The sequence below is a fragment of the Ruegeria sp. BC7 genome (assembly GCF_056539165.1).
In genome coordinates this window covers 335,185-389,485 of the sequence record NZ_JBQFUL010000003.1, presented here as the reverse complement: position 1 = coordinate 389,485, position 54,301 = coordinate 335,185, and the positions used below count along the sequence as shown (strand labels likewise).

Genomic DNA, 54,301 nt, shown 5'->3' with positions numbered 1-54,301 from the left:
GGCGCACCGGGCACGCGCGAAACTGATCTGCTGGCTGCGGACAAATCCGTGGACAGGGTGGATGCGATTGTTCTGTCTGGTGGCTCGGCCTTTGGTCTGGACGCTTGTTCCGGCGTTTCGGACATGCTGCACGCGCAAGGGCGCGGGTTCCAGGTGGGTCGCGCGGTGGTCCCCATCGTACCCGGCGCAATCCTGTTTGACCTGCTGAACGGCGGCGAAAAAACATGGGCTGAAAATCCGTACCGAGGATTGGGACAACGCGCATTTCAAGTCGCCGCAGAACAGTTCAAACTGGGAAGTGTCGGTGCAGGAACCGGGGCGCTGGCAGCGATGCATAAAGGTGGATTGGGATCAGCCTCGCTTGTGTTGTCCAGCGGTGTGACCGTGGGTGCCTTGGTCGCCGCGAACCCCTTGGGCAGTGTTACCACGCCGGGTGAGCGGCATTTCTGGGCTGCCCCCTTTGAAATCGAGGATGAATTCGGCGGGTGCGGCCCTGACGGCTCCTCGGGTCTGGGGCGGGCAGTTCTCAGCCGCAAGGCGCAAGCCATGCATCCGGCCTCGCCAGAAGACGCGAACACGACGATCGCGATCGTCGCGACGGATGCCGCCCTGTCCAAGACTCAATGTCAGCGTATGGCCGTAGCCGCGCATGACGGTATCTCACGGGCCATCGTTCCGGCGCATACGCCAGGGGACGGCGATTTGGTATTTGGGGTTAGCACTGGATCGCGCGAGATTGGCCATGATCCTTCCGAGTTGGGTATGATAGGTCATGCGGCTTCGATCTGCCTGGCGCGCGCAATCGCCCGCGCCGTCTATCTGGCGACGCCCGCGCCAGGAGACCTTTTGCCATGCTGGTCCGAGCACAATGGCCAGGACGATTCCGCCTCGTGACGCAAGCGAAATCCGACCTTCGTACGCGGCAATCTGCGCGTTGACTCTGTGCCTGTGCAGGGTTCCATTCGGAACAGCCAATTTGTATCGGAGCAAAGCAATGAATCGCATCCTCGCCACCGCAATTATGGGTCTGCTGGCCATCCCCGCTTATGCTGAAGGCGACGCAGAAGCAGGCAAAAAGGCGTTTAACAAGTGCAAGTCATGCCACCTGATCGCCGACCCTGCAGGAGAAGTGATTGTCAAAGGCGGCAAAACCGGTCCGAACCTTTATGGTATCGCGGGCCGCACAGCGGGCACTGTCGACGGGTTCAAATACGGTGATAGCCTTGTTGCCGCAGGTGAAAAGGGTCTGGTCTGGGACGAAACAACCTTTGTCGAGTACGCGCAGGACCCCAAGGCATTCCTGAAATCCTATTTGGATGAAACGTCTGCAAAGTCCAAGATGACGTTCAGATTGAAGTCGGGCGCCGAGGACGTTTACGCCTATATCGTCAGCGTTTCGGGTGAATAACGTCTGAAACCGGGCAACCTGTAAGAAACCAAAAGGCCGCAGCACCTGCGGCCTTTCGTGCGGTTGATAACCAGATGGATCAGCGCCACCTTGGTTTTGCGCGGTTCTACATGCGCCCCGCGCATGGAGCCGCAAAGCCAAGCCGGTCCGGTCACGGCCAGAATATGAAACCCGGCCGTTCAGAGGGATCGGCAGCAGGAGACACCAAATGGGAATCATGATCCCGGCCTGGGTTGATGGCGAGTTGACCCCAGTGGACAAGCTCGAGGCGCATGAAAAAGGACTGCGGCACAAGGCGGTATCTGTCTTTGTCGTCCGAGGGACAGAAATTCTGCTGCAGCGTCGGGCGATGGGCAAGTACCACACACCCGGCCTTTGGGCCAACACATGTTGCACCCATCCCGACTGGGGTGAGACGCCCTCGGAATGTGCTGTTCGTCGTCTGCGAGAAGAACTGGGGATCACCGGGCTATACCCCGAGTACCGGCACCGGCTGGAATATCACGCGGATGTCGGCAACAACATGATCGAACACGAGGTGGTCGATATTTTTCTGGCCCATGTCCGCGGCCCGTTGAAAGTAGAGCCCAATCCAGACGAAGTGATGGACACGCGATGGATCGACTATCACGATCTTCTGGCAGAGGTTCAGCGCCATCCGGCCCGGTTCACGCCGTGGCTGAAGATATATCTTCACAACCACGCTGACACCATATTTGGCCCCGATTTGATCATCTCGGCCAAGTCCTGAGCGCTTTTTGGGTTCGCGTTTCACCTTGGACGAGTTTTCGGAAAAGGCGATAGGCAGAGGCGACGTCTTACCGTCCAGAACGATCACAAGCCGCTCTGGGCTTGCAAGGTCCGGCCAAGCCGCCTAAATCAACGCGTCATGGCCAAGCAGAAGACAGACCCGAATTACAAAGTGATCGCCGAAAACCGGCGTGCGCGCTTCGATTACGCGATCGAGGAAGATATCGAGTGCGGCATCGTGCTGGAGGGGTCCGAGGTCAAATCGCTTCGCTCTGGCGGATCGAACATCGCCGAAAGCTATGCGTCGGTCGACGACGGAGAGTTATGGCTGATCAACAGCTACATCGCGCCCTACGAGCAGGCCAAAGTCTTCAAGCACGAGGAACGCCGCCGTCGCAAGCTGTTGGTGTCGCGCAAAGAGCTGTCGAACCTGTGGAATGCGACCCAGCGCAAGGGCATGACGCTGGTGCCGCTGGTTCTGTATTTCAATCACAAGGGCCGCGCGAAAATTAAGATCGGTATCGCCAAGGGTAAAAAGACCCACGACAAGCGTGAAACGCAAGCCAAGCGCGATTGGTCACGTCAAAAGCAGCGGCTGCTGAAGGATCACAGTTGACCCTTCTGCTGCCTTAGAATGCCATTGCTGCGGAAACTGCGCGCTGCCAGCGGGCGTAAGCGGCATCCCTTTCTTCCTCGGACAGTTCGGGTTCAAATCTGCGGTCCAGCGCCCAAGTTTCCGAGAATTCGTGCTGCTTTGGGTAAATCCCCGCACGCATTCCGGCCAGCCACGCAGCGCCCAGCGCTGTCGTTTCCTGCATGACAGGGCGGTCGACTGCTGCGCCAAGATAGTCAGCCAGCCCCTGCATGGCCCAGTCCGATGCGCTGGCCCCGCCGTCTACGCGCAGAGTAACTTTGGTGTCTTGGCCCCAGTCCCCTTGCATGGCGTGCCATAGGTCGCGCGTTTGGTAGGCGATGCTTTCAAGTGTGGCGCGCGCAAACTCGGCGCGACCAGAGTTGCGCGTCAGACCAAAAACAGCCCCCCGGCAATCCGGTTTCCAGTAGGGCGCACCCAGCCCCGTGAACGCAGGCACCAGCACGACGTTCTGGTTTGGGTCCGCCTGCAGCGCAAGCTCACCGCTTTCGGCGGCAGACTCGATGATCTGCAACGCATCGCGCAGCCACTGCACAGCGGCACCGGCAACAAAGATTGACCCTTCCAGAGCGTAGGTACGTTGACCGTTCAACTGGTACGCGATGGTTGTCAGCAAGCGGTTCTTGGATTCCACCGGCTGTGACCCGGTGTTCAAAAGCGCAAAGCACCCGGTGCCATAGGTGGATTTCATCATGCCCGGTTTGAAACACGCCTGCCCGACCGTCGCGGCCTGCTGATCACCCGCAACGCCCAGAATGGGAATCTCGCCGCCCAACAGGGTTGTTGTTCCAAAGTCCGAGGCGCAGTCGTGCACCTCGGGCAGCATATTCATCGGAACATCCAGCAGATCACAAATCTCGGCGCTCCATTCGCCCTTGTGGATGTCAAACAGCAGGGTTCGGGCGGCGTTGGTGGCGTCGGTGGCGTGGCTGCGGCCTTCGGTCAGGCGCCAGATCAGGAAACAGTCGATGGTGCCGAACATCAGCTCTCCGGCTTCGGCCTTGTCCCGCGCACCCGGCACGGTATCCAGCAACCATTTGACCTTGGTTCCCGAGAAATACGGGTCCAGCAGCAGACCAGTCTGGACGGTGATATCGTCTTCGCATCCAGCTTGTTTGTAACGGGCGCATATCTCGGCGGTGCGGCGGTCCTGCCAGACGATGGCATTGTGGATCGGCTTGCCCGTGGCACGGTCCCAGACGACGGTGGTTTCGCGCTGATTGGTGATCCCGATACCCGCGATCTGATCCGGCGTCACACCGGCACTGTCCATCACTTCGCGGCAGACCCGAAGAACGCTGTCCCAGATCTCCTCGGGGTCATGCTCGACCCAGCCTTCCTGCGGAAAGTGCTGCGTGAACTCATGCTGAGCGGTGTCCACGCGTTGCATATCCGCGTCGAACAAAATGGCCCGCGATGATGTAGTGCCCTGATCAATGGCAAGAATAAAGGTCACGCCTGCGTCCCTCCCGTTTCGTTTTGCGGGACTTTAGCGCAAACGGTTACGAACGTACCAGAGCGATCAGACAGGAATATTGTCGATCAACCGAACACCATCCGCCCAGGCTGCTGCAAACAGGCGCGCAGGGCGTGATGCATGGGTCAGGGGCTCAAGCGTTTCGGCGCAGCGTAGCTGAATATATTCGACCTGCGTAAACCCCGCGGCCAGCAGTTCGGTTTCGGCCCGCGCGCCCAAAGTGTCAAATTGCGCACCATCGGCCAATTCCTTAGCAAGCGCGCGCATGATCCGGTGTTTGTTGGCGGCAATGTCCAACCCTTCCGGCGATAGACGCAGATTGCGCGACGACATCGCCAGCCCCGAGGGTTCGCGAACCGTGGGGCAGCCGATCACGTCGACCGGAATGTCCAGATCACGTGCCATGCGGCGCACGACCATCAGTTGTTGATAGTCTTTTTCCCCGAAATACGCGCGATCCGCCTGCGTTTGTAGAAACAGTTTGGCGACCACGGTGGCCACGCCATCGAAATGGCCGGGACGGAACTCGCCTTCCATCACATTGGTCAGGCCCGCGACGGAAACGGTGGTGGCGAATCCCTGCGGATAGATTTCCTCGGGCTCGGGCACGTAGATCGCGTCGACGCCGTAAGGGACAAGTTTCTGCGCGTCCTCGTTTTCGGTGCGCGGATACTTGGCCAGATCCTCGGGGTTGTTGAATTGTTTGGGGTTCACAAAAATGGTCACGATCACCCGGTCCGAGCCCGCCTTGGCCGCCTCGACCAGCGACAGATGCCCCTGATGCAGTGCGCCCATCGTGGGTACGACGCCGATCGTTTCACCATTATTGCGCCATTGAGTTGTCAACGCGCGCAGATCCGTCAGGCGGCGAAGGATAGGGGCAGTCATTTAGTTTGTCCTTTAGCCGGAGCCTGATCTGAGAACACGTGTTCCTCGGCTGGAAAAGTCCGCGCACGGACTTCGGCGGCGTATTCCGCAATGGCCGATTCCGCCAGCGGGCCAAGCTCGGCATAGCGTTTGACGAATTTTGGTTTGAAGGCGGTGAAAAAGCCGACCATGTCATCCACCACCAGAATCTGACCGTCACACCCGGCAGAGGCACCGATGCCAATCGTGGGGATCGCGATTTCAGCCGTAATTCGGTCGGCCAGCCGTTGTGGAACTTTTTCAAGCACAACAGAAAACGCGCCTGCATCGGCAACGGCACGGGCATCGGCCAGAACTGCCTCGGCCTGGTCATCCCGGCCTTGCACCTTGTAGCCGCCCAGCGTGTTGATGGATTGCGGCGTCAGGCCGATATGCGCCATCACCGGGATGCCGCGTTTGACCAGAAAGCGGATGGTTTTGGCCATCTCGACGCCGCCCTCCAACTTGACCGCGCCTGCGCCCGTTTCGGCCATCAGGCGGGCGGCGTTGCGGAAAGCTTCGTTTGGCGAATGCTCGTAACTGGCGAAAGGCATATCAATGACCATCATCGCGTTGTTCAAACCGCGCGATACGGCCTGACCATGCAGGATCATCATCTCCATCGTCACCCCAAGGGTCGATTCCAGACCGTGCAGCACCATACCGACGCTGTCGCCCACCAGAACAAAGTCGCAATGGTCATCCATCAGCCGTGCCATCGGCGTGGTATAGGCGGTCAGGCTGACCAGAGGTTCGCCCCCTTTGCGGGCGCGGATATCCTCTGCGTTTGGTGCCTTTTTGCGGGCGGTGGCGCTCATGATCGCTCCTCCGGGATTCATGTTGCAGCGCGGCATAGCAGATCGGACATGGGCTAAGAAACCCCGGTTGCGCCAACAATCCCTTGATTGACCTAAGGTTTAAAGTGACATTGGTCTTGGAAAGGCCCGGAAAAATACGGGGCCGCGGATATTCAGTGGGGAGTTATTTCTATGACAAAGCAGATGTTTCGGTCCTTCGCCTCGGCCCTTGCGGTGGGCGTCAGCCTGTTCGCGACGCAGGGTTTGGCCAAGTCCGACATAACCATCGCCATGCAACTGGAACCACCGCATCTGGACCCGACCAGCGCCGCGGCGCAGGCTATCGATTCGGTTGTGTACACGAATATATTTGAAGGTCTGACGCGGTTCATGGGGGATGGCTCTGTCGTGCCCGGCCTGGCCGAAAGCTGGGAGATTTCCGAGGACGGCACGGTTTACACCTTCAAGCTGCATGACGGGGTTACGTTCCATGATGGTACGGCGATGGATGCCGAAGACGTCAAGTTCACCCTTGATCGCGCCACCGCCGCAGACAGCGCCAACGCGCAAAAAGCCCTGTTTGCCGGCATCGAAAGCGTCGAGGTCGTGGACCCCCTGACCGTCAAGGTCACGCTGTCGGCTCCGAACGGGAACTTTCTGTTCAATCTGGCTTGGGGTGACGCGGTGATCGTGGCCCCCGAGAGTATCGATAAAATCAAGACCAACCCTGTCGGAACCGGAGCTTTCACCTTTGGCGAATGGGTTCAGGGCGACAGCATCACGCTGAACCGCAACCCAGATTATTGGGGTGAACAACCAGCGCTTGAGACTGCCACATTCAAATTCATCTCGGACCCGACTGCTGCCTTTGCCGCGATGATGGCCGAAGATGTGGATGTGTTTGACAACTTCCCTGCGCCTGAAAATCTGCCTCAGTTCGAGGCCGACCCGCGGTTCCAGGTGCTCGTTGGATCAACCGAAGGCGAGACCATCCTTTCGACCAACAACAAACAGCCACCCTTCGATGACATTTTGGTGCGGCAGGCAATGGCTCATGCGATTGACCGGCAGGCCATAATCGACGGAGCCATGTTTGGCTACGGAACGCCGATTGGAACTCATTTTGCTCCGCATAACCCGGCCTATGTCGATCTGACGGGTAACTCGGCATACGACCCGAAAATGGCGGCACAGTTGTTGGCTGAGGCTGGGTACGCAGACGGGTTTGAAATCACTTTGCACCTGCCGCCCCCTTCCTACGCGCGCCGTGGCGGCGAGATCATCGCCGCACAACTGGCCGAAGTTGGAATACAGGCGGAAATCATCAACGTGGAATGGGCGCAATGGCTGGAATCCGTGTTCAAGGGTAAGGATTTTGGCCTGACGATTGTTAGCCATACCGAGCCGATGGACATCGGTATCTACGCGCGGCCTGACTACTATTTCCAGTATGACAGCGTCGATTTCCAGACATTGATGGAGACTCTGAACGGCACCACTGATCCGGACGCTCGTAAAAAGCTGCTGGGTGAAGCTCAGCGCCTGATCTCAAATGACTATGTCAACGGATACCTTTTCCAGCTTGCCAAACTGGGCGTCGCCAAAGCCGGGGTTCAGGGTCTGTGGGAAAACGCGCCAACGGCCGCCATTGACCTGACGGCGATCAGTTGGTCCGAGTAATCGCTTCGGGGCCGCAATAGGCGGCCCCGGTAAACTGCAATTGCCTAAAAAGCCTTGCTATGACGGTATTTCGCATATTCTGCTTATTTGTTGCGACCGCCTTTCTGACCTTTTCGTCTGTCGGTCAGGTTCAGGCGCAAAACGCGCTTGGGGGTCGATTGGATGCGCTGGCGGGCACGCCGGAAAACCCTCTGCAAGTTGGCATCGGCATCTGGATCGACCAGATCACCAGCGTTGATCAGAAGGCCGAGAATTACGGCGCGGTTGTTGTGTTGCGGGTGGAATGGACGGACCCCGCACTGGCCTTTGATCAACAGGCATTGGGTCGTGATATCAGGGTTTTTAGTCCGCCTGCCCTGGCCGACCATGCGGCAAATATCGGGGCCGTGCTGCCCGCCTTTGTCATTCACAACCAGCAATCCAACAAGTGGATACACGAGTCCGCCGCCTCGCTGCGGTATGACGGTCGGGTGGTCTATGTCGAGAAGTCCAATCTGACGTTGCAGGCTCCGCATTTCGATTTTCGCAAATACCCGTTCGACACGCAGGATTTCTTCTTTGAAGTCGTCTCGATCTTTCCCTCGGACTACGTGTCCTACTATCCACTTGAGGACCACTCGGGCCTGGGCGACATGCTGGGCGAGGAAGAGTGGGTACTTGGAAATGCCCGTGTTGAAGTATCGACGGTTCCGGGACTGTCGGGGCAAGAAAGTGATCAGATTGCGCTGGTTTTTGAAGGCAGCCGTCACCTGACCTATTATGTGATCCGTGTTTTCCTTCCGATGTTGGTGCTGATCACGGTCGGCTGGGCGCTGTTCTTTCTGGACGAATACCGCAGACGGATCGAAATCGCCGGAGGCAACCTTCTGGTGTTTGTGGCCTTTAACTGGGCAATCTCGGCCGATCTGCCCAAGCTGGGATACCTGACTTTTCTGGATTTCGTTCTGCAGTGCATGTTCCTGATGACCGGGGCTTTGATCGTGTTCAACGTGGCCCTGCGAAAGTTAAAAGTATCAGGTCGGGAAAACGGTGCGCGTAAACTGGACAATTATGCGATCAAGTGGATTTACCCGCTGGGTTATGCGGCCATCGTCGGTTACGCGGTTTTTGCCTATCTTCTGATACCTTAGGTGCTGGACCCGCGCCATATGTGACCCTAACGTGGCTTCAATGCTCCGTTATGCTTTGAAACGTCTGATGTCCCTGATGATCAGCCTGGCTGTGGCCTCGGTGGTCATTTTTGCGGTGATCGAGGTTGCCCCCGGCGATCCCGCGTCCTTTATGCTAGGCGTCAACGCGCAAGAGGACACGCTGGCCGCGCTACGCCAAGAACTCGGGTTGGATGGCTCGAAACTTCAGCGTTACTTTAGCTGGGTTGGCGGGATGCTGGTGGGGGATTTCGGAACCTCCTACACATATCGCACACCGGTTTCACAGATGATCGCAGATCGGTTGTGGGTGTCGCTGCCCTTGGCGTTATACGCGCTGACCCTGTCGACCCTGATTGCCTTTCCCGCTGGAATCTATGCCGCCGCGCGCCGGGGCAAGCCGGGGGATTTGACCGTGATGGGTGCCACGCAACTGGGCATCGCAGTTCCCAATTTCTGGTTCGCGATGATGCTGGTGCTGATCTTCGCCATCAACCTGCGCTGGTTCAACGCCGGAGGGTTCGCAGGGTGGGACACCGGGTTCTGGATTGGCCTGCATTCCCTAACCCTGCCCGCTATCGCGCTGGCCCTGCCGCAAGCGGCGATTCTGGCGCGAGTGATGCGGTCATCCTTGCTGGATATTCTGGGCGAAGATTTCATGCGGACGGCGCGTGCCAAGGGGTTATCGCGCCGACAGGCATTGTGGAGGCATGGCGTGCGCAACGCGCTGCTTCCGGTGCTGACGATAATCGGGCTGCAATTTTCTTTCCTGCTGGCTGGTTCGATCATCATCGAACAGGTGTTCTACCTTCCGGGCCTCGGTCGGCTGGTGTTTCAGGCGATCTCTGCCCGGGACCTGATCGTGGTGGAATCGGTGGTCATGCTGCTGGTGTTTGCAGTCATCACCGTGAATTTTCTGGTCGATCTGGCCTATGCCGCCGTCGATCCTCGCCTGAGGAGCCGGACATGAGCCGCAACCTGATCCTTGGCGCGGCTTTGTCGTCGCTGGTTGTTCTGGCGGCGTTGGTCTCGTTTGTCTGGACGCCTTACGACTATGCGGCGCTGAGCATCCCGGACAAGCTGCAACCGCCAAATGCGCAGCACTGGTTCGGAACGGATCATTTTGGCCGTGACATGTTTTCCATGATTATGGTCGGTGCCCGAACGTCCATTGCAGTGGCCTTAGTCGCGGTGGGCATCGGTATGGCGCTTGGCGTGCCGCTTGGATTGGCCGCAGCAGCGCGCAAAGGATCGTGGCTGGATGAGCTAATAATGCGCGGCAACGATTTGGTATTTGCGTTTCCCTCACTGGTCATCGCGATCCTGATCACCGCCGTGTTCGGGGCTGGGGCGGTCAACGCGATCATCGCGATTGGCATTTTCAACATCCCCGTCTTCGCCCGCATCACTCGCGGCGCGGCGCTGTCCCTGTGGGAGCGCGAATTCATCCTCGCCGCGCGCGTGTCGGGCAAGGGCGCTGCCCGGATATCAGCCGAACACATCCTGCCCAATGTCGCCAATTTGCTGATCGTGCAGGGAACCATTCAGTTCTCGCTTGGGATTCTGGCCGAGGCGGGCCTGTCTTATGTCGGTCTGGGGGCGCAACCGCCAACGCCCAGTTGGGGTCGGATGCTGGCCGACGCACAGACAATGGTCAGTTTTGCCCCGCATTTGGCTCTGATTCCGGGGTTTGCGATTATCGTCACCGTGCTGGGCCTGAACCTGTTGGGGGATGGCCTGCGTGATTGGCTGGATCCCCGGATAAGGGTGGCGCGCGCATGAGCTTGCTGGACATCAAGAACCTGTCCCTGTCGATCCACGGGGTTGAAATCCTGAAACAGGTCAGTCTGTCCGTCGACCCGGGTCAGATCGTGGCCGTCACGGGTGAAAGCGGCTCGGGCAAGTCCATGACGGCCCTGTCCGTCATGAACCTGCTGCCGAACGGGGCGCAAACGCAGGGCGCGATCCGGCTGGACGGTCTTGACCTGCTGACCCGCCCCGAGGCGGACATGTGTGCCCTGCGCGGCGCCTCGATCGGAATGGTGTTTCAAGAGCCGATGACCGCGTTGAACCCGGTCAAGACCATCGGGGATCAGGTGATGGAGACTATCCTGATCCACAAGGCGATGCCCCGCCCGCAAGCCCGCGAACGCGCCGAGGAGGTTCTGACCCGTGTGGGCCTGCCGCCTGATCGGTTCCCCCTGACCCGCTATCCGCACGAGTTGTCGGGCGGTCAGCGTCAGCGTGTCGTGATAGCCATGGCCATTGCGCTGCGCCCGACCCTGTTGATCGCGGATGAGCCCACGACAGCGCTGGATGTCACCACGCAGGCGCAAATCCTCGATCTGCTCAGGGGGTTGGTCAGCGAGTATGGCATGGGTCTGCTGATGATCACCCATGATCTGGCGGTTGTGGCGGATCTGGCCGACAAGATCGTCGTTATGCGTCATGGCGAAGTTGTTGAAGAAGGGGCCACGGAAAACCTGTTGCGCAACATGCAGCACCCCTACACGCGCATGCTGTTCGAGGCGTCCGGTCACAAGGTTTCCCTGCCCGACACGATAAGCCCGCGCCCGTTGCTGGAGGTTACGCAGGTCGTCCGCGACTACCGCCTTCCCCGGAAAGGCTTGTTTGATACACCCGGTCATCACCGCGCCGTTGATCAGGTCAGTTTCACCCTCAATCGTGGCGAGCGTTTGGGGTTGGTCGGTGAGTCCGGTTGTGGAAAATCGACCCTAACAAGGGCAATATTGGGGCTAGAGGACGTTCAGGCCGGGGACATCCGACTAGACGGGGAACCCGTTTTTGCGGGCCACAAGCCCAACCCGGCCGTTCGGCGAAAAATGCAGGTGGTGTTTCAGGACCCTTACGGCAGTTTCAACCCTCGCCACCGGGTTGCGCGGTTGATCACAGAGCCGTTTCACGTATTGGACACTCCCCCCAAAGGGGCCGAGCGTCAGGACTTGATCGCTGAAATGCTAAGTGCCGTGGGCCTCAACCCCAAAGATGCCGACAAGTACATCCATGAATTTTCCGGCGGTCAGCGGCAGCGCATCGCCATTGCCCGCGCCTTGATCATCCGGCCCGAGTTGATCCTGTTTGACGAGGCGGTTTCGGCGCTCGACGTGTCCGTACGCGCGCAAATCCTCGACCTTCTGGCCGAGCTTTGCGCCGCGTATGACCTGACCTATTTGTTTATTAGCCACGATCTCAGCGTTGTCAGAACGATAACCGACCGCGTTATGGTGATGCAGGCCGGTAAGATTGTTGAGCAGGGCGAGACCGAGCAGGTCTTTTCTGATCCGCAGCACCCCTATACCCGAACCCTGATCAACGCCGCGCCCATCCTGCCAGATATTGGCAGTCAGGTTGCCTAATTTCTAATGTTAGAGCCGAAATAGGAGATCGAAATGCCCAATCCTCTCTGGTTCAACCCAACCCACTGCCTGATCGGTGGCGCATGGGGCGATCCTACCTCGGGGTCCACGCTGCCTTTGGTCAATCCTTCCGATGGGGCCGAGATTTGCCGCATCGCCCGCGGTGAGGCCGCAGATATCGACGCGGCGGTTCAGGCCGCGCACTCGGCCCTGGACGGCGACTGGGGCCGTAAAACAGCGCTGGAGCGGGGCCGCATCCTGACGCGGCTGGGTCAGTTGGTTCTGGAACGGGTCGATGATCTGGCAGCTTTGGAGGCGATGGATGTTGGCAAGCCGCTGACTCAGGCCCGCGCCGATGCCGTGGCGCTGGCGCGGTATTGCGAGTTTTATGGCGGTGCCGCCGACAAGGTCATGGGCGAGACGATCCCTTATCTGGAAGGCTATACCGTCTACACCTTGCGCGAACCGCATGGGGTGACGGGTCACATTGTGCCGTGGAATTACCCTATGCAGATCATTGGCCGCTCGGTCGGGGCGGCGCTGGCGATGGGCAATGCGTGTGTCCTGAAACCTGCCGAAGAAGCCTGTCTGACCGCGCTTGCCTTCGCACATCTGGCGCAAGAGGCCGGGTTGCCAGCAGGTGCGTTGAACGTGGTGCCCGGATTGGGTGCCGAGGCTGGTGCAGCGTTGTCCGCTCATCCGGGCGTGCATCATATCTCGTTCACCGGGTCGGTCGCCACAGGTGCGTTGGTGCAACAGGCGGCAGGCCGCAATGTGGTGCCAGTGACGCTGGAACTGGGCGGGAAGTCCCCGCAACTGGTGTTTGACGACGCTGATCTGGACGCCGCCCTGCCGTTTCTGGTGAACGCAGGAATTCAGAACGCGGGACAAACATGTTCGGCCTCGTCCCGGATTCTGGTGCAGCGTGGGGTGTATGAGCAGGTCAAATCCCGCATGGCCGACGCCTACACCGATCTAATCGTTGGGCCAGCGAATGAGGATTTGCGCGTCGGCCCCCTGATTTCAGCCCGTCAAAAGGATATCGTCGAAGGGTTTCTGTCCAAGGGTGCGGACCTGAAAATTGCCGCGCAGGGTCGCATTGTTGAACACGCACCGATTGATGGAGCTTATGTCTGCCCAACTCTGTTTGCTGACGTTCCGCCTGATCACGCGTTGGCCCGGGACGAAATATTCGGCCCCGTGCAGGTCTTGATTCCCTTCGATTCCGAGGAAGACGCCGTGCGGATTGCCAACGGAACCGACTATGGCCTAGTGGCCAGCATCTGGACCCGCGACGGTGCACGCCAGATGCGATTGGCGAAACGTCTGCGCTCGGGTCAGGTTTTCGTCAACAATTATGGTGCCGGTGGCGGTGTGGAACTGCCCTTTGGCGGAGTTGGAAAATCCGGGCATGGTCGCGAAAAGGGATTTGAGGCGCTGTTTGGGTTCTCACAACTCAAAACAGTGGCAAGTTACCATGGTTAGAGCCTAAACGATCACCTCGATCGACTCTTGCGCGCCCACTCCGAACACGCGTTTGTAGCGGTCGATTTCCTCTGCCGGACCCATGGCTTTTTCAGGGTTGTCCGACAGTTTGACCGTTGGGCGGCCATTGGCTGAAACAGCTTTACACACCAGTGAAAACGGGGCCAGCGCGTCATCGGGCACCAGCCCGCGGAAATCATTGGTCAAGAGCGTACCCCAACCAAACGACACCTTGGTGCGTCCTGCAAACTGGCCGTGCAGCTCGCGAATCTTGTCTACGTCCAGTCCGTCAGAAAAGATCACTCGCTTTTCCATTGGATCCTCGCCGCGTGATTTCCACCACTGGATTGCAGTTTCCGCGCCGGTGGCCGGATCGCCACTGTCCACGCGGATACCTGTCCAACCGGCCAGCCAATCAGGGGCGCGATCCAGAAAGCCCTGTGTGCCATAGGTGTCCGGCAGGATGATGCGAAGATTACCGTCATGTTCGTCATGCCAGTCGCTGAGGACATCATACGGCGCCTGCGCCAGTGCCTCATCGGTATCAGCCAGCGCCGAGTAAACCATCGGCAGCTCGTGCGCGTTGGTGCCGATGGCTTCAACCTCGCGCCGCATGGCAATCAGGCAGTTTGACGTACCGCTGAAGGCAGGTCCCAACCCTTCGATCATGGCCTGGACGCACCAGTCCTGCCACAGAAAGGAATGCCTGCGACGCGTTCCGAAATCGGCGATGCCCAACCCCTCAATCCCGCGGAGCTGTTCGATTTTCTCCCAAACGCGGGTCATCGCACGGGCATAGAGCACCTGAAGCTCGAACCGGCGCATATCGTTCAGCACGGCGCGCGACCGCAGCTCCATCAGAACGGCCAGAGCGGGAATTTCCCACAGCATGACCTCGTGCCACTTCCCTTCAAAGGTCAGCTCATATTGGTCACCCTTGCGTTCCAGATGGTAGGGCGGCAGGCGCAGGTTCTCGAACCACTCCATGAAATCCGAGCGGAACATTTGCCGTTTGCCGTAGAACATATTGCCGCGCAGCCATGTGCTTTCGCCTCGGCTGAGGCTCAGCGAGCGGATGTGATCCAACTGTTCCCGCAGTTCACCTTCGTCGATAAGCTGGGCGAGGGGGATGTGATTCGACCGGTTGATCAGCGAAAACACCACATCCGTTTGGGGCTTATTTCGAAACACTGACTGGCACATCAGCAGTTTGTAGAAATCTGTGTCGATTAAAGACCGGACAATCGGGTCAATCTGCCATTTATGATTGTACACGCGCGCCGCAATATCGACCATGGGGAACTCCTGCGATTTCCGTTGTTAGATCAATCGGTGCGTTGAATGGCAAGAGTCGCTGGTTTGGGGACAATGACAATGTCAGGTCACAAAGCGAGCATATTGTGAAATCTTTTCGCTTGTTAGTGAGAAGTGGGAAGGGAAGACGAGGTTTAAATAGTGAATGGTTCTCGAGTACGATTTTGACATCGTTGTAGTCGACCCGGGGGATGGGGGGGCAGAGTCCGGCCGTGACGGTTTTGTGAAAAAACCGGTTTTGCGTGCGATGTTTCGCAACGTGAAAACGGCTGATGCATTGCGTGCTACTTCTCCTAAAATTCGCAAGATTTTTCAGGATGCAGGCTTTGGCCTGGACGCAACCGGCAGCGAGTTGTCCAGCGGGTTGTATCGCCCTCGCGACGAAGCCGAACGTGAAAGAATTCTGCGTGCCCTGTTCGCCAATATCCGAGAGATGGGAGTGAAAGGCGAATATTGTGGTGAGTTCGATTTCAGGCAGTTTCTAATGGATGTCAAAGCCGCGCGGCCGCGCAATGGTCAGCGTCGGCAAGTCGCTGACTGGACGCCCAAGCCGCGCAGTGGCTCTATGGAAAAGCCCGAACGTCGCACGGTTCCGGCCCGGATCGGGCTGGCGCTGGGGTTGGCAGTGGTTATCTTCGTAATCCTCAAGTACCTGGCTGAATCGGGGTCAGCGCCCTAGATCAGTGTAACGCCTGCGTCGCGCATCGCGGTTTCGGCTGCACCCAGTGATCCATCAAGATCAATGGCCCGGCACGCGTCCATGCGCACTTTTACGTCATATCCAAGCCGAGCCGCGTCGACCGCCGAGAAATGGACGCAGAAATCGGTGGCCAATCCAACCATCGTCAGTTTCGTGAACCCTCGTGAATTCAGATAGCCGTCAAGACCCGTTGGTGTGGTCCGGTCATTCTCGAAAAAGGCCGAGTAGCTGTCGATCGCGCTGCGAAACCCCTTGCGGATGATCAAGTCGCCATCAGTGCGTAGATCGGGATGAAACGCGGCGCCTTCAGTGCCTTGAACGCAGTGATCTGGCCACAACACTTGTGGGCCATAGGGCATCTCGGTCACGTCAAACGGGTTTTTACCCGTATGAGAGCTGGCAAAAGACGAATGTCCCGCCGGATGCCAGTCCTGTGTTAGGATCACCGCGTCGAAATCGCCCATCATCGCGTTGATGGGGGCGACGATCTGATCTCCGCCGGGCACGGCCAGCGCACCGCCGGGGCAAAAGTCGTTCTGGACGTCGATTACGATCAGGGCGTGGGTCATTGCGGCCTCCTTGCGTTGTCCTATCGGTAGGCGGCAAGCAGGGGGGCGTCAATCCGGTCCCTTGCGACTCTTTGAATGCAGGTTTAGACCGCGCGCATGTATACCATCGCTGCTCTGTATCACTTCACCCGATTCTCGGATCACGCTGCCCTGCGCGAGCCTCTGCTAGAGCTTTGCCGCGCGCAAGCGGTCAAAGGCACTCTGCTGCTGGCGCGAGAGGGGATCAATGGCACCATCGCTGGCCCCCGCGCCGGAATCGACGCGGTGCTGGCGCATATCAAGGCGTTGCCGGGATGCGCGGATCTTGAGTGGAAAGAGGCCACCGCCGATCATCCGCCCTTTGGCAAGATGAAGGTGCGCCTGAAGAAAGAGATCGTGACCATGGGCCAGCCGGATGTCGATCCGCGCGCCCGCGTTGGAAACTATGTCGAGCCCGAGGATTGGAACGACCTGATCCGCTCGGACGATGTGGTGGTGATCGATACGCGCAACGATTACGAAGTCGCGATTGGCACGTTTGAAGGCGCAATAGACCCTGAAACAGCCAGTTTCCGCGAATTCCCGGCGTGGTGGGAGGAGAACAAGGACCGCTTCCACAACAAGCGCGTCGCTATGTTCTGTACCGGCGGCATCCGCTGCGAGAAATCGACCAACTTCCTGCTGGGGCAGGGGGTTGAGGATGTCTATCACCTGAAAGGCGGCATCCTTCGCTATCTTGAGGAAATGCCCGCCGACGACAGCACATGGCAGGGCGAGTGTTTCGTGTTCGACAATCGCGTGTCCGTCGGACACGGGCTGGTCGAGGGGCCACATAACCTGTGTCACGGGTGCCGACGTCCCATTCTGCCCGAAGATATGAAGCGCTCGGAATACGAGCATGGGGTGTCCTGCCACCGGTGCATCAATGAAACGTCCGAGGCTGACAAGATGCGCTTTCGCGAGCGGCAGAAACAGATCGGTCTGGCGCGTCAACGCGGGCATGAGCATCTGGGCACGACCTAAACCTCTGATTTTTCAGGTTGCGGGTATGCGCGTCTGACCCGATGATTGACCGTGTCACATATTGACGGAGGTTTCATGCACCGCGACCCGACTACTCTGGAAGAGTGGAAATCGACCTTGGTCGCCGCCTTGGGATTGGTGTTCGCCAGTTTCATCGCGTGGTACGGGCTGTCGCGGCTGAGCGAGACCACGGCAGGCGACAAGATCGGCACAGCTACAACGGTTCTGCTGACGATCTGGCTTGTTTCGCAGACCTGGTATTACATGACTCAGGTCAAGTCACCCCGTCGGCAACTGTTGTTGATGGGGATTTCCTTCATTCAGGTCGTCCCCTTTCTTTTTGCGGCTGTCTATGGATCGTTCGGCTATTACGACCTGTGCGTCGTAGGCGCGCGCGGCCCAACGGACGTTTTGTATTTCTCTTATGTGACCTTCACGACGGTTGGGTTCGGGGATTTGCACCCTGCCGGAATGTGTCGCGGTTTGGCTGCGGCCGAGGCAATCACCGGCTATATCCTGTTGGGCCTGTTTGTGGCCGCAGCGGTCGGGATTTACGCCCGTTCACACAGCGAAAACTGATCCGCTATTTGTTGTGGTCGATCCACAGCGACATCGCATGTTTGTCCCGAAAACACTCTTGCGGGATTTGCCTGCGTTTGCCGCGGGCAATGTGCTCGGCATAGGCCACCTGCTTGCCGGTTGGATAATTGGCAAAGGGCGATGGATCATGCGGTTTGTGTGCTGAAATCCACTGTGACATGGCCCGGCGATCCCGTTGCGCCTCGACGGGGATTTCCAAAGCTGTTTGTTGAGCGATCGCGCGCGCATAGCGCATTTGCTGATCGGTGACAGGCAGCAGGTGATAGTCGTTTGACGGGCCGTTCAGAGCAGTATTTTGCGTGGCGTAAGACATCGGAATGTTCCTCTGACTATGTAGAACATAAATGGAACATTAACTTTTCTATTCAAGAGGACGGCGAATCACATCGGCGAGAGTTTGCCGTATTCAAGTTTATTGACTGATCAATCAACAAAAGTTAAAGCCGGTGGAAAGACTTCTGAAAAGGATCCGGTCATGAAATTCCAGCCCAAGGCGAGCCATTTCATCAATGGTGAATACGTCGAAGACACCAATGGTGCCCCTATCGACGTTATCTTTCCCGCAACCGGAGAGATTATCGCCCGGCTGCATTCCGCCACGCCAGAGGTTATAGAACAGGCTCTAAACAGTGCAAAAACGGCTCAGGGTGAATGGGCTGCGCTATCGGGAACCGAGCGGGGCCGGGTTCTGCGCCGTGCTGCTGACATCATGCGCGAACGCAACCGCGCGCTGTCCCTTCTTGAGACGCACGACACAGGAAAACCTCTGCAGGAAACGCTGGTCGCCGACGCCACCAGCGGGGCCGATGCGCTGGAGTATTTCGGCGGGTTGGCAGGTTCCTTGACCGGTGAGCATATCCCGCTGGGCGGCGGTGACTTCGTTTATACCATCCGCGAGGCGCTGGGCGTCTGTGTTGGTATCGGTGCGTGGAACTATCCCACCCAGATCGCCTGCTGGAAGGGTGCGCCCGCGCTGGCCTGTGGCAATGCGATGGTGTTCAAACCGTCGGAAACCACGCCCTTATCCGCGTTGAAAGTGGCCGAGATTCTGATCGAGGCCGGTGCCCCAAAAGGTATCTACAACGTCGTGCAAGGGTACGGAGACGTCGGCGCGTCGCTGGTGACGGACCCGCGCGTGGCCAAGGTCTCGCTAACCGGTTCGGTGCCCACCGGCCGCAAGGTCTATGCCGCCGCCGCCGCCGACATGAAACACGTGACGATGGAACTGGGCGGCAAGTCCCCGATGATCGTGTTTGACGATGCCGATATCGAAAATGCCGTTTCGGGCGCGATTTTGGGGAACTTCTATTCCTCGGGACAGGTCTGTTCCAACGGCACGCGCGTCTTTGTGCAGAAAGGCATCAAGGACCAATTCCTCGCTCGCCTGTCCGAACGTCTGGCCACCGCGGAAATTGGCGACCCGCTGGATGAGAGCGTGAATTTCGGCCCTATGGTCAGCGAAAACCAGATGAACATCGCGCTGGGCTATATCGAAAAAGGCAAAGCCGAGGGCGCACGGCTGGTCTATGGCGGCGAGCGAATCGAGGGCGACGGCTTTTACATGCAGCCCACCGTTTTTGCCGATGTCACCGACGACATGACCATCGCGCGTGAGGAAATCTTTGGCCCCGTCATGTCGGTTCTGGATTTCGACACCGAAGAAGAAGTCTTGGCCCGCGCCAATGATACCGAGTTCGGCCTGGCCGCTGGCGTCTTTACCAACGACCTGACCCGCGCCCATCGCATCGTGGCCGGGTTTGAGGCGGGTACCTGCTATATCAACACCTACAACCTGGCCCCGGTTGAGGCTCCGTTCGGCGGTTCCAAGATGTCGGGCGTCGGGCGCGAGAACTCGAAACTGGCGATCAACCATTTCAGCGAGATGAAGACCGTCTATGTCTCGATGAACGATGTCGAGGCACCCTACTGATCAAAACCGGCCATTCACACTCTGTTTTCGACATTTCGCGTCGGGAACAGAGCATAAGCCGCCCCTGACCTGTGGCTGACTTTCCTGCAAGCGCCAAGTTCGCAAGCAGGAGGTCAGCCCATGAAAACCCACGCTCAGGCCGTTGTGATCGGAGGGGGGCTGGTCGGATGCTCGATCCTGTATCATCTGGCCAAGCTCGGCTGGACCGATGTTGTCCTGCTGGAACGCGATGAACTGACCAGCGGGTCCACATGGCACGCGGCGGCCAATATCCACGGGCTGCACGACAACAACAACATCACCCGTATCCAGCACTATACGATGAACCTGTATAAAGAGCTGGAGAAGGAAACCGGGCAGGGTTGCGGTGTTTTCCAGTCGGGATCGCTCTATCTGGCGCAGACTGAGGACCGCGAACACCAACTGCGTCTGCAAGAGGCCAAGGCGAAGTTTTACGGTCTGAATTTCCATGAGATCAGTCGCGAACAGGCGTTGGAACTGCACCCGCTGGCGCAGTTCGACGACATTCGCTGCATCATGTTTGAACCCGATGGCGGCAATGTCGATCCTTCGGGCGTGACGCATGCCTACGCCGCCGGTGCCCGCGCGAAGGGGGCCACGATTGAGCGGTTTTGCCCCGTAATAGGGACTGAACAGCTGCCGGATGGGTCGTGGATCGTGCGCACGGAGAAAGGGGACATCCACACGCAGTGGGTGGTCAATGCAGGCGGTCTCTGGGGGCGTGAAGTTGCGGCGCTGGCCGGGATTGAGCTGCCTTTGCAACCGACCGAGCATCAGTATTTCGTCACCGAAGCCATTGATGAGGTCGCAGCCTTGGATCGCCGCCTGCCATCTATCGCCGACCGGGATGGTGAGTATTATTTCCGGCAGGAAGGCAACGGGCTGCTGATCGGTGCTTATGAGAAAGACATGAAGTTCTGGGCCGAAAGCGGCACACCCCTGGATTTCGCCCATGATCTGTTTCCCGACGATCTGGACCGGATCATGGAAAACGTCATTCGTGCCACCGAACGTGTGCCAGTCGCCGCGACCGCTGGTGTGAAACGAGTGATCAACGGCCCGATGATCTGGTCGCCCGATTCCAACGCGATCTGGGGGCCGGTGCCCGAGTTGCAGAACTATTTCTGCTGCACCGGGATCATCCCCGGATTCTCGCAATCTGGTGGTCTTGGCCTGCTGTCTGCGCAATGGATGATCGAGGGTGAGCCGCAATATGACATGTTCGCGTGGGATCTGGCGCGCTTTGGCGACTGGGCCGACAAGAAATTCACCAAGGCGCGGGTCCAAGACGCCTATACGCACCGCTTCGCCATCCATTTCCCAAACGAAGAACGCAGCGCAGGCCGTCCCGCCCGTGTGCGCCCGGCCTATCAGATGCAAAAGGATATGGGCTGCGTCTTTGGTCTGAACTGCGGGTGGGAACATCCGCTCTGGTTTGCTGACCAACCCGGAGTGACCGACACCAACGGCTTTACACGCCAGAACTGGTGGGAACCCGTAGGCCGCGAGGTGCGGATGCTGCGCGACAATGTGGGCGTGATCGACATCTCGAACTTCGCCAACTACGTCATCAAGGGACCCGGCGCACATGATTGGCTGGATCGTCTGGTCGCCAACCGCGTGCCGACCGAGATCGGGCGGTCCTGTCTGACCCCTCTGATCTCGGTACGTGGGGGCGTTGCAGGCGATTTCACCATCACCAAAACCGCCGAGGATGAGTACATGATGATCGGTTCGGGCATGGCCGAACGCTATCACCAGCGGTTCTTCAACATGGTCGAGTTACCCGAAGGAACGACGCTCGACGTCGCCACAGACCGTATCGCAGGGTTCAACGTGGCAGGGCCAAAGTCGCGCGACGTGTTACAGCGCCTCACGAATGCGGACCTGTCAAACGAGGGGTTCCGCTTTATGCGGTCCCGCCGGATCGAGGTTGCAGGTGTGCCCTGTCTGGCCATCCGCGTCAGCTTTACGGGTGACTTGGGGTGGGAGCTTCACTGCGCCGAAGAAGATCAAATCAGGCTCTATACAGCGCTTATGGAGGCAGCTCATGACTTGGGTGGGGGTCCAGTCGGCGGTCGCGCGTTGGGGTCATTGCGGATTGACAAGGGATACGGTTCCTGGGGGCGGGAGTATTCTCAGGAATATTGGCCGCAAGAAGTTGGGTTGGCCGGGCTGATCAAGTTGGACAAGGATTTCTTGCACAAAGACGCGTATCTGGCCGTCAAAGACAATGCCCCGCGTGAGGTTTTGTCGATGTTTGAAGTGGAGGCAACCAATGCCGATGCATCCGGCGGAGAGCCGATATTCACCCCGGATGGAACACCGGTTGGGCGGGTGACCTCTGGCGCATATGGCTACAGCGTCGGGAAGTCTCTGGCGATTGGATATGCCGACCCCAAGGTTGCCCAACCCGGAGATACGGTGACTATATTCATCCTTGGAAAACCGCACAAAGCCACGATTTTGTCCGAACCGCCTTTTGACCCGTCTGGTCAGCGCCTTCGGGATGTGAAGCAGCCGGTGATGGACCCGGTAAAATGACAGGGACGTTCGACGAAGTCGCGGATTTTGCGCTGCGCCGGACAGCGGATCAGATGCCGCAAAGCGCGATGGACGCAGCCGCTCTGATGATGCTGGACACGATGGGTATCCTGATCGCCTCTGGTCCGATGGAGGCTGGGGTGATCGCCCGTGAAACGGCGTCTTTGCTGTATGCCAGCACGCAGGAAGCGTATAGCGCGCGCATGATGTTCGATGGTCGACGGGTCAGCATGGCAGGGGCGGCCTATGCGATGGCGACTCAGACCGACAATCTGGATGGGCATGACGGGTACAACCCGACCAAGGGGCATATCGGCGTTGTCGTCTTGCCTGCGTTAGTGGCCTTGGCCGAGCATTGCCCCGACCTGACCGGGCCCGAGGCACTGGCCGCCGTTATCACCGGGTACGAGGTTGCCGGGCGCGCCGGGTTGTCGTTGCACGCGTCGGTCAGCGACTATCACACATCGGGCGCGTGGAATGCGCTGGGTGTGGCGGCAATGGCCTCGCGCCTGCGAGGGCATACGCCGGAACAATTGCGACAGGCGATGGGGATCGCCGAATATCACGGCCCGCGCAGTCAGATGATGCGGGAAATTGCGAACCCGACGATGCTTCACGATGGCTCTGGCTGGGGTGCGCTGGTTGGCCTGTCCGCGGCGGTTCTTGCCGAAAAGGGATTTACCGGCGCTCCGGCCATCACGATCGAAGCCCAGTCTGCGGCGTCTCATTGGGCCGATCTGGGGCAGTTCTGGCAGGTCGAACATCAATATGTGAAACCCTACCCGATCTGCCGCTGGGCACATGCGGCGATTGACGCAGTTCGCGCGGTCATGACGTCGAACAGCCTGACGCACGATCAGATTCAATCTATCCAGATCAACAGTTTTGACGAAGCAGCGTGCCTGTACGCTGGAATGCCGGAAACGACGTCTCAGGCGCAGTATTCCCTTCCCTTCGCCGTTGCGGTTCAGGCGATTTACGGGCGGATCGGGGTCGAGCATATTTCGGGGGCTGGTTTATCCGATCTTGATGTGGCCGACTTCATGCGGCGTATCCAAGTATCCAGTGCTGAACGTCATTCCGCGCGCTTTCCAAATGGTAGATGGGCGGATGTCAGGATCGAAACTACAGATGGTCGAGTGCTCGAATCTGGTGACATCCATGCGCGCGGCGGCCCCGAAGCACCCCTCCGCCGTGATGAGGTAATCGGCAAGTACACGGAGTTCACCGAGCCGGTCCTCGGGCGCGCCCGTGCGGACGCGATCCGAGATGCCATCTTGGGCTGGAGCGACCCAGAAAGCCGGTATTCCGATCTTGCGCAATGGCTTTTTGATCCCATCGAGCAATAGGCGAAATGCAGGCTCAAACACTGAGTTTTTGTCTCTAAAACGGCTGAATTCTGCAAAACTGCGAGTTCTATCTGACAACCGCTGCCAATAATTCCGCGATTTGTTGCCGGGTGTCTGCGCTGTCTTGCAGCAGGGTTCTGGCGTCAGCTAATGGTTTTCCGGGCACGCGGCTAGGTTGCCTTGACAGGTTTTGGGTTGTTTGGCTTATCCGGCCAAATCTTGGACCTTGCACCGTGTCGACTTCATCGGGCAGATCGGCCAGCCAAAAGAACCTGTTTGCTTCGTCGTAGTTGCCAAACGCCAAGGAAAGACTTCCGGCCGTCGCGTAGTCATTGACGGACTGGAGTGCCTGCAGCTTAATTTGCGTTGCTTTCTCTGACGAGTCGTCGGCCAACTCTAGCAAAGCCTGATGCGGGCGGCGGGACAGCAGGGCGGAATGTGCGCGCAAACGTGCCCGATCTGCAACGCGAGCCTTGTCTTGAGATCGGCTGGCCAAAACATGCGCCGGGCGCGCAAAACCAAGAGATACCAATCGATCTGCCACTGCTATGGCCGTGCCGGTCGTCAGAGCATTTCTATGTTCCGCTGACATCGTCAAAACGCGCCGCAAAAAAGTTGTATTATCGGCGCGTTCCGTCAGAACCTGCGTGATCTGGTTTAGCCCCGCGTCATGTTCGGGCCCTTTCGGAATCTCCTCCAGAAAATCCAGAGCCTTATCAAATTCTTGGCTTAGCCCAAGGGCAACCGCATGCGTGCGTTGAAGCACTGGCTGAAGCGAAGACTCGCGCAACTCGGCCGCGAATGAGGCGGCAAGAGCCACCTCCTTGGCGGAAACCGACCCCCGATCCGTCCACCGTTTGTCGACGAGGCGAACTAAAGCGACCGGAGCCTCCAACGTGGATCCGGGTGCAGAAATAGCATCGGTCAGCAGCGTTTCAGCCAGCGGCCCGTCGCCGTCAGAAGCCGCGATTTTGGCATTGGCATTCGATGCGCTTGCACTGGGATTGGTTTGGACGCGGCCAACACCGCGCATTACCCGCCGGGCGGCTTCCAGTTCCTTGCCCTTCACGAAAATCTCTGACAGTTCGGGGCCAAGCTGACGTCGCAAATGGCGGGGCAAACGTGCAAAGGACTGCTCGATGGCGTTGAGCGCTGCATCCTCGGCCAAGATGCCTTCGGTGAGCACAGACCACAATGCCGCGTCACTTTCGCAATTTTGCAAGCCTGCAAACGGGTTGGCCTCAGACACTTCACCGCGATCCAAATATTGCGCTATCGCGGCGATCCGCGTCGTCTCGGGCGATGATACCTTGCCCAAAAGTTCCAGCATCCGAAGCGATTCTGCGCCAAACCCGTGAAACGCGTATAGCTTTGCGAGTTTTAGGGCCGAATCTGCATCGAGGTGATCAAACTCTTGAAACAATGTGATGCGTAGCTCGGCCAACTGCAACGGAAACGGATCTGCCTCAGACCATTTGCCGAAACCAAGGTCAGCACTGGTAAAACACGCGGGATACCGTTCAATGGGCATCAAACGCGCGCCGAACTGATCGTTCAGTTCGTCCGCAATCGAGGTCACGTTGATATTCGCGTTCAGATCAAACGCCGGTTGCAGTACGTCTTTGGCAATCGATGCCCTTGGCCCGACCGGAGCGAGTTCAAGGTCTACGAGATCCCGGTCAGCGCCTTGCAGCAGCCGCGTGGAAAGCTGACTTTCAAGGAGCCGTGCGTTCAAGTTCACAACGGGTAATGACAGCAGCGCCTTCAAAGGCTGCGCGCTGTCCAGAGGGTTTGGGGCTGGTACAGCTTTGGGCAGCAGGGGCGGAGGAATATCGGAGCTGATCGCCGGTTGAATTTTAGCCGCGGTAATATCGACGACGATCATCGTGTCTTTGTACAGAAAGGATGACGCGACACAGTCGCAGCCAAACTGCATCTCCAAAGCCTCACCGGGGCTTTTCTGCGATATGGCCGCCAGCCGGTTTTGCGTAAGTCTCTGAAAAACAGAGCCCGTATCAAAGGTCACGTCTTCCAGCGCCACGCTCAATCGCGCGCCATTCCTAGTTTGTGCCAGTGTCCAGTCAGTACCAGCTGGAACTTGAACGACCAGCCGCGTGTAGCCGTCGTGCTCGCCGGTTCTAACGGTCACCGGTCGCGCAGTCGCCAAGTTTGCGATCGCCAAAAGGCCAGCAACAAGAAACCCCAACTTTTTCATGCCGCAGCCTGTTTTAGCTCTTTCAGCGCGTCCTCAAGTTCGGAAAACCCCGGGCGGTTACGGCTGACGACAAGTCGCGTCAAATGCGAGAGCGTGTTCTACGTTTGGTCGAAGCGCGGGTCGGGGCCGGAAATGCCGTGGTAGAGGTCAGCGTGGATACTGTCACCAAGACGGAATCCATCCGCGAACGGCGTTTTGATCCCAATGGTCGTGTTGCCATCAGCACGGATGTCGAAGAGCGTTCGGACAGTGCGCGCAACCAATCCGCCGATGTCACTGTGGCATCGAACCTGCCGGATGGGGACGGAGCGGGAGGCGACGAATCAAACTCGAATGCCACCCAGACGCGTGAACGTGTGAACTACGAAGTATCAGAGACCGAGCTTGAGGTGCACAATGCCCCGGGCGCGATCAGGCGACTAACGGTGGCCGTGCTGGTGAACGGGTCGCGGGAAACGGACGCTGCCGGTGTCGAAACCTTTGTCCCGATGCCCGAGGTTGAGATGGAAGCCCTGAAAGAGCTGGTGGCTTCGGCGGTCGGCTTTGACGCAGAACGTGGAGATGTGATCACGTTGAAATCCATGGATCTGCCGTCGGTTGAACCACAGGGAACGCTTGCGTCGGCTTCGATCTGGCAGAACGTGCATTTTGACGCGATGTCGCTGATCCAGATGGCGGTGTTGGCCATCGTCTCGCTGATTCTCGGGCTGTTCGTGATCCGTCCGATCCTGACAAAACCTCAGGCAGCGCCGCCCTTGTTGCCCGCGGCTGCGCCCTCTGACCCCCAGACCGTTCTGACCGGAGAGATTGCCACGGACGAAGCCGGTCGTTTCACGTCGCTTCCGGGACAGGTTGCACAGGAAGAACTTCCCGCGCCTACAGCCCAGCAGAGCGCTGATCCTGTCGAACGGTTGCGCGCAATGATTGGCGACAAGCAGGAGGAAACCGTAGAAATCCTGCGCAGTTGGCTCGAAGAAGGTGAGGAGCGCGTCTGATGTCGATTGCCCACCTTCTTGAGGATTTTACACTACAGGCCGGCACAGCCAAAGTGCTCCTTCTGGATGAAGACGCGCTTGAGGAACAGCGGCTTGCAGCATTCGAGCAAGGCTACAGCGCAGGTTGGGAAGACGCGGTACAGGCTCAGGCACAGGACAAAGGAGAGGTCTCAGCGGACCTGGCCAAAGCGCTCGGAGATATGTCGTTCACCTACCAGGAAGCCTTGGCGAGGATGACCATGTCGCTGAAGCCCATGTTCCACAGTCTTGTTGAGGTAGTTCTGCCTGAAACGTTGGATCGAGGTTTTGCAACGCGACTGACTGAACAACTAACCGAAATGGCGCGCGATCACATTGGCCAGCCTATGCAGATATTTGTGCCCGTTGGCTGCGTGGCGGAAGTTGACGAGATGGTTCCGGCAGAGCTGTCCCCGTCCACCCAAGTCGTTGAAGACCCGTCGCTGGAGGCAGGGCAGGCAAGGTTGCAGGTCGGAGTGCACAGGCGCGAGGTGGATTGCACCGATCTGCTTGCCGCCATTTCCGGGGCGTTCGACGCCTATGTATTCGAGGCAAAAAAGGCATTGACCAATGAGTGATACCCAGACCCAGCGACCCGAAAAAACGAACCCGTTTGAAAATGTCCCTATCGAGGTCACCGTCTCGGTCGGGCGCGCGCGACCGCTGATCCGCGATCTGTTGAGCATGGGCGAGAATGCCGTGCTGACCCTGGACAAACGTATCGAGGATCCGGTTGACCTCTATGTCGGGGATCAACTTGTGGCACGGGGTCTGCTTGAAGAAATGGAGGGCGATCAAGCAGGGCAACTTGCCGTGCGGTTGACTGAAATCGCGGATTTGCAAAACGGAATCGGCTGATGCGTTGGTTGCCCGGGCTGATCGCTTTAACGGTAATGTTGTGCCCGTCGCTGGCCGCGGCGCAGGAGGTATCGCTTTCGCTGGGGGAAGGTGGTTCGATTTCAGCACGGACCATTCAGTTGATCCTGTTGGTCACAGTGCTGAGCCTTGCGCCGGGACTGGCGATCATGATCACGTGTTTTCCGTTTCTGATCACTGTTTTGGCGATCCTTCGGCAAGGCATCGGGCTTCAGCAATCGCCTCCTAACATGCTGATCGTCAGCCTGGCGTTGTTTCTCACTTACTTCATCATGGAGCCGGTCTTTACCGAGGCATGGACGATCGGTATCCGGCCTATGGTCGAGGAGACTCTAGAAGTGGATTTGGCGCTGGAACGTGCCATTCAGCCGTTTCGCGTCTTTATGGCTGCGCGCCTGGACCCGGATACGTTTCACGCGATGGCAGCCTTGCGGCCCGAGGGCGACACCGCTGTGTTGTCGCCGCAAGCTCCGCTTTCGATCCTGATGCCGTCCTTTATGCTGTCCGAGATTGCTCGGGCTTTTCAGATCGGGTTTCTGATCTTTTTGCCTTTTCTGATTATTGATCTGGTTGTCGCTGCGGTGCTGATGTCGATGGGGATGATGATGGTGCCGCCGGCAACGGTATCTCTGCCGTTCAAACTGGCGTTTTTTGTCATCGCGGATGGGTGGTCCCTGATCGCAGGAGCGCTGGTGCGCAGCTATATGAGCTAAAGGATTATTGCCGGGTGATCTGGAGGCGCGCGCGTAGCCCGCGATCTCCTGCTTCGAAGGTTAGTTCGCCGCCATGCTGCTCGGCGACTGTGGCGGCAATCGTCAGGCCAAGGCCAAACCCGTCGGACGATCCGGTGTTCGAGCCGCGCCGAAACGGGGCCATCAGCGTTTCGATGTCGGCGACAGACAAGTCCGTGCCCTTGTCCTCGACGGTAATGGTCGCTGTGTGCGCATCAGTTTCCAGTTGCACCTCGGCGTGGCGACCATATTTCAGCGCGTTGTCGATCAGGTTGGTCAGCGCGCGTTTCAGCGAGATCGGGCGCCCAGTAACCAACATGCGCCGAGTCTCCGGCAGCGATCCATGTCCGCGCCGGGTCATAAAGACCGACGGAGCGCCCTCGACCGCGACCGGATCAACCTTTTGCAGCGTGACGGGCAGGTCCATGTCCTGATAGTCGGCCACGACCGACTCGACCAGCGATGTCAGCGAGATCTGTCGCGGTTCCTCGACGCTTAGCTCGGACCGCGTGTAGGTCAGGACGCTTTCGATCATGCCGGTCATCTGATCGACGTCAGCCTCGAGCTTTTCGCGCAGTTCGTCATCGGCAATCAGGGCGGCGCGTAGGCGAACGCGGGTTGCCGGAGTTCCCAGATCGTGACTGACTCCGGACAGGACAGTGGCACGTTTCTCAAGCTGCATGCGCTCGGCTTCAAGATGTGCGTTCACGGCCGAGACGATGTCGCGCAACTCTTCGGGGCCATCCGTGTCATAGCTTTGCGGTCCACCGCGCCGCCGCCTCTCGCGCAGGGCGTGGGCAAAACGGGTGAACGTATCGGACACATTGCCGACCGAAGTCAGGATCACGGCAAGCGCAACGATGCTCAACAAGATGGCGGGCAGACGCAGATCAACCGGAGCGGCCCCGCAGCCCCAGATTGAGGTTCCGTCTACCCTGTACCACGGCCCGCGTCCAAATTGGGCGATCAGTATCGGCTCGCTGCAGTAGGTGGCCAGTAGGCGGGTCAGATTGCCCATCTTCTCGGGGCCGGTCTGATCCGTGCCAGAGACGATGTCCGATACCGGATAGACCAGCCGGTCGGACAGGATAGCCAGAGTCAGCTCGCGCCCACTGAGCGGGGATGAACTGTCTGTCAGGATGGAAAGATTGGTTACGAAACGCCGGTCGGCGAAACCCGGCAACTGCTGAAAATCACCCGATTCCGCCAGGGACGAATCCTGCGGTGACAGGGGTTCTATTGAAAACGCAGTGGACGAGGCCATACCGGTGCGCAGGTCTTCATAGATGGTGAACCCGGCAACGAAAGAGCGCGTCAGGAATTGGTTCCAGGCACGGGCAGAGGCGAACCACAACCCAGCCGAAAGCAATCCTGCGGCAAAGGCCGAAAGAACCCACAGCCAGCCCAAGTTGCGCAGACGCCATGTCATTCCTCTTGCACCGAGACTTCGGCGGCAAAGACATATCCGACGCCCCGTTCTGTCCGCAGCATCTGTGGATCTTTCGGGTTGGCCTCGATCTTGGATCGCAAGCGCCCGACAAGCATGTCAATCGCGCGACCTTGCGCTTCGGGCTTGTCGCTGTCGCCTGTCACGTCCAGTGCGGCCACGATCTCGTCGCGGGTCAGGGGAATGTGGGGGTTGGCCAGCAAAACCTTGAGCAGCGCTGTTTCCCGTTGCGACAGAGAAACAAGATAACCTTCGGGCGAGAATACTTCGTCGCGTTTGCCGTCATAAAGCCACCCGTCGAACCGGAAACTGCGTGTGCGGCGGCGATAGGCCAGCGAAGGCGTCCGACGTGCGCGCTGCATAACCGCGCGAACACGCGCCAGCAGCAGTTGGGGGTTGAACGGCTTGGCGATATAGTCATCGGCCCCGACCTCGTATCCGGCCATTCTTTGGTGATCGGCGGACAGGGCTGAAACCAGAATGATCGGCACATCCTGTTCGGCTCTGAGACGGGCGCAAATCTCGACTCCGTTTTCATCCCCCAGCATCACGTCCAGCAGGATCAGGTCGATACGGCCTGAGGTAAGATGATCACGGATTTCGGATTCAGATCGAGCGGGCAGGGCGATGAAACCGTTTTGCTGCATGAACTGCGTCATCATCGACCGCATTTCTGGGTCGTCGTCCACCACCAAAAGTCGCGGAATGCTCACGCGGCTTGTCCTCCCTGTTTCTGCTCCTCCGGTATCGTCAATTGTAACGAACGGAAACAGATTCAATGTCAACGTAACACGCTGTAACAAAAGCGGTGAAAATTTGGGCTATTTCTGCATGTTGCGAAAGATTCCACGTTGCCAGACGGCCTGTGCGCATCAGTATGGCCGTCATCGCCGCTTTGACAGCGGCTCCGAATTTCCAGGGAGGAGACAGGAAATGAAGCGTTTTGCACTTGCTACCGTTTCGACATTGGCCGTGGTTGCCGGGTCGACAGCGTTGGCCGGACCCGAGGCCGAGGTTCTGCATTGGTGGACGTCGGGCGGTGAGGCCAAGTCGGTAGCCGTTCTGCAGGAGGAGTTTGCAGCGAATGGCGGCACCTGGACCGATATGCCGGTTGCCGGTGGTGGTGGTGATGCTGCGATGACCGCCTTGCGTGCCCGTGTTCTGGCCGGAAACGCGCCGACCGCTGTTCAGTTGAAAGGCCCGGCGATCCAGGAATGGTATGAAGAAGGCGTTCTGGCCGACATTTCATCCGTTGCCGAAGCCGAAGGTTGGGCCGATGTTCTGCCTGCCTCGATCGCGGGTCATATGATGTGTGAAGGCACATGGTGCGCCGCGCCTGTAAACGTTCACCGTGTGGACTGGATCTGGGCCAATGCGGACGTTCTGGCCGCCAACGGGATCGAGATGCCGACCACGTGGGACGAGTTCAACGCGGCCGCGGTCAAGCTGATGGATGCCGGTGTGATCCCACTGGCTCATGGTGGTCAGTCCTGGCAGGACGCGACCGTATTCGAGGCTGTTTTGCTGGGCATCGGCGGGCCTGAGTTCTATCAGAAGGCGCTGGTCGATCTGGACCCTGAGGCGTTGACCTCGGACACAATGGTGCAGGTGTTTGACCAGATGCGCACCCTGCGCGGTTACGTGGACGAAAACTTCTCGGGCCGTGACTGGAACCTGGCGACGGCCATGGTGATGAACGGCGAAGCAGCCTTCCAGATCATGGGTGACTGGGCCAAGGGTGAGTTCCTGGCGGCTGGCAAAAAGCCGGGTGAGGACTTCCTGTGCGCTTCGACCCCCGGTGACGGCTACCTGTACAACGTCGACAGCTTTGCCATGTTCGACGTGGACGGAGATGACAAGAAAGCCGGTCAGGATCTGCTGGCCAAGCTGATCGTCGCGCCGAACTTCCAGAAGGTGTTCAACCTGAACAAGGGCTCGATCCCGGCACGGACCGACGTGGCGCTGGATGACTTCGACATCTGCGCCAACCTGTCAGCTGAAGACATGGGCTCGACCTCGGCGGCTGGGTCACTGCTGCCGTCTTATGCGCACGGCATGGCGCTGCGCGGGTCGCAATCCGGTGCGATTACCGACGTTGTAACCGCACATTTCAACTCGGAAATGTCCTCGGCTGACGCTGTTCAGCAACTGGCGGACGCGGTGGCAAACAGCTACTGATCCGAACCGGCTCTGCCCCTATACTGTGGGGCAGAGCCTCTTTTCTCCCGGAGGAAAAAATGTCCGAATGGCTGGAAAACCACCTGCCCAAGGTGGTGCTGGCACCGTCGTTCATTGCCGTATTGATCTTTGTCTACGGCTTTATCGGATGGACGGCTTGGGTGTCGCTGACCCGATCGAAACTGCTGCCGAAATACGAGATCAAGGGCTTCATTCAGTATGAACGCCTGTTCGACTCGCCCCGCTGGGATACGGCGATTAACAACCTGTATATCTTTGGCGCATTGTTCATCGTGATCGCGATGGTGCTGGGCCTGTTGCTGGCCATCCTGCTGGATCAGAAAATCCGCGTCGAAGGGGCGATCCGCACCATCTACCTGTACCCTATGGCGCTGTCGATGATCGTGACCGGCACGGCGTGGAAGTGGATTTTGAACCCCGGTTTGGGCATTGAATCCATGGTGCAGGGCTGGGGGTTCACAAACTTCGAGTTCGACTGGCTGGTGAACCCAGATTACGCCATCTACACCATCGTCATGGCCGCGATCTGGCAAAGCTCGGGCTTCGTTATGGCGCTATTCCTGGCCGGGCTGCGCTCGGTGGATGGTGAGATCATCAAGGCCGCGCAGGTCGATGGTATCCCCACATGGCGCATCTATACGGCGATTATCATCCCTTCGATGGCCCCGATCTTCCTGTCGGCTTTCATCGTGCTGGCGCACCTTGCGATCAAGAGCTTTGATCTGGTCATCGCCCTGACAGGCGGCGGTCCGGGCTACGCGACCGATCTACCGGCAACCTACATGTACGCCATGGCGTTTTCGCGCGGCGACATCGGTCAGGCGGCCTCGTCTGCGATGATCATGATGCTGGTCGTCTTTGCCATCGTGGTTCCCTATCTTTACTCAGAGCTGAGGGCGAAAAATGACTGATCTGTCGATGCCCCAATCCCGAACGCAACCCCGTAGCCAAAGTGCCGCTGGCAAGATTGCCCTGCGTTGGCTGCTGTATGTCCTGTTGGGCCTGTTTGCGCTGTATTACCTGATGCCGCTGTTCGTGATGTTGACCACTTCGCTGAAAAGCCTTGAGGAAATTCGCACCGGGTCTCTGATTTCTCTACCGCGTGAGGTCAGTTTCGACGCTTGGAAAACGGCATGGTCCGGCGCTTGCACCGGTATTCAGTGTGAGGGTCTGCGGCCCTATTTCTGGAACTCGGTCCTGATCGCGGTGCCTGCGGTTGCGATCTCGACCTTGCTGGGCGCGCTAAACGGCTATGTCGTGGCGCAGTGGCGGTTCAAAGGGGCGAACATCATCTTCTCGCTGATGCTGTTTGGCTGCTTTATCCCGTTTCAGGTTGTCTTGCTGCCGATGGCACGTCTGCTGGGCATGATGGGGATCGCCGGGACCATTCCGGGACTGATCTTTGTTCACGTCATCTACGGGCTGGGCTTCACCACGCTGTTCTTCCGCAACTACTACGTCACCATCCCGGCCGAGCTGACCAAAGCAGCCCGCGTCGATGGGGCCGGGTTCCTGCGGATCTTCTGGTCGATCTTCCTGCCGCTGTCGCTGCCCATCATCGTGGTGACCGTGATCTGGCAGTTCACGCAGATCTGGAACGACTTCCTGTTCGGTGTGTCCTTCAGTCAGGCGGGGACGCAGCCCGTGACCGTGGCACTGAATAACATCGTAAACTCCACCACCGGCGTCAAAGAATACAACGTCGACATGGCTGCCGCGATCATCGCGGGGCTGCCGACGCTGCTCGTCTATGTCGTTGCCGGTAAGTATTTCATCCGCGGTCTGACCGCTGGTTCCGTGAAGGGATAAATCATGGCCCCGATCCTCGATATCCAAAACCTGTACAAGAATTACGGCGCGACCGAGATTCTCAAGGACATCAACATCTCGATCGAACCGGGTGATTTCCTGGTGTTGGTCGGCCCGTCGGGTTGCGGCAAATCCACCCTGCTGAATTGTATCGCAGGTCTAGAGCCTATCACCGGTGGGACGTTGTCCATCGGCGGGAACGACATGACCCATGTCAGCCCCAAGGACCGCGACATCGCGATGGTGTTCCAGTCCTATGCCTTGTACCCGACCATGTCCGTCGCCAAGAACATCACCTTTGGTATGAAGGTGCGCGGGGTCGATCAGGCGACGCAGGACGCCAAGCTGAAAGAGGTTGCCCAACTGTTGCAGATTGAACCTCTGCTGAACCGCCGCCCCAGCCAGTTGTCAGGCGGTCAGCGTCAGCGGGTTGCGATGGGCCGGGCGCTGGTGCGTGACCCCAAGCTGTTCCTGTTCGACGAGCCGCTGTCGAACCTCGACGCCAAGCTGCGGGTCGAAATGCGGACCGAGATCAAGAAACTGCATCAAACACTGGATGCGTCCATTGTCTACGTCACCCACGACCAGATTGAGGCGATGACCTTGGCCACCAAGATCGTGGTTCTCAAGGGTGGGATCGTGCAGCAGATCGGCAGCCCGGCCGAGATATACAACAACCCGGCCAACCTGTTCGTGGCCGACTTCATGGGCTCGCCCGCGATGAACCTGATCCCGGCGCAGGCGCGCAAGAACGGGCCGGGTACCCAGATCGCCATCGCCCGCGATAGTGGTGAGACTCTGGTGCTGAACGATGCCCGCGATCTGTCGCTGCCGCAGGATGTGATCCTTGGCCTGCGCCCCGAGGATATTGCCGAGGCCGGGTTCCGCGCAGGCGATGGCGTGCAAGAGGCCGAGTGCCTGGTCGATATGGTCGAACCGGCGGGGGCTGACACCTATGTGGTCTCGGAACTGGGAGGCAAGCAGGTCACTGCGCGCCTTCACGCGGAAACCAGCGCGCGGGCGGGCAAGATGTTGAACCTGGCCTTTGACATGAGCAAAGTTTCCTATTTCGCCAAGGAAACCGGTGAGCGCCTGAACTAAGGCAGCAGAACGACAAAGCGCCGCGCGATTGGGGTCGCGCGGCGCTTTTTGCATCTATGGGCCAGTTTAGCTGAGCTTATTCTGGTTCATGTCCTTGATAAGTCGGTTCAGATCACCGCCACGCGCATCCAGCATAGCGCCGATTTCGGTCCGTTCCGTCAGCAGCATGTTCACCCCTTCGATGAACATATTGAAAAACCGATCACGCCCGGACTTGTCGGACACCAGAAAGGTCACCTCGAACGGGGACGAGCCCTGAAGCTTGACCGACGTACGAACTTCGTACCCGGCCTTGATCTTGCGGGCGTTCCGAACTGTAACCTGACCACCGATGAATTCCCGGAAACGGCGGCCGTATTTGGTTGAGATATAGCCCTGAAACGCCTTGGTGAATTGTTTTAGCTGCGATGAACTGGCCGAGCGGCCGTCAGCGCCCAGCACATAGCGCGCCATAATCGGAACGTCGGCATATTTAACGAAGATTTTCTCAAAATCGCGGATCATCGCTTTTTCGGACTTACCCGAGGCGATCACGCGGTTGATTTCGTCCACGACGCTGACAACCAAAGCCTTGGCGCTGGCTTCGGTCTGCGCGAAAGCGGGGAGGGCAGTCATCAGCGCACCGGCAAGGCCAGTGGCGACGAAACTGCGTCGGTTCAAGTGGTTACTCGGCATAGGGGTCCTCGTAGGGGTCTAGGTAGGGGTCCCTGACTGGGTCGGTCCCGGTTTCGGCATAGGGGTCATCATACAGACCCAAATAGGCGTCTTCATCGTCTCTTGCCAGTTCAAAGCGCCGGTTTTGCAAGTAGATGGTCTGTGCCTGCCTGTAGCTGTCGGCACTTTCATACAGGATCGAATCGACCGTATCCGAGAACCGGCCGCGATCGCCCATGCGGCGCACTACCTCGGCGTAGACGCCGATATTGTCGACCGGGCGAACAGGCGTAAAGTTGATGGGGTTCGAGAACAGATTGACGATCACGCCAATCGAATCCCGCTGGGTTGACGGGCCGTAGAACGGCAGCTCGACATAAGCGCCCTCACCCACGCCCCACACGTGCAGTGTCTCGCCGAAATCCGTGTCCACCGGCGGCAGGTTCAATTCGCTGGCGGGATCGGACAGACCCGCGCCGCCGACCGTCGTATTGATCACGAACCGCAGCAGAGCATTCCCGGACTGTTTGATATTGCCTTGCAGCAGGTAGTCCAATGCCTGCCCCGGCATCGTTAGGTTTTCGGCAAAGTGGTTGAAGCTGGTGACCATCGGATCGGGCACAATCTTAACATAGCCCTTCGAGGCTGGACGGAACAAAAACCGGTCAACGCCAAGGTTGAACTTGTGGATGCCCCGATTGGCGTTTTCATACGGATCGAATGTTTCCCCCGGAGGCGTTCCTTCGGGCGGGCGCGTGGCACATGCACCAAGAACTGTCATAACGGACAGGACGACCAGGGGCTTCAAGCGAATTCTGCTCAACACGGGTCTTGCCACTCCAACCTGCTCGGAAACGATGCGCCCGAACATTTAATCAATACTGCCTTTGGCCGTTTGAGGCGGCACAATTCGACGTCACTCAGATGTTTCACAAATACACAGAAACAGCCAGCGTTTAACCTGCGCTTAGGGTCAAGGTAAAGTGACCAGAATGGAAGCGTCCCGAATAAGAGAAGTTATGCTTAGTGCGCAGGCTGCAACAAAACTGCCGGTTTCGTGCTTTTCCAAATCCCTGAACCCGGTTAGCGTCCGACCGAGTCGAATTTAGGTGAGGATCATCACATGAGCATCGCAGCAAAACTGGAAAGCCTGGGCGTCACTTTGCCGGACGCGCCTGCTCCGGCCGCGAATTACGTCCCTTTCGTGCGTGTTGGGAACATTGTCTATGTCTCGGGCCAGATTTCCAAGGATGACGACCTGATCACCGGCAAGCTGGGCGATGACATGGAAGTCGAGGCCGGAGCCGCCGCCGCCAAGGTCTGCGCGATCAACCTGCTGGCACAGGTCAAGGCGGCCTGCGGTGGGGATATCGATAAGCTGGTGCGCGTGATCAAGCTGACCGGGTTCGTGAACTCGACCGCTGATTTCACTGCGCAGCCGCAGGTCATCAACGGCGCATCCGATTTTCTGGTCGAGGCGCTGGGCGAAGCGGGCCGTCATTCGCGCTCGGCTGTCAGCGCCGCGTCGCTGCCTCTGGGCGTGGCGGTTGAGATCGAAGGTATCTTCGAGATCGCATGACGCCTGCATTACCAGCCGCTTTCCTGCGGGCTCCGATTGCGCATCGGGCCTTGCATGACATCTCGGACAACCGCCCGGAAAACAGCCGGGCGGCCATTCGTGCGGCGATCCGGGCTGGGTACGGGATTGAGATCGACCTGCAACTGGCCGCAGATGACCGGGCTGTGGTGTTCCACGACTATGACTTGACGCGTTTGACCGGTCAGTCGGGTCCGATCCGGCAGGTTTCGTCGGCTGAGGCCTCGAAGCTGACATTGTTGTTTGGCGATGACGGCATTCCAACACTGGACGAGGTGTTGGACATCGTTTCGGGTCAGGTTCCCCTATTAATCGAGCTCAAGGATCAGGATGGCGCGATGGGTCCTAATATCGGCCCGTTGGAGCATGACACCGTCCGAGCCTTGCAGGGCTATGATGGCCCGGTGGCGCTGATGTCGTTCAACCCCAATTCGGTGGCGGAACTGGCGCGTCTGGCTCCGCGCTTGCCGCGTGGGATCACAACCTGCGCCTATGAGCCGAAGGTCGAGCTGTTACCGCAGGGTGTGTGCGACCATCTGCGTGGCATCCCGGATTTCGACCGGGTCGGAGCCAGCTTTATCAGTCACGAAGCCGCCGACCTCATGCGCCCTCGCGTGGCCGAGCTGAAGGCGAAGGGCGTTCCGATCCTGTGCTGGACCGTCCGCACGCCCGAACAAGAGGCAGAGGCCCGCAAGGTTGCCGATAATGTGACCTTCGAGGGGTATTTGGCCGCCCATCCGGGTTGAACCCAACCCCGTCCGTCACAGATAAAGACCAGACGCGGAGGGCACATGGATCAGGCACAGATCGAGGTTCGGGTACTGAATTCACTCGCGCAGATACCTGCGGCTGAGTGGGACAGTTGTGCCTGCCCCGAAGCCTTGGACGGGGGTCGCCCGTTTGATCCTTTCACCACGCATCGGTTTCTGCTGGCGCTGGAACAAAGCGGTTCGGTCGGGCGTGGCACTGGCTGGCAGCCACAATATCTGACTGCCTATCTGGACGGGATGCTGATCGGGGCGGCACCGATGTATGCCAAGTCGCATTCTCAGGGCGAGTATATTTTCGACCACAACTGGGCGCATGCCTATGAAAACGCAGGCGGGCGCTATTACCCCAAGCTGCAGATCGCGGTGCCCTTTACCCCCGCCACGGGGCGGCGGTTTCTGGTGCGGCCGGGCTATGAGGGCGTCGGTATGTCCGCTTTGGTCCAGGGGGCGGTGCAACTGGCGGCGGACAATCAGGTCTCATCCATCCACGCGACCTTCTGCACCGAAGCGGAGGCCGCTGTGGGCGAAGAAATGGGTCTGATGGTTCGCCATTCCCAGCAGTTCCACTGGTTGAATGACGAATACGGTGACTTTGATGGGTTTCTTGCGGCGCTGTCTTCGCGCAAGCGCAAGAATATCCGCAAGGAACGCGCACAGGCTTGCAGTTTTGGCGGTGAGATTCGCACCTATACCGGCGATGACCTGCGGCCTGAACATTGGGATGCGTTCTGGCGGTTTTATCAGGACACGGGCGCGCGCAAATGGGGAATGCCGTATCTGACGCGGCAATTCTTTGATATTGCGCATGAAACCATGGCCGGTGACATGGCCTTGGTGCTGGCCGAGCGCGACGGATACCCGATTGCCGGAGCGCTGAACTTCATCGGGCGCGAGACTTTGTTTGGCCGCTATTGGGGGTGCGTCGAACACCACGCCTGCCTGCATTTTGAACTGTGCTATTATAGGGCGATCGACTTCGCCATCTCACAGGGCTTGGCGCGGGTCGAAGCCGGTGCGCAGGGGGAACACAAGCTGGCACGCGGCTATCTACCCACGCGCACGCATAGCCTGCATTGGGTGAACGACCCCGGTTTTGCAGATGCGATCAAGAAATATCTGGACGCCGAGGCAGCCGCAGTGGGAGAAGAGATCGAGATTCTAACGGATTACGGTCCGTTCAGAAAATCGAACCCGGAGGAACAGCAATGACCGAACTTTTGTCGACCGAGACCCGCGGCCCCCTTCTGGACCCGCTGTTCAAGAACGGCTGGACCATGGTCAAGGACCGGGATGCGATTACAAAAACCTTCATCTTCGAGGATTTCGTCCACGCGTTCGGCTGGATGACGCAGGTGGCGATTTTTGCTGAAAAGTGGAACCACCACCCTGAATGGTTCAATGTCTACCGCACGGTCGAGGTGACACTTTCAACGCATGACGTCGGCGGTTTGTCGTCGCTTGACGCAAAACTTGCCCGCAAGATGGACAGTCTGGCCTAGCCGCGATCCCCGCGTGAGCCCATGCCTCCGGCAAGGCTGGCGACTTCACCCAGACGCCTGAATTCGGCAGGGGTAATCGTGCCGTCGCTGACATCAATGTTGCCGGGTATTCCGGTTCTTCGGTTCCCGACCATGCGCACGGACCGGGCGGCCGGGTTGATGTCGAGGCAGCGCGACTCATAACAGGTCAGACCGCTGGTGCTGATCTGGATCTGTTGTTGGCCGCCCGGACCTGTGACCACGGGTGCTTGTGGCACATCGCAGGCGGCAAGCACGCCAAGAACGCCCAGAGAAATCCATTTGTTCATTGCACGCTCCTGTCCGGTTCTACGGGTGCTAGTCCAACAGCCCGTTGCCGTCCTGATCCGCGGATGTAAAATCATCATTCATCTGCGCGTCGTATTCTGCACGAGAGATAAGGTTGTCCCGATTGCGGTCAACGCTTTGGAACTGTTTTATGTCCAGAAACGGCTTGGCTTCATTCAGCCCGAGGGTTCCGTTCTTGTCCTCATCCATCGCCTGAAACGCATAGTCGGAAAAGGCGTTGAATTCGTCTTTGGACAGAAATCCGTCATTGTTCGCGTCGATCGCGTTCAGTTGCTGTTCGTGCAGCTCGGCCGCTGTTTCGGCTGAAACTGCCCCGGCCACCAAAATGGTAGCAAGCACCACATATCCAAGTCTCATCTTCGTCCTCCTCAGCATGCGTAAAGCTGACCGCCCCGGCCGCCTGCAACTGCGCCTGCCGCAGTCAGGATGTCGCGGCCCGAACCGCCGCCGAACTGGTTGCCGATGGCTCCTCCGATCAGTGCACCGCCCAGCGTACCGCTGAGACAGGCGATCTCATGCTGTCGGGCCGCTTGCTGCTGTGGAGTGGGGGCAGGCCCGCAGGCCGCCAGAGCGCCTGCCGCGCCGAGCAAGATAGTAAATACCCTTAGTTTCATCACAGAACTCCCTGAACGAATAGGATCAGTATTCGCGCATCAGGGCGTTGCATCAAGTTAAATAGAATTCATGGCCCCGACCGGGGCCGGGGCCATGCTTGCTTAGATCGTCTCGAGCAGACCCTCGCCAGCCGAAATCTCGCATGCGCCGGGGTTTTCTTCGAGGTTCAGGGCGGTAACCTTGCCATCCTCGACCAGCATCGCATAGCGCTTTGAACGCCCGAACAAGCCCACGGGCGGGGCGTTAAAGTCCATTCCGATGGCCTTGGTGAACTCCGATGCAGGATCGGACATCATCGACAACCCGGCGGCCGTCGCACCCGTCGACTCGCCCCATGCCCCCATGACAAACGGGTCGTTGACCGAGATACAGATGATTTCGTCAACGCCCTTGGCATCAAATTGGGTCTTGGTTCGGATAAAGCTTGGCACATGCGCGGTTGTGCAGGTTCCAGTATACGCGCCGGGGACGGCAAAAATTACGACCTTGCGCCCCTTGGTCTTGTCTGAAACCCGCGCTTCTTCGGGGCCATCTGCACCCATCTGGATCAGCGTGGCGTCGGGCAGCATATCACCTGTTGAAATCATTTTTGTGCTCCTGTCGTTTGGATTTGCAGAGTCGGGCTTTGCCGCAATATAGGTGGACGCGTGGAGGAGACCACGGGAATTCGACAGGGTGAGGGGAAGATGAGCCATATTGTCGTAATCGGTGCCGGACAAGCGGGCGCTTCGCTTGTCGCAAAGCTGCGCAAAGACGGGTTCAAAGGTGACATCACCCTGATCGGGGCCGAACCGCATCTGCCCTATCAGCGCCCCCCATTGTCCAAGGCTTATCTGCTTGGCGAGATGGAGTTGGAACGCCTGTTCCTACGCCCCGAGAGCTTTTATGCCGAGAACAACATCGCGCTTCGTCTGGGTCAGCGCGTGACCGGGATCGATCCTCAGGCCAAGACCGTTTCGTTGGGTGATGAGGTCATTTCTTATGACGAACTGGCTTTGACCACCGGGTCCGACCCGCGCCGGTTGCCTGCTGCCATCGGTGGCGATCTGTCTGGTGTGCATGTGGTGCGCGATCTCGCCCATATCGACGAGATGGAGCCGCGCGTGAAAGAGGGTGCCCGCGCGTTGATCGTGGGCGGCGGCTATATTGGGCTTGAGGCCGCAGCGGTCTGCGCCAAGCGCGGGGTCAAGGTGACTCTGGTCGAGATGGCCGACCGCATTCTGCAACGTGTCGCCGCGCCAGAGACCAGCGATTATTTCCGCGCCCTGCACACGCAATACGGGGCGGATATCCGCGAGGGTGTCGGTCTGGATCGTCTGGTGGGCGAGGACGGCAGGGTCACAGGTGCGGTCCTGACGGACGGGACCGAACTAGAGGTTGATTTTGTCGTCGTTGGCGTGGGTATCGCCCCCTCGACCGCTCTCGCGGAATTGGCCGGGCTGGATCTGGACAATGGCATCAAGACCGATGCCCACGGCCGCACCTCGGACCCCTCGATCTGGGCGGCGGGCGATAGCGCGTCATTCCCCCATGACGGGGGACGTATCCGGCTGGAAAGCGTACCCAACGCCATTGATCAGGCCGAGATCGTCGCTCAGAACATGTTGGGCGCGGAAAAGGACTATACCGCGACGCCGTGGTTCTGGTCGGATCAATATGACGTCAAACTACAAATCGCGGGGCTGAACACCGGCTATGATCGCGTTGTGACGCGGCAGGGTGAGGGCGCAACCGTGTCGTTCTGGTACTACAAAGGCGATCAGTTGATCGCTGTGGACGCGATGAACGACCCGCGCGCCTATATGGTCGGCAAACGCCTGATCGACGCAGGCAAAACCGCCGATCCCGCCGTGGTTGCCGACCCCGAAGCGGACCTTAAGCCGCTGCTCAAGGCGTGAGGATCATCGCCGGAGAATTCCGGGGCCGCGCATTGGCCTCGGTCGGCAAGGGGGACGCGGGCGCACATCTGCGGCCCACAACGGATCGCGTCCGCGAAAGCCTGTTCAACGTGTTGACCCATCAGATCGACTTTGACGGTCTGCGCGTGCTGGACCTGTTCGCGGGCACAGGTGCGCTGGGGCTTGAGGCGCTGTCGCGCGGCGCGAGCCATGTGACCTTCGTGGATGACGGGCGCGTGGCGCAGGGGTTGATCCGCAAGAATATCGACCTGACCCGTAGCTCTGGCCAGACCCACCTGATCCGCCGCGACGCGACCCGGTTGGGCGAAAACCCAGACGCGCCCTATGACCTGATTTTCCTGGACCCTCCTTACGGGAAATCCATGGGCCAGAAGGCTCTGGCCGCTTTGTCCGGCGGATGGATATCCGAAGGCGCGCTGATCGTGTGGGAAGAAAACGCCCCGATGCAGCCGCCCGAGGGGTTTTCACTGCAGGACAGCCGCAAATATGGGGATACGCATATCACGTTGATGTGGAAGGGTGCCTCGGACGCATGAGGCCGGGCTTTCCTGCGTGCCGCGTCCAGGTCTTTGGGGAAGTTGACCGAATGTGGTAGGCTGCCTTCATGGACCGCGCATTGACCCCTTCGATCTGGGCATCGTCACAGGTGGCCGCAGCCGATACCGGCCCCGAGCGCACACCGATGCGCGCGCCTATCTTCATCCACGACGCGGTGACGCCGTGGGGGGCTGAAACACTGCTGTTGAAGCTCTTGCGGGATCAGGCCGCCGATCAGGACGAATAGGTCGGATGGTACTTGTTGCCCGGTGATAGGGTAAAGATGTCTACCCCATCTGCCGTAACGCCAACCGAATGTTCAAACTGTGCGGATAGGGACTTGTCCCGTGTCACAGCTGTCCAGTCATCGGACAGGGTTTTGGTTTCAGGCCGCCCCAGATTCACCATCGGCTCGATCGTGAAGAACATGCCTTCTTCCAGAACCGCCCCGGTTCCCGGACGACCATAGTGCAGGACGTTGGGCGGCGCGTGGAACACCCGACCCAGTCCATGGCCGCAGAAGTCGCGCACAACGCTCATGCGATGCGCTTCGACATACGCCTGAATCGCGTGGCCGATATCGCCGAACGTGTTGCCCGGCTTGACCATCTCAATCCCCTTGAACAAGGCATCGTGTGTCACCTGGATCAGGCGTTCCGCCTTGCGGGGCAGTTTGCCCGCCACATACATGCGCGACGTGTCGCCGAACCAGCCGTCGACGATGACGGTGACGTCGATATTCAGGATATCGCCATCCTTCAGCCGCTTGTCGCCGGGAATGCCGTGGCAAACCACATGATTGACGCTGATGCAGCTTGCGTGCTGATAGCCCTTGTAACCGATGGTTGCCGATGTCGCGCCTGCGTCCTCGACCATCTGGGTGATCATGCCATCTATCGCGCCGGTGGTTTGACCGGGAAAGACATGCTCTGCAATGTCATCCAGAATCCGCGCAGCCAACGCCCCTGCCGCGTGCATGCCGGCAAAGTCGCCCTGTTCATAGATGCGGATACCGTCCTTTGTCAGACGGCCACGATGTTCCTTCATCGGTGCGAGGCTCCAAATGTTTCGCGCGGCATTTCTTTTACGCTGCTTGTGCAGAAAGTACCAGAGGGCGATGGGTCGCGGGCTTTTTCAACCGTTCAAATGGTTCTGACAGGGCAAAGTTCAAGGCCGGACGCGGCCTGCTGTGTTCGCATAAACTCGGAAACTGGGTTAAAGTGGCGACTTTCAACGGGTTGCGAACACTTGGGAGGGTGGTCATGTCAGGTAATTCGGCAGAATTTGTTGGTGAAATTCCGGCCCATTACGATCAAGGGCTGGGTCCGAATATATTCGTGGATTATGCAGATAAGATTGCAGCGCTGTGCGGCGGGCTGGACGCACGGCAGGTACTTGAACTTGCTGCGGGGACAGGGATTGTCAGCCGTAAATTGCGGGATCAGTTGCACCCGCAGACCTCGCTGGTTGTTACTGATCTGAACGCTCCGATGCTGGAAATAGCCAAAGGCAAGTTTTCAGACCGGGACAATGTTGAGTTTTCTGTCGCCAACGCAATGGAGTTGCCATTTGACGACAATTCATTCGACCTGATGGTCTGTCAGTTCGGCGTGATGTTCTTTCCGGACAAAACCGAGTCTTACCGTGAAGCGGCGCGTGTCCTGCGACCCGGCGGCCGTTATGTCTTTAACGTCTGGAACTCTATGGCAGAGAACCCTTTCTCAGAGACGGCGCACAATGCGGCGGCGCGGTTCTTCCCCGATGATCCGCCGGGATTTTACAAGGTTCCGTTTCACTATGGCGACCCGGAAGCTGTCCTTGAGGATTTGCGGGAAGCAGGATGGAGGGACGTCACTCATGAAACCATCAGGATCAACAAACCGATCATTGATCCCGAGAGGTTTGCCACTGCCCTGATTTACGGGAACCCGATGATTGACGAAATCAGGGCGCGCGGGGGTGTCGACCCGGACGAGGTTGTGACCGAAATGCTGTCGGCGCTTCGGTCGCAATTTGAGGCCAGCGATATGACGATGCCGCTTGCGTCCACCACCTTTGTATGCCGCGCGCCAAGTTGAACACAGCAGAGCTTTGGGTCAGTCAGCTAACCTTGTTCATAGTTGAATCGCTTCGTATCCACCCAAACGCCTTCGGATGAAATCCGGGTGCCGATGACAAGGCGCTCAACCCCTTGCGCTTGTGCAGTCTTGAAGGCGTCGGCATAAGCCGGGTCGATATCTGCAGCCAATGCAAACCGGTCACAATCCGTGCGCTGCACGAGATACAGCATGATCGCCCGGTGGCCCTGTGCCGCCATCGCCGATAGTTCGCCCAGATGTTTGGTGCCGCGTGCGGTGACGCTGTCGGGGAACTCGGTCAGACCCGGCTGGCGTGACAGGGTCACGCTTTTGACCTCGACATAGGCATCCGGCAGGCCGGGTTGGGTCAGCAGAAAGTCGATGCGGCTGTTTTCGCCGTATTTCACCTCGGGCCGGATGGTTTCATAGGCGGCCAGTTCAGGGATTTCACGCGCCAGCAGTGCCGCGCGTAGGGCTTTGTTGGGAACCGAAGTATCGACCCCTGTAAAGTGACCGTTCTCGTGATCTACAAGCCGCCAACCGTATTTCAGCTTTTTCTTCGGATCATCGTTGGGCTCCAGCCAGATTTTCTGCTCTGGTTCCGCCAGCCCCATCATTGACCCCGGATTGGCGCAATGGGCTGTGACCTCGCGCCCGTCCTCCAGCCTGCAATCGGCCAGAAAGCGTTTGTATCGGCGGATCAGGCGGGCGGGGACAAGAGGGGTTTCAAATCGCATGGCCAACGGCCTATACCTGCCTCAAGGGTCGATCAAGAGGGGGCACGCGCCATGGCCAATCCAACCGCTGCAATGCTTGTGATCGGGGATGAAATTCTCTCAGGGCGCACCCGGGACGCCAATATGCACTACCTTGCCGGAGAATTGACGAAACTGGGCATCGACCTCAAGGAAGTTCGTATCGTCAGCGACGATGCTACCGCGATCGAGTCTGCGGTCAAGGCGTTGTCAGGGGCCCATGATCACGTCTTTACAAGCGGTGGCATCGGTCCGACCCATGATGACATCACGGCGGACTGCATCGCAGCAGCTTTCGGGGCGTCAATCGACGTGCGTGCCGATGCCCGCGCCCTGCTAGAGACGCATTACAAGAACTCGGGTCTGGAACTGAACCAAGCCCGCTTGCGCATGGCCCGTATCCCGGACGGGGCAGAGCTGATCGACAATCCGGTTTCGACCGCGCCGGGTTTTACGCTTGAGAACGTGCATGTCATGGCCGGGGTGCCGACGGTTTTCCAGGCTATGGTTGCAAGCGTTCTGCACGGCCTGAGCGGAGGCAGACCGCTATTGTCTCAAACCTTGCGGGTAGACCGGGGCGAAGGGGATATCGCCGGAACATTATCCGTGTTGGCCGATGACTTCCCGGACCTCTCCATTGGCAGCTATCCGTTTCAGGTCAACGGCGTTTTCGGGTCAAACGTCGTCATTCGCGGAACCGACGGTGCGCGGGTTGACGCGGCCACAATCCGACTGGCGAAAGAGCTGGACCTGTGACCCCGAGCTGGGCGGATGTTGTCGATGGCACATGGCCTGCCGCGCGTTATGATCGGCGGGGTCCATTCCGGCTGCGGCAAGGATTGGGCGGGGGATCTCGCGTATCGGCCGCAAGCGCCCTGGGTGCAGCGAGCGAGACTGAGATCGACGCCGCCGAAGCCGCGATGCGGTCCATGGGGCAAAAGCGGATTTTCTGTATTTGGCCGGGCGACGAGGCGCTGAATCATCAGCTTGCCGACCGTGGATACGACATACTTGATCCGGTCAACATCTATTCCTGCCCGGTCGAGCATCTGACAGATATTCCAATCCCCCGCGTCACGGCTTTTGCCATCTGGGATCCGTTGGCAATCATGAACGAAATCTGGGCCAAGGGAGGCATCGGACCCGACCGTCTGGCCGTGATGGATCGCGCGCCGGGGCCGAAAACCGGACTTTTGCTGCGCCGCGCGGATCAGCCTGCGGGTACTGCCTTTGTCGCGGTGCATGGCTCGATTGCCATGTTGCACGCGTTGGAGATTTTGCCGTCGCACCGTCGTCACGGCTTGGGTCGGTGGGCGATGCGCGCTGCGGCGTTCTGGGCGCAGGAGCAAGGCGTTGAAACGCTTAGCGTGATCTGTACCAAGGCCAATGATGGGGCCAATGGTCTCTATCATGCGCTCGGGATGGAGATCGTCGGAGAATACCATTACCGTCAGCTTACCCAAGGAGAGAGCCCGACGTGACCGATCAAACACTACCAACCGCGCTGAACCTGCCGATGGCCGACCCGCTGCCGCCTGAAACCCAAAAATACTTTGATATCTGCGTCGAAAAGCTGGGTTTCGTGCCCAATGTGCTGAAGGCGTATGCCTTCGATATCGACAAGCTGAACGGCTTTACAGGGATGTATAACGACCTGATGCTGGGCGACAGCGGTCTGTCCAAGCTGGAACGTGAAATGATCGCCGTTGTGGTCTCGGCCATCAATAAGTGCTTTTACTGTCTTGTGGCCCATGGTGCGGCGGTCCGGCAACTATCGGGCGATCCGAAGTTGGGTGAAATGTTGGTGATGAACTACCGTGTCGCCCCTTTGGATGCGCGTCAGCGCACGATGCTGGACTTTGCGGCAAAGATGACGACTGCCAGTACCGAGATCGAAGAACCTGATCGTCAGCGCTTGCGCGACGAGGGTTTTTCGGATCGTGATATCTGGGACATCGCCAATGTGACCGGCTTTTTCAACATGTCGAACCGGGTTGCCAGCGCCACCGCGATGGCCCCCAATGATGAGTATCACGCGCAGGCCCGATGATCCGAAACCTCACCCTCATACTGGCCCTGTTTTGGGTCGGGCCGGTTGCCGCGCAAGACCTGACACTGCCCTCTGGTGCGCGTCAGGTCAGTGACCGGACCAGTGCCTTGGACAGCTATGACATGCCGACCGGGGTTTTTACCGATGGCTCTGTGCCTGCCCGAACGGTCGAGGGCCGGGTCGAGCGTTTGACGTGGCGCTTGCAGGCGGGGTCCAGCACGACGCTGCAGTTGCTCGAGCCGCTGCGGGATCAGATTCAGGCGCAAGGGTTCGACGTGCTGTTTGAATGCGAGGCGCGCACTTGCGGCGGCTTTGACTTTCGTTTTGGAACCGAGGTCGTGCCGACGCCCGACATGTATGTGGCCATTCAGGATTATCGCTTTCTGTCCGCCACCCGCGGGGACGAGGCGCTGAGTCTTCTGGTCAGTCGCAACCCGCCAGATGGCTATGTTCAGATGATCCGCGTGACACCTGCGGATGCCGAAGCCCCTCCGCCGCTTGTCATCGAAGAGACGGTGGAGCAGTCGCAGGGGCTGCTGGCTGATCTCGAACAGAACGGCCATGTCATTCTGGACGATCTGCATTTTCGCACCGGTGAGATCACTCTGGGCGACGGCCCGTTTGCGTCGCTTGCCCTGATCGCTGCGTACCTGAAAGAAAACCCGGACGTGCGGATGGCGCTTGTTGGCAACACAGATGACACTGGCACGCTCGAGGCCAATATCTCGGTCAGCACGGGCCGGGCGCAGGCGGTTCGCGTCCGTTTGATTGAAAAATACGGTGTCGTGGCAGACCGGCTTGAGGCGCGCGGGATCGGTTATCTTGCCCCGTTGACCTCAAACGCCACGCCCGAGGGCAGGGACCTGAACCGCCGGGTCGAGGCGATTTTGCTGGTCAACTGATCCGTCACATCACCCACCACAGGTAAAGCGGCAGACCAACCGTGATGTTGAACGGGAACGAAACGCCCAGTGACAGGGTCAGGTAAATCCCGGACTCGGCCTTGGGCAGCGCGATCTTCATTGCCGCTGGCACCGCGATGTAAGAGGCCGACGCAGACAGCACCATCAGCAGGAACAGGCTGCCTTCGGACAGGCCGATCATTGCACCGACGACCCAGGCCATCATCGCTCCGATCAGGGGCATCAGCACGCCAAAGCCAAACAGCCCCACCGACAGTTTATCGCGGTTACTCAGCAGGCTCCGCCCGGCTGAAAGGCCCATGTCCAGAAGAAACAGGCAGAGGATTCCGGTAAAGGGCGTCACAATGAACGGCGCGATCATTTGCATGCCTTCACCGCCCGTGATGGCTCCGATGAGGAAGGCGCCGGTCAGCAGAACAATGGACCCGTTCGCCAGAAGATCACGCCAAAGCCCCTCATCCTTGATGCCATTGCCATTTGATCTGTGGGCAAGCCACAGCGCAGACAGGATGGCGGGCACCTCCATCGCTGCGGCGACAGCGACCATGAACCCATCATGGCTGAGGCCGACAAGGTCCAGCAGGCTTGTGGCGGTCACGAAGGTAACGATCGAAATCGACCCATAGTGCCCGGCGACCGCCGCCGCGTTCAGCGGGTCCAGCCGGGTCATGATCCGCAGCAACCCGAAGGCAACGAACGGAATGGCGAAGGACAGTGCCACACCACCCAGCAGGGTTAGAAACAAGTCCAGGTGGATGCCATGTTCGGCCAGATTGCTGCCGCCTTTGAACCCGATGGCCAGCAGCAGATACAGAGACATGAACTTGGCCGCGCCCGTGGGAATCGAAAGATCGCTGCGCACAAAGGCAGCCAGCAATCCCAGCGCGAAGAAAAGGATCGTAGGCACCAGCAAATTGCTGGACAGTGTTTCGATTACGCTGGGCATTTGCGGCTCCTGTCCCGGTTTTTGGGCTAGGTGCCTTGCCGAATTGCATTATCCCAATATTATCTTTCTAAATTTAACATAGTTTAAGGCTATGAAATGCGCCCGACCTTGCGTCAACTTGAATACATAGTCACCGTCAGTCGCCTTGGCCGGTTCGGGCTTGCGGCGGACGTGCTGAATGTCAGTCAGCCCAGCCTTTCGGCGCAGATATCGGCTGTAGAACAGGAGCTTGGCCTGCGCATCTTTGAACGCAATCGAGGCGGTGTTTACGCAACAGCCAAAGGAGAGGAGTTCATTTCACGCGCTCAAAAAATATTGGCCGAGGTTCAGGACCTACGCCACGCCGTGACCAGCGACGCGCCGGTGGGCGGACGTTTGAGACTGGGTGTGCTGCCGTCAATCGGTCCATATCTGTTGCCGCAGGCCATCAAGAAAATCCATCAGGAGCGTCCGGGCTTGCGTATCGTAGTGCGTGAGGAAAACACGCGTGACCTTGAGCAAGGACTCAAATCAGGGCGCTTTGACCTGATTATCTCAACCCCCGAGGATCATCCGAATACGATGCAGCAGCGTCTGTTCAATGAAACCTTGTGGATCGGCGTGGCCGTTGACGACATGCTGGCGCGGGATTTGCACGGCGTCACCGCCGAAGACCTGCGCGACCGCTTGATTCTGACGCTGGATCAAAGCCATCGCCTGTCCCGGATCGTGTACGCTCTGGCTGCCGAATGTGGTGGGGTCGTGTCGGATGAATATGAAGGAACGACGCTGGATTCGATCGTTCTGATGGCGGCTTCGGGGGTTGGCGTTGCCGTTTTGCCCGACTTGTACGCGCGTCGGCAGGGGATCTACCGCGATGAGGTTCGGTTGCGCCCCTTGGCCATTCCCAATGCCAACCGCGATATCGCGTTGTTGGCGCGCCGTGGGGAAGATGATCTGCAGGGCCGAAATATTCTGACGCAATCTCTGCGCAAAGTTGCACGGGATATGGGTTTGACGGTGCCGTTTGAATAAAAAAAGACCCGCACAGGAAGCGCGGGTCGTACAGTCTTCACCGGGGAGAAATTACCAATCCATCGGACCCTTGTCGTTAAAGGACTCGACCAGAAAATCAATGAATGCTCGTACTTTGGGCTGCGTGAAACGGCCTGGAGGGTAGACAGCATAGACGCCTTGAACCTCGTCGGGTAGTGACGGCATCGCGTCCATAACCCGACCTGTTTTCAGCGCGTCGGCATAAAGATAGCTGGGCAGATGGGCGATCCCAAGGCCCGAGATCGCCGCGTTCAGCAGGGATTGACCGTCGTTGACGCTCAACCAACCTGCGGTGCGGACCTGACGTTTTTCACCCGAAGGCGCGGTCAGCTTCCACACGTTGCCCGACGACTGGCTGGAATAGTGCAACAGCTTGTGTTCGTTCAGATCGTCGATCTTCTGCGGGCGTCCGTATTTCTCGATATAGCTTGGGGCGGCGACCATGCGTTTCACGGTTTCGGTCAGCTTGCGGGCGCGCAAGGTGCTGTCTTCCAGCTCACCGATTCGTACAGCCACATCAAAGCCTTCCGAGATCAGCTCTACATACCGGTTGTTCAGAACCATGTTCACCGTGATATCCGGGTAAGCCGCCAGAAACCCTGACAAAACCGGCGACAGGTGATTCACGCCGAAATCTGTCGCGACGCTGATTCTAAGTAGCCCGGATGGTGCGGATTGCATCGAGGTCACCAAGGCGTCGGCTTCGCCCGCGTCATTCAGAACGCGACGTGCCCGGTCATAGTAGGCGAGGCCGATTTCTGTCGGCGAAACACGGCGTGTCGTGCGGTTTAACAGGCGAGCGCCCAGGCGGGCTTCCAGGCTCGATACGTGCTTTGACACGGCCGACTTGGAGATGCCCATTTTCTTGGCCGCATCCGTGAAGCCACCCTGGTCCACCACATTGGCAAAGGCTTCCATTTCGGTCAGTCTGTCCATACTCGTTCCCCAGGTCTTGGTTCGTTGACCGATCTTGCTGGCCAATCTGGGCGGAAACTGGGCAGACATGGGATAATATCAGGGATTTAATTCGGATCGTTTGCGTATAGGAAACGCGGAAACGGTGGTTTCTTAATTCGCCACAAACTCAATACATGTAGGGTTTTAGTAGATTTTGCGTGAATATGTTAGGATGAGAATGGCAAATTTGTGACCACGGAGGAGATCATGAAAGCCTTTTTCGCCATCGTCGCTCTGACCCTTTCAGCCACGTTTGTTCAGGCCGGGGGTGAGACGCCTTCCAACCCGGATGCCACGGTCTATTTCGTGAATTTGTCGGATGGAGATACCGTAAACTCACCCGTAACGATCGTGTTCGGCCTAAGCGGAATGGGCGTCGCCCCGGCCGGTACAGAGAAAGAAAACACGGGCCACCACCACCTTCTGATCGACCGTCCGCCGCTGGGCGAGGGGGAAGATGGCGCGGATGAGTTGGCCTATGGTCTGCCTGCCGATGACAACCACATCCATTTCGGCGGTGGACAAACCGAAGTGACACTGGACCTTGCCGCGGGTGAGCATACGCTGCAACTGGTGCTTGGCGATGTCGGGCATGTGCCGCACGCCACGCCGATTGTGTCAGATGTGATTACGATCACGGTCGAGTAGGAGGCGCGCGCACTCCGCCTTGCTTGATCAGATCGCGAAGGGTCGCTCTGCACCTCTGCCATTAGCAGAAGAACATTAGGAAGCCGCCTCATTCGAGGCGGCTTCGCTGGGTGCAAAAGTTATCGTCGCGTTAGAAAGTAGCGGCCAAGCGTGTGCCTTGGTTGATCGCGCGCTTTGCGTCCAGTTCCGCGGCCAAATCCGCGCCGCCGATCACATGCGGAGTGATGCCGCGTTCGATCAACGCATCCGCAAGGCTGCGTTCCGAGACCTGACCGGAGCACAGAACAACTGTATCTGCTGCGATAACGGTTGGGTCCGCGCGCTCCTCGCCAAAGCTGACATGCAGGCCGTCGTCGTCGATACGCTCGTAATTGACGCCGCCAACGAAGTTCACGTCCTTCATCTTGAGCGTCGCGCGGTGAATCCAGCCGGTGGTTTTACCCAGGCCCTTACCATGCGCTTGTTTCTTGCGTTGCAGCAACGTCACTTCGCGCGCCGGGGCCGCTGGCTGCGGTCCTTCGGGGGCCAGGCCCGAGCGGTGCTCAGCCGGGTCAGTCACGCCCCATTCCTTCATCCACGCAGGCAGGTCCGTGGTGATACTGTGACCGTCTTCCAGCAGGAACTCGGACACGTCGAACCCGATGCCGCCGGCACCGATCACGGCGACGGATTTGCCGACCTCGGCCTTGTCACGCAGAACGTCGATGTAGCTGATGACATTCTCGCGGTCTTGCCCGGGGATTTCCGGGTCGCGCGGGTTGACGCCGGTGGCGATGACGACTTCATCAAAACCGGTCAGGTCGTCGGCGCTGACCTCGTGGTTCAGTTCGACCTTCACACCCAGATCAGCGATCATGGTGCGATACCAGTCGACCAGACCCCAGAATTCCTCTTTACCCGGAACCTGCTTGGCCATGTTGAGCTGCCCGCCAACTTCGGCGGCGCGGTCGAACAGGGTTACGTCATGTCCACGCTGGGCAGCGGTCATCGCGGTGGACAGACCCGCCGGACCTGCGCCGACGATGGCGATGGTCTTGCGGGTTTCGGCCTGTTCGATCACCAGCTCGGTCTCATGACAGGCGCGTGGATTGACCAGACACGAGGTCAACTTGCCGCCGAACGTATGATCAAGGCAGGCTTGGTTGCAGGCAATACAAGGTGCGATCTGGGCAGACTGTCCCGCGATGGCCTTGTTCACGAAATCTGCATCCGCAAGCATCGGGCGCGCCAGCGACACCATGTCGGCGCAGCCGGTCGACAGAACCTCTTCGGCGACCTCGGGCGTGTTGATCCGGTTCGAAGTGATTACCGGAATGTTCACCTGACCCATCAGCTTTTTCGTGACCCAGGCAAAGGCCGCACGGGGTACGCTGGTGGCGATGGTCGGAATCCGCGCTTCGTGCCAGCCGATACCGGTGTTGATAATCGTGGCGCCCGCTTCTTCGATTCGCTGTGCAAGCTCGACCACCTCATCATAGGTCGAGCCGTTGGGGATCAAGTCGATCATGGACAGGCGATAGATGATGATGAAATCGGTGCCCACGGCCTCGCGCGTGCGGCGCACGACTTCGATCGGCAGGCGCATGCGGTTTTCGTACGAGCCACCCCAGCGATCCTCACGCTTATTGGTGTGGGTCACGAGGAACTGGTTGATGAAATACCCTTCGGAGCCCATGATCTCGACCCCGTCATAGCCCGCTTTTTGGGCCAGAACAGCCGCGTTGACGATGTCGCTGATCTGCTTTTCGATCCCGTCCTCGTCCAGTTCATTCGGCGGGAAAGGAGAGATGGGCGATTTCACCGGGCTGGGGGCCACGCATTTGGGGCCATAGGCATAGCGGCCCGCATGCAGAATCTGCATGGCGATCTTGCCGCCCGCTTCATGCACACG

General features: G+C 58.8%; 57 protein-coding genes and 1 pseudogene (2 of these 58 running past the window's edge). 38 read left to right on the top strand and 20 right to left on the bottom strand.

Annotation, left to right across the window (positions count from 1 at the left end; genetic code table 11):
- The 4 genes from ACR0KS_RS10935 to smpB form a co-directional block, all read left to right on the top strand.
- Positions 1-894, top strand: the 3' portion of a protein-coding gene (locus tag ACR0KS_RS10935; protein ID WP_170564124.1) for a P1 family peptidase. The gene continues 138 nt to the left of window position 1, outside the view; only the last 894 of its 1,032 coding nucleotides appear in the window; the start codon falls outside the window, past its left edge; it ends in the stop codon at positions 892-894.
- A 100-nt stretch (positions 895-994) separates the two neighbouring features.
- Positions 995-1,408, top strand: a complete 414-nt coding sequence (locus ACR0KS_RS10930; RefSeq protein ID WP_170483496.1) for a cytochrome c family protein — start codon at positions 995-997, stop codon at positions 1,406-1,408.
- Positions 1,409-1,616: 208 nt separating this feature from the next.
- A complete protein-coding gene (gene idi, locus ACR0KS_RS10925) occupies positions 1,617-2,159 on the top strand; it encodes an isopentenyl-diphosphate Delta-isomerase (RefSeq protein ID WP_170387821.1) in 543 nt (180 codons plus the stop codon).
- 138 nt (positions 2,160-2,297) lie between these two features.
- Positions 2,298-2,774: an SsrA-binding protein SmpB gene (gene smpB / locus ACR0KS_RS10920; protein WP_170387819.1), complete on the top strand. Its 477-nt coding sequence runs from the start codon at positions 2,298-2,300 to the stop codon at positions 2,772-2,774.
- 13 nt (positions 2,775-2,787) lie between these two features.
- Here smpB and glpK read toward each other — a convergent pair whose 3' ends face one another.
- From glpK to panB, 3 genes are all read right to left on the bottom strand, one after another.
- Complete coding sequence (glpK, locus tag ACR0KS_RS10915) at positions 2,788-4,266, bottom strand: glycerol kinase GlpK (protein ID WP_170564121.1); 1,479 nt, start codon at positions 4,264-4,266, stop codon at positions 2,788-2,790.
- Between the two features lie 66 nt (positions 4,267-4,332).
- Positions 4,333-5,175, bottom strand: coding sequence for a pantoate--beta-alanine ligase (gene panC / locus ACR0KS_RS10910; RefSeq protein WP_170564118.1), 843 nt, complete (start codon positions 5,173-5,175; stop codon positions 4,333-4,335).
- Positions 5,172-6,011, bottom strand: coding sequence for a 3-methyl-2-oxobutanoate hydroxymethyltransferase (gene panB / locus ACR0KS_RS10905; RefSeq protein ID WP_170564115.1), 840 nt, complete (start codon positions 6,009-6,011; stop codon positions 5,172-5,174). Before panB ends, panC begins: the two co-directional genes overlap by 4 nt.
- Before the next feature lie 171 nt (positions 6,012-6,182).
- On the opposite strand from panB, the gene ACR0KS_RS10900 reads away from it, so the two are divergent.
- The 6 genes from ACR0KS_RS10900 to ACR0KS_RS10875 are packed head-to-tail and all read left to right on the top strand — an operon-like array spanning position 6,183 to position 13,680.
- Positions 6,183-7,670 (top strand): ABC transporter substrate-binding protein, encoded by a 1,488-nt coding sequence (locus ACR0KS_RS10900; RefSeq protein ID WP_170564112.1) that lies wholly within the window; start codon positions 6,183-6,185, stop codon positions 7,668-7,670.
- A 59-nt stretch (positions 7,671-7,729) separates the two neighbouring features.
- The gene (locus ACR0KS_RS10895; protein ID WP_170564110.1) at positions 7,730-8,800 is read left to right on the top strand and encodes a ligand-gated ion channel; all 1,071 of its coding nucleotides are present in this window, start codon (positions 7,730-7,732) and stop codon (positions 8,798-8,800) included.
- A 40-nt stretch (positions 8,801-8,840) separates the two neighbouring features.
- Positions 8,841-9,788, top strand: a complete 948-nt coding sequence (locus ACR0KS_RS10890; RefSeq protein WP_480693201.1) for an ABC transporter permease — start codon at positions 8,841-8,843, stop codon at positions 9,786-9,788.
- Complete coding sequence (locus ACR0KS_RS10885; protein WP_170387805.1) at positions 9,785-10,600, top strand: ABC transporter permease; 816 nt, start codon at positions 9,785-9,787, stop codon at positions 10,598-10,600. The genes ACR0KS_RS10890 and ACR0KS_RS10885 overlap by 4 nt, the downstream gene beginning before the upstream one ends.
- Positions 10,597-12,195 (top strand): dipeptide ABC transporter ATP-binding protein, encoded by a 1,599-nt coding sequence (locus ACR0KS_RS10880; protein WP_170564103.1) that lies wholly within the window; start codon positions 10,597-10,599, stop codon positions 12,193-12,195. The genes ACR0KS_RS10885 and ACR0KS_RS10880 overlap by 4 nt, the downstream gene beginning before the upstream one ends.
- A 33-nt stretch (positions 12,196-12,228) precedes the next feature.
- The gene (locus ACR0KS_RS10875) at positions 12,229-13,680 is read left to right on the top strand and encodes an aldehyde dehydrogenase family protein (RefSeq protein ID WP_170564100.1); all 1,452 of its coding nucleotides are present in this window, start codon (positions 12,229-12,231) and stop codon (positions 13,678-13,680) included.
- 3 nt (positions 13,681-13,683) lie between these two features.
- Here ACR0KS_RS10875 and pncB read toward each other — a convergent pair whose 3' ends face one another.
- Positions 13,684-14,976: a nicotinate phosphoribosyltransferase gene (pncB, locus tag ACR0KS_RS10870; protein WP_170387799.1), complete on the bottom strand. Its 1,293-nt coding sequence runs from the start codon at positions 14,974-14,976 to the stop codon at positions 13,684-13,686.
- 163 nt (positions 14,977-15,139) lie between these two features.
- Here pncB and ACR0KS_RS10865 point away from each other — a divergent pair, with 163 nt between their 5' ends.
- A complete protein-coding gene (locus tag ACR0KS_RS10865; protein ID WP_170564097.1) occupies positions 15,140-15,673 on the top strand; it encodes a hypothetical protein in 534 nt (177 codons plus the stop codon).
- On the opposite strand, the gene pncA is transcribed toward ACR0KS_RS10865, so the two are convergent.
- Positions 15,670-16,263, bottom strand: a complete 594-nt coding sequence (gene pncA, locus ACR0KS_RS10860) for a bifunctional nicotinamidase/pyrazinamidase (protein WP_170564094.1) — start codon at positions 16,261-16,263, stop codon at positions 15,670-15,672. The two genes, ACR0KS_RS10865 and pncA, sit on opposite strands and share 4 nt — an antisense overlap.
- 96 nt (positions 16,264-16,359) lie before the next feature.
- On the opposite strand from pncA, the gene trhO reads away from it, so the two are divergent.
- Entirely contained in the window at positions 16,360-17,265 is a 906-nt protein-coding gene (gene trhO / locus ACR0KS_RS10855; protein ID WP_170564092.1) for an oxygen-dependent tRNA uridine(34) hydroxylase TrhO, read from the top strand.
- A gap of 75 nt (positions 17,266-17,340) precedes the next feature.
- On the top strand, positions 17,341-17,844 hold the full coding sequence (locus ACR0KS_RS10850) for a potassium channel family protein (protein WP_170564089.1): 504 nt from the start codon (positions 17,341-17,343) through the stop codon (positions 17,842-17,844).
- A gap of 4 nt (positions 17,845-17,848) precedes the next feature.
- Here the strand turns inward: ACR0KS_RS10850 and ACR0KS_RS10845 are convergent, their stop codons facing one another.
- Positions 17,849-18,178: a hypothetical protein gene (locus ACR0KS_RS10845; RefSeq protein ID WP_170564086.1), complete on the bottom strand. Its 330-nt coding sequence runs from the start codon at positions 18,176-18,178 to the stop codon at positions 17,849-17,851.
- A gap of 162 nt (positions 18,179-18,340) precedes the next feature.
- Here ACR0KS_RS10845 and betB point away from each other — a divergent pair, with 162 nt between their 5' ends.
- The 3 genes from betB (at position 18,341) to ACR0KS_RS10830 (ending at position 23,709) form a co-directional block, all read left to right on the top strand.
- Positions 18,341-19,795, top strand: coding sequence for a betaine-aldehyde dehydrogenase (betB, locus tag ACR0KS_RS10840; RefSeq protein WP_170564084.1), 1,455 nt, complete (start codon positions 18,341-18,343; stop codon positions 19,793-19,795).
- Positions 19,796-19,915: 120 nt separating this feature from the next.
- Positions 19,916-22,360 carry an FAD-dependent oxidoreductase gene (locus tag ACR0KS_RS10835; RefSeq protein ID WP_170564081.1) on the top strand — a complete coding sequence of 815 codons (2,445 nt, stop codon included), beginning with the start codon at positions 19,916-19,918 and terminating at the stop codon, positions 22,358-22,360.
- Positions 22,357-23,709 carry an MmgE/PrpD family protein gene (locus ACR0KS_RS10830; protein ID WP_170564078.1) on the top strand — a complete coding sequence of 451 codons (1,353 nt, stop codon included), beginning with the start codon at positions 22,357-22,359 and terminating at the stop codon, positions 23,707-23,709. Before ACR0KS_RS10835 ends, ACR0KS_RS10830 begins: the two co-directional genes overlap by 4 nt.
- 67 nt (positions 23,710-23,776) lie before the next feature.
- Here ACR0KS_RS10830 and ACR0KS_RS10825 read toward each other — a convergent pair whose 3' ends face one another.
- The gene (locus ACR0KS_RS10825) at positions 23,777-25,924 is read right to left on the bottom strand and encodes a hypothetical protein (RefSeq protein WP_170564075.1); all 2,148 of its coding nucleotides are present in this window, start codon (positions 25,922-25,924) and stop codon (positions 23,777-23,779) included.
- A 53-nt stretch (positions 25,925-25,977) separates the two neighbouring features.
- Between ACR0KS_RS10825 and ACR0KS_RS10820 the strand changes: the two are divergent.
- The 4 genes and pseudogenes from ACR0KS_RS10820 to fliP all read left to right on the top strand — a co-directional run.
- Positions 25,978-26,919: pseudogene (locus ACR0KS_RS10820) on the top strand (flagellar M-ring protein FliF C-terminal domain-containing protein); the annotation flags it as partial.
- Positions 26,919-27,515 (top strand): ABC transporter ATP-binding protein, encoded by a 597-nt coding sequence (locus ACR0KS_RS10815; protein WP_170564072.1) that lies wholly within the window; start codon positions 26,919-26,921, stop codon positions 27,513-27,515. The pseudogene ACR0KS_RS10820 and the gene ACR0KS_RS10815, both read left to right, overlap by 1 nt.
- Entirely contained in the window at positions 27,508-27,795 is a 288-nt protein-coding gene (locus ACR0KS_RS10810; protein ID WP_170550892.1) for a FliM/FliN family flagellar motor switch protein, read from the top strand. The genes ACR0KS_RS10815 and ACR0KS_RS10810 overlap by 8 nt, the downstream gene beginning before the upstream one ends.
- On the top strand, positions 27,795-28,526 hold the full coding sequence (gene fliP, locus ACR0KS_RS10805) for a flagellar type III secretion system pore protein FliP (protein WP_170564069.1): 732 nt from the start codon (positions 27,795-27,797) through the stop codon (positions 28,524-28,526). The genes ACR0KS_RS10810 and fliP overlap by 1 nt, the downstream gene beginning before the upstream one ends.
- A 4-nt stretch (positions 28,527-28,530) precedes the next feature.
- On the opposite strand, the gene ACR0KS_RS10800 is transcribed toward fliP, so the two are convergent.
- Both ACR0KS_RS10800 and ACR0KS_RS10795 read right to left on the bottom strand, forming a co-directional pair.
- On the bottom strand, positions 28,531-29,973 hold the full coding sequence (locus ACR0KS_RS10800) for a sensor histidine kinase (protein WP_170564067.1): 1,443 nt from the start codon (positions 29,971-29,973) through the stop codon (positions 28,531-28,533).
- On the bottom strand, positions 29,970-30,704 hold the full coding sequence (locus ACR0KS_RS10795) for a response regulator transcription factor (protein ID WP_170483553.1): 735 nt from the start codon (positions 30,702-30,704) through the stop codon (positions 29,970-29,972). The genes ACR0KS_RS10800 and ACR0KS_RS10795 overlap by 4 nt, the downstream gene beginning before the upstream one ends.
- A gap of 220 nt (positions 30,705-30,924) precedes the next feature.
- Here ACR0KS_RS10795 and ACR0KS_RS10790 point away from each other — a divergent pair, with 220 nt between their 5' ends.
- The 4 genes from ACR0KS_RS10790 to ACR0KS_RS10775 are packed head-to-tail and all read left to right on the top strand — an operon-like array spanning position 30,925 to position 35,100.
- Positions 30,925-32,169 (top strand): ABC transporter substrate-binding protein, encoded by a 1,245-nt coding sequence (locus ACR0KS_RS10790; protein WP_170564064.1) that lies wholly within the window; start codon positions 30,925-30,927, stop codon positions 32,167-32,169.
- A gap of 59 nt (positions 32,170-32,228) precedes the next feature.
- Entirely contained in the window at positions 32,229-33,101 is an 873-nt protein-coding gene (locus ACR0KS_RS10785) for a carbohydrate ABC transporter permease (protein WP_170387762.1), read from the top strand.
- Complete coding sequence (locus tag ACR0KS_RS10780; protein ID WP_170387760.1) at positions 33,094-33,999, top strand: carbohydrate ABC transporter permease; 906 nt, start codon at positions 33,094-33,096, stop codon at positions 33,997-33,999. Before ACR0KS_RS10785 ends, ACR0KS_RS10780 begins: the two co-directional genes overlap by 8 nt.
- A 3-nt stretch (positions 34,000-34,002) precedes the next feature.
- Complete coding sequence (locus tag ACR0KS_RS10775) at positions 34,003-35,100, top strand: sn-glycerol-3-phosphate ABC transporter ATP-binding protein UgpC (protein ID WP_170387758.1); 1,098 nt, start codon at positions 34,003-34,005, stop codon at positions 35,098-35,100.
- Positions 35,101-35,166: 66 nt separating this feature from the next.
- On the opposite strand, the gene ACR0KS_RS10770 is transcribed toward ACR0KS_RS10775, so the two are convergent.
- Together ACR0KS_RS10770 and ACR0KS_RS10765 are read right to left on the bottom strand one after the other, a co-directional pair.
- Entirely contained in the window at positions 35,167-35,775 is a 609-nt protein-coding gene (locus ACR0KS_RS10770) for a Tgt2/MlaC family protein (protein WP_170387756.1), read from the bottom strand.
- The gene (locus ACR0KS_RS10765) at positions 35,765-36,535 is read right to left on the bottom strand and encodes an MlaA family lipoprotein (RefSeq protein ID WP_170387999.1); all 771 of its coding nucleotides are present in this window, start codon (positions 36,533-36,535) and stop codon (positions 35,765-35,767) included. The genes ACR0KS_RS10770 and ACR0KS_RS10765 overlap by 11 nt, the downstream gene beginning before the upstream one ends.
- A 342-nt stretch (positions 36,536-36,877) precedes the next feature.
- Between ACR0KS_RS10765 and ACR0KS_RS10760 the strand changes: the two genes are divergently transcribed.
- Genes ACR0KS_RS10760 through ACR0KS_RS10745 form a run of 4 tightly spaced genes read left to right on the top strand, consistent with a single transcriptional unit; the run spans position 36,878 to position 39,620 of the window.
- Positions 36,878-37,333 carry a RidA family protein gene (locus tag ACR0KS_RS10760; protein WP_170387755.1) on the top strand — a complete coding sequence of 152 codons (456 nt, stop codon included), beginning with the start codon at positions 36,878-36,880 and terminating at the stop codon, positions 37,331-37,333.
- Positions 37,330-38,097, top strand: a complete 768-nt coding sequence (locus ACR0KS_RS10755) for a glycerophosphodiester phosphodiesterase family protein (protein WP_170564061.1) — start codon at positions 37,330-37,332, stop codon at positions 38,095-38,097. The genes ACR0KS_RS10760 and ACR0KS_RS10755 overlap by 4 nt, the downstream gene beginning before the upstream one ends.
- 45 nt (positions 38,098-38,142) lie before the next feature.
- Positions 38,143-39,330: a GNAT family N-acetyltransferase gene (locus ACR0KS_RS10750; RefSeq protein WP_170564058.1), complete on the top strand. Its 1,188-nt coding sequence runs from the start codon at positions 38,143-38,145 to the stop codon at positions 39,328-39,330.
- Complete coding sequence (locus tag ACR0KS_RS10745) at positions 39,327-39,620, top strand: 4a-hydroxytetrahydrobiopterin dehydratase (RefSeq protein ID WP_170387748.1); 294 nt, start codon at positions 39,327-39,329, stop codon at positions 39,618-39,620. The genes ACR0KS_RS10750 and ACR0KS_RS10745 overlap by 4 nt, the downstream gene beginning before the upstream one ends.
- Here the strand turns inward: ACR0KS_RS10745 and ACR0KS_RS10740 are convergent.
- The 4 genes from ACR0KS_RS10740 to ACR0KS_RS10725 all read right to left on the bottom strand — a co-directional run bounded on the left by ACR0KS_RS10740 (position 39,617) and on the right by ACR0KS_RS10725 (position 41,149).
- A complete protein-coding gene (locus ACR0KS_RS10740) occupies positions 39,617-39,928 on the bottom strand; it encodes a hypothetical protein (RefSeq protein ID WP_170483571.1) in 312 nt (103 codons plus the stop codon). The two genes, ACR0KS_RS10745 and ACR0KS_RS10740, sit on opposite strands and share 4 nt — an antisense overlap.
- 28 nt (positions 39,929-39,956) lie before the next feature.
- Positions 39,957-40,304: an EF-hand domain-containing protein gene (locus ACR0KS_RS10735; protein ID WP_480693200.1), complete on the bottom strand. Its 348-nt coding sequence runs from the start codon at positions 40,302-40,304 to the stop codon at positions 39,957-39,959.
- An 11-nt stretch (positions 40,305-40,315) separates the two neighbouring features.
- The gene (locus ACR0KS_RS10730; protein ID WP_170564052.1) at positions 40,316-40,561 is read right to left on the bottom strand and encodes a glycine zipper 2TM domain-containing protein; all 246 of its coding nucleotides are present in this window, start codon (positions 40,559-40,561) and stop codon (positions 40,316-40,318) included.
- Between the two features lie 102 nt (positions 40,562-40,663).
- Positions 40,664-41,149: a peroxiredoxin family protein gene (locus tag ACR0KS_RS10725; RefSeq protein ID WP_170564049.1), complete on the bottom strand. Its 486-nt coding sequence runs from the start codon at positions 41,147-41,149 to the stop codon at positions 40,664-40,666.
- 99 nt (positions 41,150-41,248) lie between these two features.
- On the opposite strand from ACR0KS_RS10725, the gene ACR0KS_RS10720 reads away from it, so the two are divergent.
- From ACR0KS_RS10720 to ACR0KS_RS10710, 3 genes are all read left to right on the top strand, one after another.
- The gene (locus ACR0KS_RS10720) at positions 41,249-42,460 is read left to right on the top strand and encodes an FAD-dependent oxidoreductase (protein WP_170564046.1); all 1,212 of its coding nucleotides are present in this window, start codon (positions 41,249-41,251) and stop codon (positions 42,458-42,460) included.
- On the top strand, positions 42,457-43,017 hold the full coding sequence (rsmD, locus tag ACR0KS_RS10715; protein WP_170387735.1) for a 16S rRNA (guanine(966)-N(2))-methyltransferase RsmD: 561 nt from the start codon (positions 42,457-42,459) through the stop codon (positions 43,015-43,017). The genes ACR0KS_RS10720 and rsmD overlap by 4 nt, the downstream gene beginning before the upstream one ends.
- 68 nt (positions 43,018-43,085) lie before the next feature.
- Positions 43,086-43,265: a hypothetical protein gene (locus tag ACR0KS_RS10710; protein WP_170483577.1), complete on the top strand. Its 180-nt coding sequence runs from the start codon at positions 43,086-43,088 to the stop codon at positions 43,263-43,265.
- Here ACR0KS_RS10710 and map read toward each other — a convergent pair.
- Positions 43,253-44,065, bottom strand: a complete 813-nt coding sequence (map, locus tag ACR0KS_RS10705; protein ID WP_170387731.1) for a type I methionyl aminopeptidase — start codon at positions 44,063-44,065, stop codon at positions 43,253-43,255. The two genes, ACR0KS_RS10710 and map, sit on opposite strands and share 13 nt — an antisense overlap.
- Before the next feature lie 215 nt (positions 44,066-44,280).
- Between map and ACR0KS_RS10700 the strand changes: the two genes are divergently transcribed.
- Positions 44,281-45,096 (top strand): class I SAM-dependent methyltransferase, encoded by an 816-nt coding sequence (locus tag ACR0KS_RS10700; RefSeq protein ID WP_170564043.1) that lies wholly within the window; start codon positions 44,281-44,283, stop codon positions 45,094-45,096.
- Positions 45,097-45,122: 26 nt separating this feature from the next.
- Here the strand turns inward: ACR0KS_RS10700 and sfsA are convergent, their stop codons facing one another.
- Positions 45,123-45,833, bottom strand: a complete 711-nt coding sequence (gene sfsA, locus ACR0KS_RS10695; RefSeq protein ID WP_170564040.1) for a DNA/RNA nuclease SfsA — start codon at positions 45,831-45,833, stop codon at positions 45,123-45,125.
- Between the two features lie 51 nt (positions 45,834-45,884).
- Between sfsA and ACR0KS_RS10690 the strand changes: the two genes are divergently transcribed.
- From ACR0KS_RS10690 to ACR0KS_RS10675, 4 genes are read left to right on the top strand one after another with little or no spacing between them, the layout of a single operon-like run.
- Positions 45,885-46,607, top strand: coding sequence for a molybdopterin-binding protein (locus ACR0KS_RS10690; RefSeq protein WP_170564037.1), 723 nt, complete (start codon positions 45,885-45,887; stop codon positions 46,605-46,607).
- Entirely contained in the window at positions 46,604-47,332 is a 729-nt protein-coding gene (locus ACR0KS_RS10685; protein WP_170564033.1) for a GNAT family N-acetyltransferase, read from the top strand. The genes ACR0KS_RS10690 and ACR0KS_RS10685 overlap by 4 nt, the downstream gene beginning before the upstream one ends.
- A complete protein-coding gene (locus ACR0KS_RS10680; protein ID WP_170564030.1) occupies positions 47,329-47,901 on the top strand; it encodes a peroxidase-related enzyme in 573 nt (190 codons plus the stop codon). Before ACR0KS_RS10685 ends, ACR0KS_RS10680 begins: the two co-directional genes overlap by 4 nt.
- Positions 47,898-48,803 (top strand): OmpA family protein, encoded by a 906-nt coding sequence (locus ACR0KS_RS10675; RefSeq protein WP_170564027.1) that lies wholly within the window; start codon positions 47,898-47,900, stop codon positions 48,801-48,803. Before ACR0KS_RS10680 ends, ACR0KS_RS10675 begins: the two co-directional genes overlap by 4 nt.
- A gap of 4 nt (positions 48,804-48,807) precedes the next feature.
- On the opposite strand, the gene ACR0KS_RS10670 is transcribed toward ACR0KS_RS10675, so the two are convergent.
- Positions 48,808-49,770, bottom strand: a complete 963-nt coding sequence (locus ACR0KS_RS10670; protein WP_170564024.1) for a sodium-dependent bicarbonate transport family permease — start codon at positions 49,768-49,770, stop codon at positions 48,808-48,810.
- A 96-nt stretch (positions 49,771-49,866) separates the two neighbouring features.
- Here ACR0KS_RS10670 and ACR0KS_RS10665 point away from each other — a divergent pair, with 96 nt between their 5' ends.
- Entirely contained in the window at positions 49,867-50,784 is a 918-nt protein-coding gene (locus ACR0KS_RS10665) for a hydrogen peroxide-inducible genes activator (protein ID WP_170564020.1), read from the top strand.
- Positions 50,785-50,835: 51 nt separating this feature from the next.
- Here the strand turns inward: ACR0KS_RS10665 and ACR0KS_RS10660 are convergent, their stop codons facing one another.
- Positions 50,836-51,741 (bottom strand): LysR family transcriptional regulator, encoded by a 906-nt coding sequence (locus ACR0KS_RS10660; protein ID WP_170387716.1) that lies wholly within the window; start codon positions 51,739-51,741, stop codon positions 50,836-50,838.
- Positions 51,742-51,969: 228 nt separating this feature from the next.
- On the opposite strand from ACR0KS_RS10660, the gene ACR0KS_RS10655 reads away from it, so the two are divergent.
- Entirely contained in the window at positions 51,970-52,410 is a 441-nt protein-coding gene (locus ACR0KS_RS10655; protein WP_170564017.1) for a DUF4399 domain-containing protein, read from the top strand.
- Between the two features lie 130 nt (positions 52,411-52,540).
- On the opposite strand, the gene ACR0KS_RS10650 is transcribed toward ACR0KS_RS10655, so the two are convergent.
- On the bottom strand, positions 52,541-54,301 hold the 3' portion of the coding sequence (locus tag ACR0KS_RS10650) for an NADPH-dependent 2,4-dienoyl-CoA reductase (RefSeq protein ID WP_170564014.1). The gene runs 267 nt beyond the window's last position; the window shows 1,761 of its 2,028 coding nt (coding positions 268-2,028); the start codon falls outside the window, past its right edge; it ends in the stop codon at positions 52,541-52,543.

What these genes read in the sequence shown, in the direction of transcription:
- ACR0KS_RS10930 (WP_170483496.1), top strand. Translation starts at nt 995, where the DNA reads ATGAATCGCATCCTCGCCACCGCAATTATGGGTCTGCTGGCCATCCCC.
- idi (WP_170387821.1), top strand. Translation starts at nt 1,617, where the DNA reads ATGGGAATCATGATCCCGGCCTGGGTTGATGGCGAGTTGACCCCAGTG.
- smpB (WP_170387819.1), top strand. Translation starts at nt 2,298, where the DNA reads ATGGCCAAGCAGAAGACAGACCCGAATTACAAAGTGATCGCCGAAAAC.
- panC (WP_170564118.1), bottom strand. Translation starts at nt 5,175, where the DNA reads ATGACTGCCCCTATCCTTCGCCGCCTGACGGATCTGCGCGCGTTGACA.
- panB (WP_170564115.1), bottom strand. Translation starts at nt 6,011, where the DNA reads ATGAGCGCCACCGCCCGCAAAAAGGCACCAAACGCAGAGGATATCCGC.
- ACR0KS_RS10900 (WP_170564112.1), top strand. Translation starts at nt 6,183, where the DNA reads ATGACAAAGCAGATGTTTCGGTCCTTCGCCTCGGCCCTTGCGGTGGGC.
- ACR0KS_RS10895 (WP_170564110.1), top strand. Translation starts at nt 7,730, where the DNA reads ATGACGGTATTTCGCATATTCTGCTTATTTGTTGCGACCGCCTTTCTG.
- ACR0KS_RS10890 (WP_480693201.1), top strand. Translation starts at nt 8,841, where the DNA reads ATGCTCCGTTATGCTTTGAAACGTCTGATGTCCCTGATGATCAGCCTG.
- ACR0KS_RS10885 (WP_170387805.1), top strand. Translation starts at nt 9,785, where the DNA reads ATGAGCCGCAACCTGATCCTTGGCGCGGCTTTGTCGTCGCTGGTTGTT.
- ACR0KS_RS10880 (WP_170564103.1), top strand. Translation starts at nt 10,597, where the DNA reads ATGAGCTTGCTGGACATCAAGAACCTGTCCCTGTCGATCCACGGGGTT.
- ACR0KS_RS10875 (WP_170564100.1), top strand. Translation starts at nt 12,229, where the DNA reads ATGCCCAATCCTCTCTGGTTCAACCCAACCCACTGCCTGATCGGTGGC.
- pncB (WP_170387799.1), bottom strand. Translation starts at nt 14,976, where the DNA reads ATGGTCGATATTGCGGCGCGCGTGTACAATCATAAATGGCAGATTGAC.
- ACR0KS_RS10865 (WP_170564097.1), top strand. Translation starts at nt 15,140, where the DNA reads ATGGTTCTCGAGTACGATTTTGACATCGTTGTAGTCGACCCGGGGGAT.
- pncA (WP_170564094.1), bottom strand. Translation starts at nt 16,263, where the DNA reads ATGACCCACGCCCTGATCGTAATCGACGTCCAGAACGACTTTTGCCCC.
- trhO (WP_170564092.1), top strand. Translation starts at nt 16,360, where the DNA reads ATGTATACCATCGCTGCTCTGTATCACTTCACCCGATTCTCGGATCAC.
- ACR0KS_RS10850 (WP_170564089.1), top strand. Translation starts at nt 17,341, where the DNA reads ATGCACCGCGACCCGACTACTCTGGAAGAGTGGAAATCGACCTTGGTC.
- ACR0KS_RS10845 (WP_170564086.1), bottom strand. Translation starts at nt 18,178, where the DNA reads ATGTCTTACGCCACGCAAAATACTGCTCTGAACGGCCCGTCAAACGAC.
- betB (WP_170564084.1), top strand. Translation starts at nt 18,341, where the DNA reads ATGAAATTCCAGCCCAAGGCGAGCCATTTCATCAATGGTGAATACGTC.
- ACR0KS_RS10835 (WP_170564081.1), top strand. Translation starts at nt 19,916, where the DNA reads ATGAAAACCCACGCTCAGGCCGTTGTGATCGGAGGGGGGCTGGTCGGA.
- ACR0KS_RS10830 (WP_170564078.1), top strand. Translation starts at nt 22,357, where the DNA reads ATGACAGGGACGTTCGACGAAGTCGCGGATTTTGCGCTGCGCCGGACA.
- ACR0KS_RS10825 (WP_170564075.1), bottom strand. Translation starts at nt 25,924, where the DNA reads ATGAAAAAGTTGGGGTTTCTTGTTGCTGGCCTTTTGGCGATCGCAAAC.
- ACR0KS_RS10815 (WP_170564072.1), top strand. Translation starts at nt 26,919, where the DNA reads ATGTCGATTGCCCACCTTCTTGAGGATTTTACACTACAGGCCGGCACA.
- ACR0KS_RS10810 (WP_170550892.1), top strand. Translation starts at nt 27,508, where the DNA reads ATGAGTGATACCCAGACCCAGCGACCCGAAAAAACGAACCCGTTTGAA.
- fliP (WP_170564069.1), top strand. Translation starts at nt 27,795, where the DNA reads ATGCGTTGGTTGCCCGGGCTGATCGCTTTAACGGTAATGTTGTGCCCG.
- ACR0KS_RS10800 (WP_170564067.1), bottom strand. Translation starts at nt 29,973, where the DNA reads ATGACATGGCGTCTGCGCAACTTGGGCTGGCTGTGGGTTCTTTCGGCC.
- ACR0KS_RS10790 (WP_170564064.1), top strand. Translation starts at nt 30,925, where the DNA reads ATGAAGCGTTTTGCACTTGCTACCGTTTCGACATTGGCCGTGGTTGCC.
- ACR0KS_RS10785 (WP_170387762.1), top strand. Translation starts at nt 32,229, where the DNA reads ATGTCCGAATGGCTGGAAAACCACCTGCCCAAGGTGGTGCTGGCACCG.
- ACR0KS_RS10780 (WP_170387760.1), top strand. Translation starts at nt 33,094, where the DNA reads ATGACTGATCTGTCGATGCCCCAATCCCGAACGCAACCCCGTAGCCAA.
- ACR0KS_RS10775 (WP_170387758.1), top strand. Translation starts at nt 34,003, where the DNA reads ATGGCCCCGATCCTCGATATCCAAAACCTGTACAAGAATTACGGCGCG.
- ACR0KS_RS10770 (WP_170387756.1), bottom strand. Translation starts at nt 35,775, where the DNA reads ATGCCGAGTAACCACTTGAACCGACGCAGTTTCGTCGCCACTGGCCTT.
- ACR0KS_RS10765 (WP_170387999.1), bottom strand. Translation starts at nt 36,535, where the DNA reads ATGACAGTTCTTGGTGCATGTGCCACGCGCCCGCCCGAAGGAACGCCT.
- ACR0KS_RS10760 (WP_170387755.1), top strand. Translation starts at nt 36,878, where the DNA reads ATGAGCATCGCAGCAAAACTGGAAAGCCTGGGCGTCACTTTGCCGGAC.
- ACR0KS_RS10755 (WP_170564061.1), top strand. Translation starts at nt 37,330, where the DNA reads ATGACGCCTGCATTACCAGCCGCTTTCCTGCGGGCTCCGATTGCGCAT.
- ACR0KS_RS10750 (WP_170564058.1), top strand. Translation starts at nt 38,143, where the DNA reads ATGGATCAGGCACAGATCGAGGTTCGGGTACTGAATTCACTCGCGCAG.
- ACR0KS_RS10745 (WP_170387748.1), top strand. Translation starts at nt 39,327, where the DNA reads ATGACCGAACTTTTGTCGACCGAGACCCGCGGCCCCCTTCTGGACCCG.
- ACR0KS_RS10740 (WP_170483571.1), bottom strand. Translation starts at nt 39,928, where the DNA reads ATGAACAAATGGATTTCTCTGGGCGTTCTTGGCGTGCTTGCCGCCTGC.
- ACR0KS_RS10735 (WP_480693200.1), bottom strand. Translation starts at nt 40,304, where the DNA reads ATGAGACTTGGATATGTGGTGCTTGCTACCATTTTGGTGGCCGGGGCA.
- ACR0KS_RS10730 (WP_170564052.1), bottom strand. Translation starts at nt 40,561, where the DNA reads ATGAAACTAAGGGTATTTACTATCTTGCTCGGCGCGGCAGGCGCTCTG.
- ACR0KS_RS10725 (WP_170564049.1), bottom strand. Translation starts at nt 41,149, where the DNA reads ATGATTTCAACAGGTGATATGCTGCCCGACGCCACGCTGATCCAGATG.
- ACR0KS_RS10720 (WP_170564046.1), top strand. Translation starts at nt 41,249, where the DNA reads ATGAGCCATATTGTCGTAATCGGTGCCGGACAAGCGGGCGCTTCGCTT.
- ACR0KS_RS10710 (WP_170483577.1), top strand. Translation starts at nt 43,086, where the DNA reads ATGGACCGCGCATTGACCCCTTCGATCTGGGCATCGTCACAGGTGGCC.
- map (WP_170387731.1), bottom strand. Translation starts at nt 44,065, where the DNA reads ATGAAGGAACATCGTGGCCGTCTGACAAAGGACGGTATCCGCATCTAT.
- ACR0KS_RS10700 (WP_170564043.1), top strand. Translation starts at nt 44,281, where the DNA reads ATGTCAGGTAATTCGGCAGAATTTGTTGGTGAAATTCCGGCCCATTAC.
- sfsA (WP_170564040.1), bottom strand. Translation starts at nt 45,833, where the DNA reads ATGCGATTTGAAACCCCTCTTGTCCCCGCCCGCCTGATCCGCCGATAC.
- ACR0KS_RS10690 (WP_170564037.1), top strand. Translation starts at nt 45,885, where the DNA reads ATGGCCAATCCAACCGCTGCAATGCTTGTGATCGGGGATGAAATTCTC.
- ACR0KS_RS10675 (WP_170564027.1), top strand. Translation starts at nt 47,898, where the DNA reads ATGATCCGAAACCTCACCCTCATACTGGCCCTGTTTTGGGTCGGGCCG.
- ACR0KS_RS10670 (WP_170564024.1), bottom strand. Translation starts at nt 49,770, where the DNA reads ATGCCCAGCGTAATCGAAACACTGTCCAGCAATTTGCTGGTGCCTACG.
- ACR0KS_RS10665 (WP_170564020.1), top strand. Translation starts at nt 49,867, where the DNA reads ATGCGCCCGACCTTGCGTCAACTTGAATACATAGTCACCGTCAGTCGC.
- ACR0KS_RS10660 (WP_170387716.1), bottom strand. Translation starts at nt 51,741, where the DNA reads ATGGACAGACTGACCGAAATGGAAGCCTTTGCCAATGTGGTGGACCAG.
- ACR0KS_RS10655 (WP_170564017.1), top strand. Translation starts at nt 51,970, where the DNA reads ATGAAAGCCTTTTTCGCCATCGTCGCTCTGACCCTTTCAGCCACGTTT.